Annotated in this window: 45 protein-coding genes and 1 pseudogene (1 of these 46 only partly in view); 12 read left to right on the forward strand and 34 right to left on the reverse strand. The window is 72.5% G+C overall.

The genetic code is table 11. The features are described 5' to 3' along the window. From ACH4SL_RS35705 to ACH4SL_RS35715, 3 genes are all read right to left on the reverse strand, one after another. Positions 1 to 105: the 5' portion of a suppressor of fused domain protein gene (locus ACH4SL_RS35705; protein ID WP_398454048.1), read on the reverse strand. 600 nt of this gene lie to the left of the window's left edge; only the first 105 of its 705 coding nucleotides appear in the window; its start codon is at positions 103 to 105; the stop codon falls past the left edge of the window. A gap of 104 nt (positions 106 to 209) precedes the next feature. Continuing rightward, the gene (gene murF, locus ACH4SL_RS35710) at positions 210 to 1601 is read right to left on the reverse strand and encodes a UDP-N-acetylmuramoyl-tripeptide--D-alanyl-D-alanine ligase (protein WP_398454051.1); all 1392 of its coding nucleotides are present in this window, start codon (positions 1599 to 1601) and stop codon (positions 210 to 212) included. A gap of 472 nt (positions 1602 to 2073) precedes the next feature. Continuing rightward, a complete protein-coding gene (locus ACH4SL_RS35715; RefSeq protein WP_398454054.1) occupies positions 2074 to 4194 on the reverse strand; it encodes a type IIA DNA topoisomerase subunit B in 2121 nt (706 codons plus the stop codon). Between the two features lie 426 nt (positions 4195 to 4620). Here ACH4SL_RS35715 and ACH4SL_RS35720 point away from each other — a divergent pair, with 426 nt between their 5' ends. Beyond that, positions 4621 to 4851, forward strand: coding sequence for a hypothetical protein (locus ACH4SL_RS35720; protein ID WP_398454057.1), 231 nt, complete (start codon positions 4621 to 4623; stop codon positions 4849 to 4851). Between the two features lie 94 nt (positions 4852 to 4945). On the opposite strand, the gene ACH4SL_RS35725 is transcribed toward ACH4SL_RS35720, so the two are convergent. The 6 genes from ACH4SL_RS35725 to ACH4SL_RS35750 form a co-directional block, all read right to left on the reverse strand. Further along, a complete protein-coding gene (locus tag ACH4SL_RS35725) occupies positions 4946 to 5818 on the reverse strand; it encodes a S1 family serine peptidase (RefSeq protein ID WP_398454060.1) in 873 nt (290 codons plus the stop codon). A gap of 135 nt (positions 5819 to 5953) precedes the next feature. Then, positions 5954 to 7525: an RNA polymerase sigma factor gene (locus ACH4SL_RS35730; protein WP_398454063.1), complete on the reverse strand. Its 1572-nt coding sequence runs from the start codon at positions 7523 to 7525 to the stop codon at positions 5954 to 5956. Between the two features lie 253 nt (positions 7526 to 7778). Further along, positions 7779 to 8687 carry a FadR/GntR family transcriptional regulator gene (locus ACH4SL_RS35735; RefSeq protein ID WP_043179843.1) on the reverse strand — a complete coding sequence of 303 codons (909 nt, stop codon included), beginning with the start codon at positions 8685 to 8687 and terminating at the stop codon, positions 7779 to 7781. Positions 8688 to 8792: 105 nt separating this feature from the next. Then, a complete protein-coding gene (locus ACH4SL_RS35740) occupies positions 8793 to 10577 on the reverse strand; it encodes an ATP-binding cassette domain-containing protein (RefSeq protein ID WP_398454067.1) in 1785 nt (594 codons plus the stop codon). A 64-nt stretch (positions 10578 to 10641) separates the two neighbouring features. Continuing rightward, positions 10642 to 11376 (reverse strand): NUDIX domain-containing protein, encoded by a 735-nt coding sequence (locus tag ACH4SL_RS35745; RefSeq protein ID WP_398454070.1) that lies wholly within the window; start codon positions 11374 to 11376, stop codon positions 10642 to 10644. An 83-nt stretch (positions 11377 to 11459) separates the two neighbouring features. After that, on the reverse strand, positions 11460 to 13454 hold the full coding sequence (locus tag ACH4SL_RS35750; protein ID WP_398454073.1) for a glycogen debranching N-terminal domain-containing protein: 1995 nt from the start codon (positions 13452 to 13454) through the stop codon (positions 11460 to 11462). 204 nt (positions 13455 to 13658) lie between these two features. Between ACH4SL_RS35750 and ACH4SL_RS35755 the strand changes: the two genes are divergently transcribed. Next, positions 13659 to 14969, forward strand: a complete 1311-nt coding sequence (locus ACH4SL_RS35755; protein WP_398454076.1) for an alpha/beta fold hydrolase — start codon at positions 13659 to 13661, stop codon at positions 14967 to 14969. Here ACH4SL_RS35755 and ACH4SL_RS35760 read toward each other — a convergent pair. Then, positions 14881 to 16134, reverse strand: coding sequence for a DUF4192 domain-containing protein (locus ACH4SL_RS35760; protein ID WP_398454079.1), 1254 nt, complete (start codon positions 16132 to 16134; stop codon positions 14881 to 14883). The genes ACH4SL_RS35755 and ACH4SL_RS35760 overlap by 89 nt on opposite strands. Before the next feature lie 134 nt (positions 16135 to 16268). On the opposite strand from ACH4SL_RS35760, the gene ACH4SL_RS35765 reads away from it, so the two are divergent. Together ACH4SL_RS35765 and ACH4SL_RS35770 are read left to right on the forward strand one after the other, a co-directional pair. Further along, a complete protein-coding gene (locus ACH4SL_RS35765; RefSeq protein ID WP_398454082.1) occupies positions 16269 to 18452 on the forward strand; it encodes a DEAD/DEAH box helicase in 2184 nt (727 codons plus the stop codon). A 194-nt stretch (positions 18453 to 18646) separates the two neighbouring features. Further along, positions 18647 to 19240 carry a hypothetical protein gene (locus ACH4SL_RS35770; protein ID WP_398454085.1) on the forward strand — a complete coding sequence of 198 codons (594 nt, stop codon included), beginning with the start codon at positions 18647 to 18649 and terminating at the stop codon, positions 19238 to 19240. Positions 19241 to 19274: 34 nt separating this feature from the next. On the opposite strand, the gene ACH4SL_RS35775 is transcribed toward ACH4SL_RS35770, so the two are convergent. From ACH4SL_RS35775 to nrdR, 7 genes are all read right to left on the reverse strand, one after another. Then, positions 19275 to 19943 carry a hypothetical protein gene (locus tag ACH4SL_RS35775; protein ID WP_398454088.1) on the reverse strand — a complete coding sequence of 223 codons (669 nt, stop codon included), beginning with the start codon at positions 19941 to 19943 and terminating at the stop codon, positions 19275 to 19277. 54 nt (positions 19944 to 19997) lie between these two features. Beyond that, a complete protein-coding gene (locus ACH4SL_RS35780; RefSeq protein WP_398454090.1) occupies positions 19998 to 20690 on the reverse strand; it encodes a ribonuclease HII in 693 nt (230 codons plus the stop codon). Positions 20691 to 20738: 48 nt separating this feature from the next. Next, entirely contained in the window at positions 20739 to 21644 is a 906-nt protein-coding gene (locus ACH4SL_RS35785) for an ADP-ribosylglycohydrolase family protein (protein WP_398454092.1), read from the reverse strand. Positions 21645 to 21768: 124 nt separating this feature from the next. Next, positions 21769 to 22431: a histidine phosphatase family protein gene (locus ACH4SL_RS35790; protein WP_398454094.1), complete on the reverse strand. Its 663-nt coding sequence runs from the start codon at positions 22429 to 22431 to the stop codon at positions 21769 to 21771. A gap of 82 nt (positions 22432 to 22513) precedes the next feature. Next, positions 22514 to 23119, reverse strand: coding sequence for a YdbC family protein (locus ACH4SL_RS35795; protein ID WP_398454096.1), 606 nt, complete (start codon positions 23117 to 23119; stop codon positions 22514 to 22516). A 157-nt stretch (positions 23120 to 23276) separates the two neighbouring features. Further along, on the reverse strand, positions 23277 to 26156 hold the full coding sequence (locus ACH4SL_RS35800) for a vitamin B12-dependent ribonucleotide reductase (RefSeq protein ID WP_398454099.1): 2880 nt from the start codon (positions 26154 to 26156) through the stop codon (positions 23277 to 23279). 122 nt (positions 26157 to 26278) lie between these two features. Further along, positions 26279 to 26791, reverse strand: coding sequence for a transcriptional regulator NrdR (gene nrdR, locus ACH4SL_RS35805; RefSeq protein ID WP_398454101.1), 513 nt, complete (start codon positions 26789 to 26791; stop codon positions 26279 to 26281). Between the two features lie 583 nt (positions 26792 to 27374). Between nrdR and lexA the strand changes: the two genes are divergently transcribed. Then, positions 27375 to 28154, forward strand: coding sequence for a transcriptional repressor LexA (gene lexA / locus ACH4SL_RS35810; RefSeq protein WP_398454104.1), 780 nt, complete (start codon positions 27375 to 27377; stop codon positions 28152 to 28154). Between the two features lie 79 nt (positions 28155 to 28233). On the opposite strand, the pseudogene ACH4SL_RS35815 reads toward lexA, so the two are convergent. After that, positions 28234 to 30096: pseudogene (locus tag ACH4SL_RS35815) on the reverse strand (ATP-dependent DNA helicase); the annotation flags it as partial. On the opposite strand from ACH4SL_RS35815, the gene ACH4SL_RS35820 reads away from it, so the two are divergent. From ACH4SL_RS35820 to ACH4SL_RS35830, 3 genes are read left to right on the forward strand one after another with little or no spacing between them, the layout of a single operon-like run. Further along, on the forward strand, positions 29978 to 30295 hold the full coding sequence (locus tag ACH4SL_RS35820) for a hypothetical protein (protein WP_398454200.1): 318 nt from the start codon (positions 29978 to 29980) through the stop codon (positions 30293 to 30295). The pseudogene ACH4SL_RS35815 and the gene ACH4SL_RS35820 overlap by 119 nt on opposite strands. An 11-nt stretch (positions 30296 to 30306) precedes the next feature. Beyond that, the gene (locus tag ACH4SL_RS35825) at positions 30307 to 31485 is read left to right on the forward strand and encodes a hypothetical protein (protein WP_398454106.1); all 1179 of its coding nucleotides are present in this window, start codon (positions 30307 to 30309) and stop codon (positions 31483 to 31485) included. Continuing rightward, positions 31482 to 32675 carry a serine/threonine-protein kinase gene (locus ACH4SL_RS35830; protein WP_398454109.1) on the forward strand — a complete coding sequence of 398 codons (1194 nt, stop codon included), beginning with the start codon at positions 31482 to 31484 and terminating at the stop codon, positions 32673 to 32675. Before ACH4SL_RS35825 ends, ACH4SL_RS35830 begins: the two co-directional genes overlap by 4 nt. A gap of 4 nt (positions 32676 to 32679) precedes the next feature. Here the strand turns inward: ACH4SL_RS35830 and ACH4SL_RS35835 are convergent, their stop codons facing one another. The 5 genes from ACH4SL_RS35835 to ACH4SL_RS35855 all read right to left on the reverse strand — a co-directional run bounded on the left by ACH4SL_RS35835 (position 32680) and on the right by ACH4SL_RS35855 (position 39277). Then, positions 32680 to 33207 carry an FHA domain-containing protein gene (locus ACH4SL_RS35835; RefSeq protein WP_398454111.1) on the reverse strand — a complete coding sequence of 176 codons (528 nt, stop codon included), beginning with the start codon at positions 33205 to 33207 and terminating at the stop codon, positions 32680 to 32682. A 175-nt stretch (positions 33208 to 33382) separates the two neighbouring features. Further along, complete coding sequence (locus ACH4SL_RS35840) at positions 33383 to 35146, reverse strand: IucA/IucC family protein (RefSeq protein ID WP_398454114.1); 1764 nt, start codon at positions 35144 to 35146, stop codon at positions 33383 to 33385. Positions 35147 to 35215: 69 nt separating this feature from the next. After that, positions 35216 to 35926: a GNAT family N-acetyltransferase gene (locus ACH4SL_RS35845; protein ID WP_398454116.1), complete on the reverse strand. Its 711-nt coding sequence runs from the start codon at positions 35924 to 35926 to the stop codon at positions 35216 to 35218. 41 nt (positions 35927 to 35967) lie between these two features. Further along, on the reverse strand, positions 35968 to 37827 hold the full coding sequence (locus ACH4SL_RS35850; RefSeq protein WP_398454119.1) for an IucA/IucC family protein: 1860 nt from the start codon (positions 37825 to 37827) through the stop codon (positions 35968 to 35970). Positions 37828 to 37882: 55 nt separating this feature from the next. Continuing rightward, the gene (locus tag ACH4SL_RS35855) at positions 37883 to 39277 is read right to left on the reverse strand and encodes a diaminobutyrate--2-oxoglutarate transaminase (RefSeq protein WP_398454203.1); all 1395 of its coding nucleotides are present in this window, start codon (positions 39275 to 39277) and stop codon (positions 37883 to 37885) included. 225 nt (positions 39278 to 39502) lie between these two features. Between ACH4SL_RS35855 and ACH4SL_RS35860 the strand changes: the two genes are divergently transcribed. Continuing rightward, a complete protein-coding gene (locus ACH4SL_RS35860; RefSeq protein WP_398454122.1) occupies positions 39503 to 40669 on the forward strand; it encodes a trypsin-like serine peptidase in 1167 nt (388 codons plus the stop codon). Positions 40670 to 40765: 96 nt separating this feature from the next. Here ACH4SL_RS35860 and hflX read toward each other — a convergent pair whose 3' ends face one another. The 5 genes from hflX to miaA form a co-directional block, all read right to left on the reverse strand. Then, on the reverse strand, positions 40766 to 42262 hold the full coding sequence (gene hflX / locus ACH4SL_RS35865) for a GTPase HflX (protein WP_398454124.1): 1497 nt from the start codon (positions 42260 to 42262) through the stop codon (positions 40766 to 40768). A 312-nt stretch (positions 42263 to 42574) separates the two neighbouring features. Next, a complete protein-coding gene (locus tag ACH4SL_RS35870; RefSeq protein WP_398454127.1) occupies positions 42575 to 44788 on the reverse strand; it encodes a RelA/SpoT family protein in 2214 nt (737 codons plus the stop codon). 194 nt (positions 44789 to 44982) lie between these two features. After that, positions 44983 to 45891, reverse strand: a complete 909-nt coding sequence (gene dapF / locus ACH4SL_RS35875; protein ID WP_398454130.1) for a diaminopimelate epimerase — start codon at positions 45889 to 45891, stop codon at positions 44983 to 44985. A gap of 56 nt (positions 45892 to 45947) precedes the next feature. Beyond that, complete coding sequence (locus tag ACH4SL_RS35880; RefSeq protein ID WP_398454133.1) at positions 45948 to 46499, reverse strand: hypothetical protein; 552 nt, start codon at positions 46497 to 46499, stop codon at positions 45948 to 45950. A 105-nt stretch (positions 46500 to 46604) separates the two neighbouring features. Further along, entirely contained in the window at positions 46605 to 47528 is a 924-nt protein-coding gene (gene miaA, locus ACH4SL_RS35885; RefSeq protein ID WP_398454135.1) for a tRNA (adenosine(37)-N6)-dimethylallyltransferase MiaA, read from the reverse strand. A 194-nt stretch (positions 47529 to 47722) separates the two neighbouring features. Here miaA and ACH4SL_RS35890 point away from each other — a divergent pair, with 194 nt between their 5' ends. Next, complete coding sequence (locus ACH4SL_RS35890) at positions 47723 to 47962, forward strand: antitoxin (protein WP_398454138.1); 240 nt, start codon at positions 47723 to 47725, stop codon at positions 47960 to 47962. A 112-nt stretch (positions 47963 to 48074) separates the two neighbouring features. Here the strand turns inward: ACH4SL_RS35890 and ACH4SL_RS35895 are convergent, their stop codons facing one another. Further along, positions 48075 to 48794 (reverse strand): hypothetical protein, encoded by a 720-nt coding sequence (locus ACH4SL_RS35895; protein WP_398454141.1) that lies wholly within the window; start codon positions 48792 to 48794, stop codon positions 48075 to 48077. Between the two features lie 46 nt (positions 48795 to 48840). Beyond that, positions 48841 to 50331: a tRNA (N6-isopentenyl adenosine(37)-C2)-methylthiotransferase MiaB gene (miaB, locus tag ACH4SL_RS35900; protein ID WP_398454144.1), complete on the reverse strand. Its 1491-nt coding sequence runs from the start codon at positions 50329 to 50331 to the stop codon at positions 48841 to 48843. A gap of 118 nt (positions 50332 to 50449) precedes the next feature. Between miaB and ACH4SL_RS35905 the strand changes: the two genes are divergently transcribed. After that, positions 50450 to 51466: a TAXI family TRAP transporter solute-binding subunit gene (locus tag ACH4SL_RS35905; protein WP_398454147.1), complete on the forward strand. Its 1017-nt coding sequence runs from the start codon at positions 50450 to 50452 to the stop codon at positions 51464 to 51466. 49 nt (positions 51467 to 51515) lie between these two features. On the opposite strand, the gene ACH4SL_RS35910 is transcribed toward ACH4SL_RS35905, so the two are convergent. Then, positions 51516 to 52943: an ATP-binding protein gene (locus tag ACH4SL_RS35910; RefSeq protein WP_398454149.1), complete on the reverse strand. Its 1428-nt coding sequence runs from the start codon at positions 52941 to 52943 to the stop codon at positions 51516 to 51518. A gap of 25 nt (positions 52944 to 52968) precedes the next feature. Then, positions 52969 to 53721: a response regulator transcription factor gene (locus ACH4SL_RS35915; protein ID WP_398454206.1), complete on the reverse strand. Its 753-nt coding sequence runs from the start codon at positions 53719 to 53721 to the stop codon at positions 52969 to 52971. 314 nt (positions 53722 to 54035) lie between these two features. Between ACH4SL_RS35915 and ACH4SL_RS35920 the strand changes: the two genes are divergently transcribed. Continuing rightward, positions 54036 to 55757 (forward strand): FAD-dependent monooxygenase, encoded by a 1722-nt coding sequence (locus tag ACH4SL_RS35920; protein ID WP_398454152.1) that lies wholly within the window; start codon positions 54036 to 54038, stop codon positions 55755 to 55757. A gap of 16 nt (positions 55758 to 55773) precedes the next feature. On the opposite strand, the gene recX is transcribed toward ACH4SL_RS35920, so the two are convergent. Both recX and recA read right to left on the reverse strand, forming a co-directional pair. Then, positions 55774 to 56442: a recombination regulator RecX gene (gene recX, locus ACH4SL_RS35925; RefSeq protein ID WP_398454154.1), complete on the reverse strand. Its 669-nt coding sequence runs from the start codon at positions 56440 to 56442 to the stop codon at positions 55774 to 55776. Beyond that, positions 56369 to 57481 carry a recombinase RecA gene (recA, locus tag ACH4SL_RS35930; protein WP_398454157.1) on the reverse strand — a complete coding sequence of 371 codons (1113 nt, stop codon included), beginning with the start codon at positions 57479 to 57481 and terminating at the stop codon, positions 56369 to 56371. Before recA ends, recX begins: the two co-directional genes overlap by 74 nt. Positions 57482 to 57671: the final 190 nt, after the last annotated feature.

A 57671-nucleotide genomic window follows, 5' to 3' on the forward strand; every position in this document is an offset into this window, starting at 1 on the left:
CACATCGTGAAGGGCCACTGCAGCCCGGTCGGCGACCGTTCGGTCCAGGTTCCCGTGGACGTGCCGACCGGGTGGCTGGAAGAGAACCGGCCACGGCTTGAGCACGTACGCAGGGCGATCGCGTAGAGACGAACTGCCGGCCCGCGCAAGGAATCGTTGGACCTCCGCCCGCCGCCCGATTCGAGAAGCTGCGCGGACGTTACGCGCCTCTAGCCTTCATCGCTGAGAACGTCAGCGAAGTGTTCCAGCCCCACCGAGCGACTGGCCTTGATCAGGACGACGTCGCGCGGCGCGAGAAGCGGGGTCAGGTCTGCGAGGAGGGACTCGGCGTCAGGCGTGCCGGCCGCCGTGAGCGTGGACTCGGTCGCAACGGCGGCCTTGGCCAATGCCGTCATCTCCGGGGTTGTGCCGACAGTGACGAGCACGTCGACGGGGAGGGTTCCGACGAGGCGGCCGATTGCCTCGTGAGCGGCGATCGATGTGGGGCCGAGTTCTTTCATCTCGCCGAGGACGGCGATGGTGCGGCGGCCTTGGGCGAGGGAGACGAGGGTTTCCAGGGCGGCGCGGGTGGATTCGGGGTTGGCGTTGAAGGCGTCGTTGATGATCGTGACGCCGTCGGGGCGCTCCAGGATCTGCAGGCGGGCGGCCGAGACAGGTGCCGCCGAGGTCAGGGCCTCGGCGATGGCGGGGGTCGGCATGCCCAGGGCGTGGGCGGTGGCGGCAACCGCGAGGGCGTTGTGGACCTGGTGGGCACCGAGGAGCTGGAGGGTGACGGGGGCGTTGCCGTCGGGGGTGTGGAGGTGGAAGGCGGCGCGGCCGGCGGTCAATTCGATGCCGGTCGCGCGGACGGTCGCCCGCTCGCTGGTGCCGTAGTACGTGACCGCGGCCTTGGTGCGGTCGGCCATCGCGGCGACCAGGTCGTCGTCGGCGTTGAGGATCGCCACTCCGCCCTCGAAGGCGGGCGGGAGGGCCTGGACGAGTTCGCTCTTGGCCTCGGCAATGGCCTCGCGGCTGCCGAACTCACCGACGTGAGCGGAGCCGACGTTCAGCACGATCCCGAGCGTCGGCGGGGTCAGGGTCGCGAGGTAGGCGATGTCGCCGACATGCCGGGCGCCCATCTCCAGCACCAGGAAGCGAGTGTCCTCGTCAGCCGACAGCACGGTCAGGGGCAGACCGATCTCGGTGTTGAAACTGCCCGGCGTCGCAACCGTCCGGCCGTGACGGGACAGCACCTGCGCGAGCAGGTCCTTCGTCGTGGTCTTGCCCGCCGAACCGGTCAGCGCGACGACCTGCGCCCCCGTACGCGTCAGGGCGTACTGCGCAAGCCGCCCGAGCGCGGCCGTCACCTCGGGCACGACGACCGCGGGCACACCCACCGGTCGGGACGCCAGGACGCAGACGGCACCGCCGGCCACGGCCTGCTCGACGAAGTCGTGGCCGTCCACCCGCGCCCCCGTCACCGCGACGAACATCCCGCCCGGCCCGACCTGCCGCGAGTCGCTGCCGCTCCGGCCCGTGACGCGCACCCGCTCCGGATCGGGCGCGTCGTGAACGGTTCCCCCGGTGGCTTCGGCGATCTCGGCGAGCGTCAGTGTGATCACGGGCAGGGCCTTTCTCAGTGCAGGGACGGGAGGGTGATCGCGCGGCCGGAGTACGAGGCCGGGTCGCGGATGAAGACCGCGGGGTCGGGGGCGTCCTCGTAGCCGCGTATGGCGATCAGGTGACCCATGGGCACGTCGTGAAGGTGGGGCACAGCGGCGGGCTCCCCGAGGGCGCGTCAGACGGCGGTCTCCCCCACCTCCGTCACGGCGCCGAGCACGGGAGCGGGCAGGGGCACATCGTACGGTCGCCGCGTCAACGCCTCGTGGAGAATCGCCCGGACGACGTCGGCGTGGCGCGGCGAGTCCGTGAAGTCCGCTTCCGAGCGCAGACACCCCACACCCACCTGCGGCCCGACTCCGCAGGACGGACCGGGCCGCCGTCGCAAGAAAACTGACTTCACGCCAGTTCCCTTGCGGACTGCGTGCGGACCGCAGGGCGCCCTCAAATCCACTGCGGCCGCAAAGCCGCAGCTCAGACGTCGATCTTCGAGCGGTCGAGCGTCGTGGCCGAGTTGGTGATGAACTCCTTGCGGGGGGCCACCTCGTTGCCCATCAGGAGGTCGAAGGCGCGTTCGGCGGCTTCGATGTCGCTGATGTTGATGCGGCGCAGGGTGCGGTGGCGGGGGTCCATCGTGGTTTCGGCCAGTTGGTTGGCGTCCATCTCGCCGAGGCCCTTGTAGCGCTGGATGCTGTCCTTGTAGCGGACGTTGCGGCGCTGGAGGTCGAGGAGGGTCTGGCGGAGTTCGTTGTCGGAGTAGGTGTACAGGTACTTGTCCTGGCCCTTCTTGGGCTGGACGAGTTCGATGCGGTGCAGCGGCGGGACCGCCGAGAAGACGCGGCCCTCCTCGACCATGGGGCGCATGTAGCGCTGGAAGAGGGTCAGCAGCAGGCAGCGGATGTGGGCGCCGTCGACATCGGCGTCGGCGAGGAAGATCACCTTGCCGTAGCGCGCCTGGTCGATGTCGAAGGTGCGGCCGGAGCCGGCTCCTATGACCTGGATGATCGCGCCACACTCGGCGTTCTTGAGCATGTCGGAGACCGACGACTTCTGGGTGTTGAGGATCTTGCCGCGGATAGGCAGCAGCGCCTGGAATTCCGAGTTGCGGGCGAGCTTGGCGGTGCCGAGCGCCGAGTCGCCCTCCACGATGAACAGTTCGCTGCGGTCGACGTCGTCGCTGCGGCAGTCCGCGAGCTTCGCCGGCAGGGAGGACGACTCCAGCGCCGTCTTCCTGCGCTGCGCCTCCTTGTGCTGGCGGGCCGCGATACGCGTCCGGGCGGCCGCGACGGCCTTCTCCAGGACGGCGCGCGACTGGGCCTTGGCGTCCCGCTTGGTGGAGGTCAGGAACTCCTTCAGCTCCTTGGCCACCACGTTCGCCACGATCCGGTTCGCGGCGGAGGTGCCGAGCACCTCCTTGGTCTGGCCCTCGAACTGCGGCTCTGCGAGCCGGACGGTGACGACGGCCGTGAGGCCCTCCATGGCGTCGTCCTTGACGATGTCGTCCTCGGCGACGCGGAGCAGCTTGGCAGCGCGGAGCACTTCGTTCACCGTCTTGGCCACCGAGCGCTCGAAGCCGGTGACATGGGTGCCGCCCTTGGGCGTGGCGATGATGTTGACGAAGGAGCGGACCGTGGTGTCGTAACCGGTGCCCCAGCGCAGCGCGATGTCGACGCCCAGTTCCCGGGTGACCTCGGTGGGCGTCATGTGGCCGCGGTCGTCCAGGACCGGGACGGTCTCCTTGAACGTGCCGCTGCCGGTGAGCCGCAGGACGTCGCAGATGGGCTTGTCGGGGGCCAGGAAGTCGCAGAACTCGCTGATGCCGCCGTCGAAGCGGAAGATGTCCTCGACCGGCTTCTCGGACTCGATACCGCGTTCGTCGCGGACCACGATCGTCAGGCCCGGCACCAGGAAGGCCGTCTGCCGGGCGCGCTGGTGCAGGGTCTCCAGCGACAGCTTGGCGTCCTTGAGGAAGATCTGCCGGTCCGGCCAGTAGCGGACCCTGGTGCCGGTGCGCGCACGCGGGATCTTCTTGGTCTTGGTCAGGCCGCTCGCGGGCTCGAACTTCGCGTCCGGCCCGGCGCCGGCGAAGGCGCCGGGCACGCCGCGGCGGAAGCTGATGGCGTGGGTGCTGCCGCCGCGGTCGACCTCGACGTCGAGGCGGGCCGAGAGGGCGTTGACCACCGAGGCGCCGACGCCGTGCAGACCGCCGGAGGCCGCGTACGAGCCGCCACCGAACTTGCCGCCGGCGTGCAGCTTGGTCATGACGACCTCGACGCCCGACAGGCCCGTCTTGGGCTCCACGTCGACGGGGATGCCGCGGCCGTTGTCGCGGACCTCGATGGAGCCGTCGGCCGCGAGGATCACCTCGATGCTGTCGCAGTGGCCGCCCAGCGCCTCGTCGACGGAGTTGTCGATGATCTCCCAGACGCAGTGCATCAGACCGCGGCTGTCGGTGGACCCGATGTACATGCCGGGACGCTTGCGAACCGCTTCGAGGCCTTCGAGAACGAGCAGGTGCCGCGCTGTGTAGTTGGAGCCGTCGCGATCTGCGCCCGTCAGCAGCGCGGTGGACGGCACGGATGTTTCGGCGGTCACGCGGGCAACTCCTCGATCTGGTGTGGCCTGAAGCTCTTCAGCCGTATCGGTGAGAGGGTACCGAGGTCGGGGAGGGCAGCTACGCCGCGACCCGGTATCCGAGCCTTCATCGTAGCCCTGCTCGCTCACGCGTTCGATAACCCGCACGAGTGATACACATGTCACGTTCCCAAAGAGGCATGAACCATTTAGGCTCCGGGCACGTCCTCACCAACACCCCGGCAAGCCGGCCGGGGCAAGCGTGGACCAGTACGACAAAAGCCCCACACGCGACATCCGACGTAACTGACTCCTATTCGCCGCCAATCGGTAACACCCAGTCACTCCGAGGCCCGTTTTCGAGGAAAAGCCGTCAGCGGGAACGTTTTCGGCCTGGTTGGATGTTGACCCTGGTACGACAGCTCGTCGAGCTAGAGAAGAGGCGACGTGACTACTGTTCTGACCCCCGCGAGTCCGCTGACTGCGGCAGACCGCTGCGACCGTTGCGGCGCTCAGGCCTACCTGCGTGTCGTTCTCACCAGCGGCGGAGAGCTGCTCTTCTGCGCACACCACGGACGCAAGTTCGAGCCGGAACTCAAGAAGATCGCTGCAGAAATACAGGACGAGACGGGGCGGCTCACCGACACCCCGGCCCCGGCGGGAGAAGACGAGCGCTGACACATCGCACCACGCGACGAGCTCGGCCCCGCGGGCGGACGGACCCCTTCAGGGGGTGTCCGCCCGCGGGCTTTCCGTCACCGGTGCGGTGCGCTCACATGTGCTGGGCCACCAGCGCGGACACCGCCGACACACGGGTGTAGACACCCGGGTAGTCGGCTTCGGCGCAGCCCGTTCCCCAGGACACGAGCCCGATCAGCCGCCCCGCCGCGACCAGCGGTCCGCCGCTGTCGCCCTGGCAGGCGTCCTTGCCCCCACCGGCCACCCCCGCGCACACCATGGAATCGCGCAGATACGTACCGTCGGCGTCGCCGGGGTAGGCCTTCTCGCACACCGAGTCGGCCAGCACGTCCACCGTGGCCGTCCGCAGCGCCTGCGGATATGTGCTCTGCCCCGTGGTGTCACCCCAGCCGTAGACCTGCGCCTGGGTGCCCGGCGCGTACGGCGCCGTGTCGGACGGTTGGGCCATCGGGATCACCGCGCCGCCCGGCAGCGCCTGGGAAAGCGTGATCACCGCGACGTCCCCGGCATTGGTGGAGGCGTCGAAATCGGGGTTGACCCATACGTCGGCAAGCGACAGCTCCTGCCCGTCGGAGCCGCTCAGATCCGTCCGTCCGGCAATGACCCGCAGGTCCGGCAGCTTGTGCCAGTCCGTGACGCCGAGCGCCTCCTGCCCGAAGCAGTGCGCCGCGGTGACGACCGTACGCGGCCCCACCGCCACACCGCCGCAGAACTGACCGGATCTGGCGGAACCGAAACGCTCCCGGCTGGCCAGCGCCACCACCCATGGCTCGTCGTCGGTCGACGTCGGCACACCGCCGACCACTACGCCGTTGGCGGCGGCCGGAGCCGCCGGCGCGACCAGGGGAAGGGCGAACGCCGGAAGCATGGCCGCCGCGGCTATGGCCGTACGGCGGCGGCCACGGCGGTCGCGGCGACGCAGGCAGGTGGGAACGGGGAGATGCATACGGCCTCCTGACCCTATGAACCACTCTGAGCACCCAGAGTCATCGATAGGGCCGGAGGCCGCATCCGCAGACCGGTGGCGCGCGCAGTACCGCACGCCCCGGACCGGCCGTCCGGGAGGACGGCCGGGGGAAGGTCAGTCGAGGTAGTCGCGCAGCACCTGGGAGCGCGACGGGTGGCGCAGCTTGGACATCGTCTTCGACTCGATCTGCCGGATCCGCTCGCGCGTGACACCGTAGACCTTGCCGATCTCGTCCAGCGTCTTCGGCTGCCCGTCGGTCAGGCCGAAGCGCATCGAGACGACGCCCGCCTCGCGCTCGGACAGCGTGTCCAGGACCGAGTGCAGCTGCTCCTGCAGAAGCGTGAAGCTGACCGCGTCGGCGGGCACGACCGCCTCGGAGTCCTCGATGAGGTCACCGAACTCGCTGTCGCCGTCCTCGCCGAGCGGGGTGTGCAGCGAGATCGGTTCGCGGCCGTACTTCTGGACCTCGATGACCTTCTCCGGGGTCATGTCGAGTTCCTTGGCCAGCTCCTCCGGGGTGGGCTCGCGGCCCAGGTCCTGGAGCATCTGCCGCTGCACCCTGGCGAGCTTGTTGATGACCTCGACCATGTGCACCGGGATACGGATGGTGCGGGCCTGGTCGGCCATCGCGCGGGTGATCGCCTGCCGGATCCACCAGGTGGCGTACGTGGAGAACTTGAAGCCCTTGGTGTAGTCGAACTTCTCGACCGCGCGGATCAGGCCCAGGTTGCCCTCCTGGATCAGGTCCAGGAAGAGCATGCCGCGGCCGGTGTAGCGCTTGGCCAGCGAGACGACGAGCCGGAGGTTGGCCTCCAGCAGGTGGTTCTTGGCCCAGCGCCCGTCCTCGGCGATGATCTCCAGCTCGCGCTTGAGCTTGGGAGCGAGCTTGTCGGCCGCCGCCAGCTTGTCCTCGGCGAAGAGGCCCGCCTCGATGCGCTTGGCCAGCTCCACCTCCTGCTCGGCGTTGAGCAGCGGGACCTTGCCGATCTGCTTGAGGTAGTCCTTGACCGGGTCGGCGGTGGCACCGGCCACGGCCACCTGCTGCGCGGGCGCGTCGTCCTCGTCGTCGTCGGAGAGCACGAAGCTCTCGGACTCCGTCTTCTCCGCCTCCTCGTCGCCCTTGCCGGGTGCGACGTCCTCCAGCGACTCCTCCACCTCGACGGCGTCGTCCTCGCCCGGAGCGGCGGCGCTCTTCTTGGTGGCCGCCGTCTTCTTCGCGGGCGCCTTCTTGGCAGCCGTCTTCTTGACGGCGGCCTTCTTCGCCGGCGCCTTCCTGGCTGCTGAGTTCTCCGCCTCCACCGATGGCTCCACCGTGGTCTCGGCCTCGGCCACCGGCTCGGGAGCCGGGGCCTTGGGCGCTACGGTCTTCTTGGCAGGGGCCGCCTTGGCGGCGACCGTCTTGGTGGCAGTACGTTTCGCCGGGCTCTTGGCTGCGACGCTCTTGCGGGTGCGCTTGGGCGCCTCGGCGGCACTCACCATCAGCGTCACACCCTCCTCGTCGAGGACCTGGTTGAGGCTGCGCAGAACGTTCTTCCACTGGGTTGCCGGAATCTGGTCCGCTTCGAACGCCCGACGCACGTCGTCGCCTGCGATCTGCCCCTGGGCCTTACCCTGCTCGATGAGCGCCATCAGAGACTCGGACTCGGCGATCTCGGACGGGAGCGTACGGGATGTGCTGGCCGACACGAACAACCTCTCGGAACGATGGGAACGACTCGGTGGAACCGTACGGCGACTCAGCGTCGGAATCGACGCCGAATATTCCTCGTACGGCCGCCACCTCTTAAGTCATCGCACTGCCTCGCCTGGCGTTACGCCCAGCTTACGTGGCCCGAGTCACACCCCAAATTGTGCAGATCAGCGGCAAAGTCGGACATGTGACGCGCACGAACCGCCGCCGGCCCCGGTGACACGGGGCCCGCGGCGGCCGGCAGGGCGGTCAGTGCTCTCGGGGGGCCGGTACGACATGGTCGGCGGCGGCCGAGGACTGCTCCGTGGACCCCGCGAGCAGCTGGCGCATCGCCGCCTCGGCGGTGCCGCCGTCGCCCTCGGCGAGCGCCTCGACGATCCGGTGGTGCAGCCCTACCGAGGTGTCGCCCGGACGCTCACAGCCGGTGACCGTACCGCCGGAGACCTGGAGGGCCGCCAGGACGATCCCGGACAGGTGCTCCAGCATGCGGTTGCCGGCGACGGTGAGCAGCAGCCCGTGGAATTCCACGTCGGCGCGCGTGAAGGTGAGCGCGTCACCCTGGGCTGCCGCGTGGGCCATGATCTCGGCCATGTCGGCGAGCCGCTGCTGGACGTCCTCGCGCCCGTGGCCGGCGGCGAGCCGGGCAGCGAGCGGTTCGATCGTCGAGCGCAGGTCGAGCAGCTCGCGGCGCTGCTCCTCGCGGTGCGGGCCGAAGGCGCGCCATTCGATGATGTCGGGGTCCAGCAGATTCCAGTCGCTGACGGGGCGGACCCGGGTGCCGACGTTCGGCCGGGCACTGACCAGGCCCTTGGCCTCCAGCACCCGCAGCGATTCGCGGACCACGGTGCGGGAGACCTCGAAGCGCTGGCCGATCTCCTCCGGGACCAGCGGGCGGTCGGCACCGAGGTCGCCGGACACGATCATCTGGCCGAGCTGCTGGACGAGTTGGCCGTGCAGTCCGCGGCCCCGGCTGCCGCCGGTCCGACGGCCCACCCGGCCCACGTCGGGATCCATCCCCTCCCAGGACGTGATCCCGCCTCCTGGGCGGTCGCCGGCGGGGCCATCGGCATACGAGTAGCGGTCCAGCTCGCCCGGGCCGGCGATGCCGGAGTCAGCGGAGCGAGCCGCGGTCATCATGGTGTGCGCAAGGGTACTCACGCATCCTTTGTCGGCGATGCCGGAGCAGGCCTTGAGGGCTTTGCTGAAAAGCACACGAAAGGGTGAGCGCTCATCACCTGATAATTGACGCTTTATCGGGACGAATCACGCCTCTTCGCGGTCGACTCGCACAGCTCCGGTGGAGCGCACCGGAGTTGACCCGCGTCCGCGCCTGCGCTCCCGCAACGCGCTTGCCAGATAGGCGATGACCAGGCACGACAGCGACAACACCAGGGCGACGACGAGCGGTTGGGCCGCAGAGCGCAGCGCGGCGAGGGCTGCGCGGTCGTCCGTACGCGGCGCTCCCGTGACCACGGACCACAGCGCCCCGGCCGCGTCGCGGAACTGCGCTCCCGTCCGCCCGCCGAGCAGGAACCGCAAGCCCGGCGCCACCAGCAGCGGTACAGAGAGCACCGCGGCGAGCCCGAGCGCCGTGGTGCGGAACGCGCACGCGGCCAGCGCCCCGGTCCACGCACAGGCCGCGCACAGCGCGGCCCAGGCGGCGGTGGTGGCCGACAGCGCCAGCGGGTCGGGGACCCCGGCGGGGCCGAGGGCCAGTCGCAGCGCCGCGGTGTCCGCGAGGGCCGCGAACAGGGCGAGAAGCAGCGCGAGGGCGCCGCTGACCGCGAGCTTGGCGCCGAGCAGCCGGGGCGCACGGGGCTCGGGGCCGAAGCCGGGGGTCAGCGCCGGGAAGGCGAACTCCTGCCCGTACGACAGCGCGCCCAGCACTGCCGCGCCCAGCGCCGCGGCGGGCAGCGGCAGGCCGGCGGGCCACCCCGCCAGCAGCCGCAGCGCCGGGGTGTGCGCCGCTCCCCCGCGGGCGACGACCAGCGCGCCGAGTACGGATCCGGCGACCGCGGCCGCCGCCACCGGCCAGGAGGTGCGCAGCCCGAAGCAGCGGCGCAGCTCGTAGCGCAGCGGCTGCAGCGGGCCGTGCGGGACGCGCAGCGGTGCGGGCCGGGACCGGGGAACGGGCCTGCGGCGCACGGGGCGTTCACCGGCCTCCCGGTCGGGGCCCGACTCCCGGGCTGCGGCCGCGGACCCGGCCGGACGGTCCGCGAGCTGGTGCAGCAGGATGCCGTGCCGGTGGGCGGCCTCGCCGACGGCGGCGGACGTGGCGCCGTAGACCGCGATACGGCTGCCGCCGGCGGCGACCACCTCCGCGCCGTCCTGCGTGAGCAGGCGGGCCAGCTGCTGGGCGTAGGGCGAGCGCACCGCGACGTGCGCGCGCAGCCGGGTGCCGGCGAAGACGGCCGCCGGCTCGTCGGCGATGATCCTGCCGCCGTCCAGCACGACGACCCGGTCCGCCGTCCTGGCGAGGGCACCGGGGTCGCGGCCGGTGAGCAGCACGGCGCCGCCGGCGGCGGCGTGGCGGCGCACCAGCGCGTGCACCCAGGCGGCCTCGCGCGGTGGCAGGTCCCGCGCCGGGTCGTCGAGGACGAGGGCGTGCGGGTCGGGCAGCAGCGCCACGGCGAAGGCGAGGCGCCGGTCCATGCCGAGCGAGTACGTGCCGAGCCGCCGGTCGGCCGTCGCGCCGAGTCCGACGGTTTCCAGCAGGTCGTCGGCCCGGGAGGTGGGAAGCCCGTGAGCGGCGCAGAGCATCCGCAGGTGCCCGCGGGCGGTGCGGCGGGGGTGTCCGGGGACGTCTCCGAGGACGGCGCCGACGGCGCGCTCGGGACGGGCCAGGTCGCGCAGCGGGCGGCCGTCGACGAGCGTGGCGCCCTTGCCGGACTGCACGCCGAGCAGCAGGCGCACGGCGGTGGTCTTCCCGGAGCGGGCAGGGCCGAGCAGGCCGGTGACCTCGCCCGGACGGATGTCGAAGGTGAGGTCGGCGACGAAGGGCGGGGCGTTGCGCCGGGGCGGGCTGGTCAGTCCGATGGCCTGGATCACCCCAGCACCATAACGCCGCAATTAGTGCGGAATGCCCGATATTCGACAGGCGTCAGCCGGGAACCTACACCTCGGGCCGGAGCATCGGCGGGTTGAGCAGGGTGGCCCCGCCCGCCCGGAACAGCTGCGCGGGACGGCCGCCCTGACGCGTCGTCGTCCCGCCGGTGGGGACCAGGAAGCCCACCGTCCCGGTGACCTTGCGGTGGAAGTTGCGCGGGTCCAGCGCCACCCCCCACACCGCTTCGTACACCCTGCGCAGCTCACCGACCGTGAACTCGGACGGGCAGAAAGCCGTGGCCAGCGACGAGTACTCGATCTTCGACCTGGCCCGCTCCACCCCGTCGGCCAGGATCTGCGCATGGTCGAAGGCCAGCGGCGGGGCGTCGGCGGTGTGCTCCTGGCCGTCCTCGCCCAGCAGGGTGCCGACGGGCGCCCAGCGGGCACTGTGCGCGTCACCGCCCGCACGCGGCGCGGGCAGGTCCGGTGCGAGCACCAGATGAGCGACGCTGACCACCCGCATCCGCGGGTCACGCTGGGGATCGCCGTAGGTGGCGAGCTGTTCCAGGTGGGCGCCGCTCTGCGCCCGCAGGCCCGTCTCCTCGGCCAGTTCCCGGGCCGCGGCCTGGGACAGGTCCTCGTCCTGCCGGACGAATCCGCCGGGCAGCGCCCACCTGCCCTGGAAAGGAGGCTCACCACGGCGCACCGACAGCGCGCACAGGGCATGATGCCGCACCGTGAGCACGACCAGGTCGACGGTCACGGCGAAGGGCGGGAAGGCCGACGGGTCGTAGGGCGACATGGTGGTGATCTTAGTCGTCTGCCTGACGATAATCAGCCGGATCGGCACCTTCCACGATCACGTCACGAGCCGTGTCGGCCCGGTCATGCGCCCAGCCGCAACCCCGGCGCCGCCTCCTCGACGATCGCCGTCCCCATCCTGCCGATCCGCACCGCGAACGGTGCGCCGGCGACCTGCATCCCGCTCACCCTGACCGCTCCCGCGGGCGTGCCGGCCAGCGGCCGCAGTGCGACGGAGCCTCCCGGCACGTCGGGCCGCACCCCCGCCAGCGCGGCCAGCAGGTGCACCGCCCCTCCGGCCGCGAGCGCCGCGGGCCGGCACGCCATGGGGTGCGGGCACGGCGCGCGGCCGGGCGCGCGCTGCTCCCCCGCGTATATCTCCGGCACCCTCATCCCGAAGGCGGCCGCCGCGTCGAGTGCCCCCGTCAGCAGGGCGGCCGCCGCGTCCTCGTACCCGGCGGACGCCAGCCCGGCCACCGCGACCGCCGTCTCATGCACACGCACGGCGCCGCTGCGATGCCCGAACGGGCTGAACCCCGGCGCCCCGGCGGCCATCGTGCGCAGCCCCCAGCCGCTGTCCAGACCCGGCGCCGCCAGCAGGCGCGCGAGCCGTGCCGTCCGCTCCGCGTCCAGCAGCCCGGGCGCCGCCGAGCCTCCGGCGCCCAGTCCCGTGTCCAGCAGATGCGCCAGCGCCGACGTCGGCACGTCCAGCACACCGCCCTGCGCTGTCCAGGCCACCGCGGGACGGCCTCCTCCAGGCTCCTCCGTCCAGAACCGCCGCCGGAATCCCGTCCGCAGCTCCGCCGCCCGCTGCCGCCACTTCTCCGCGTCGGGCCTGCCGAAGCACTCCAGCAGATCCGCGCCGTGCAGTGCTGCCCGATGCGCGTACGCCTGCACCTCGGCCCGCAGCGGCCCCCCGGGCACGGGATCGGCGACCAGCCCCTCGGTCCCCGGTATCGCCATGGCCCGGTCCAGCCAGGCCAGGCAGCGCTCCGCCGCCGGCAGCAGCGCCTCGACCTCCCGAGCCGGCAGCCCCCACCGCCAGGCCTCCGCCAGCACGGACACGAACAGCGGCACCGCCTCCGTCGCACAGGACAGCGGCGGCAGGTGCGGCCCGGCGTCGCGTGCCGGCCCGGCGATGCCTCCGCTCCGCGGATCCTGGGCCCGCGCGAGCGTGCGCAGCGTGCCCGCCGCGAGCCTGGTGCCGAACGGGAGCAGCATCCTCGCCGCCCACAGCGCGTCGGTCGGCGCCCCCGCGAGCCGCCACGGGGCCCCGGCCGCAAGGTGCAGGTCCGCCGGGTGGCCAGGGGCCCGCAGCAGCAGGCTCTGCAGATCGTCGAGCGACGTGCGGAGCAGAGCTCCCGCCCTCGGGTCGTCCGCCTCCACTTCCGCGGCGGACCAGAGCGCGGGCGGTGGCGCCGGTGGCGGCGCCGTGCGGGCCACCGCGCCCGTCACCGGGACGGGCCCGGTCCGCAGCTCGATCGTCCGCGCTCCTCCGGCCGGCAGTTCGAGCCGCCACACCAGCGCGCCCGTCGCCGCGAACACCTCGTCCGGGACGGGGCGTGCCGTCGTCAGCACCGCGCGCTCTCCGTCCGTCCAGCGCAGCCCCGCCCCGCTGACGGTGCACGACACCACGCTCCCCACGGCTCCGGCCGCCACCGCGGCGAGCGGCGCGAGGTCGGTGCCGAGGGCGATCCCGATCGGCAGCCGCACGGGCCCGGAGCCGGCGTTCGTGACGGTGATCCGCTCGACTCCCCCGGCGGTCCGCAACCGCTCGACCGTGAGGGCAGGATCGGGCCCGCGGCCCGTTGGGCTTCCCGCGACCGCCATGAAGCGGGCCCTGTCGGCGCACGTCATCACCGCCTGCACGGCGACCGGTTCCGCGCCGGCCACTGTCAGCAGGCACCGGGCGAGCAGCCGCCGTCCGTCGCGGTAGAGGCCGGCGACTCCTTGGCCCCGCAGCTGACCGTCCCGCTCCGACACGGCCAGCGCCGGAGCCGCCACGCAGACCAGCATGTCGTGGACGGCCGCCGTCCGCCGCGCGGCCCGCACCGGTGACGGGGGCAGCGGTGGCGTCACCGATTCCCACCGGCCCGCGCGAGGCACCGCCGCACGGCGGATGTCCCGGCCGCTCCCGGAAGCTGCTTCGGCTGCTGCGGTGAGTGCTGCACGACTGATGAACGGTGCGCCGACCGGCCAGGTCACGGGCCGTCTACCGTTCCTGGACGAAAGGTGCCGCGGACGCTGCGGCGCGCCGGCCCCCGACCGCAGAAGCGAGGCAGCATGCCCGTCCACCGCCAGCCCGGCATCGTCGTCACCGACCATGTCCTCCCCGTGCCGCTCGACCACGCCGCGCCGGACGGCGAGCAGATCGACGTCTTCGCCCGGGAAGTGGTGGCGGCGGGCAAGGACCCGGAGCGGCTGCCCTGGCTGGTTTTCCTGCAGGGCGGGCCGGGCAACCGCAGTCCGCGTCCGCTGGGCCGGGACGGCTGGCTCTCCCGGGCCCTCGACGACTACCGGGTGCTGCTGCTCGACCAGCGCGGCACCGGCCGCTCGACGCCCGCGAACCGCCAGACCCTGCCGTTGCGCGGCGACGCTGCGGCCCAGGCGGACTACCTGGCCCACTTCCGGGCCGACTCCATCGTGCGGGACTGCGAACTCCTGCGGCGCCATCTGCTCGGTGACGGCGGCAGGTGGAGTGTGCTCGGCCAGAGCTTCGGCGGCTTCTGCGCCGTCACCTACCTCTCCTTCGCGCCCGAGGCGCTGCGCGAGGTGCTGATCACCGGCGGGCTGCCCGGACTGCGGGTGACGCCCGAGGACGTCTACCGTGCCGCCTATCCCCGCATCCTGCGCAAGAACGCCGCCCACTACGCGCGTTACCCCGAGGACGTCGCCAGGGTCCGGGACATCGTCCGCCACCTGCGGGAGCACTCCGTGCTGCTCCCGGGCGGCGGGCCGCTCACCCCGCACGCCTTCCAGGCACTCGGCCTGATGCTCGGCTCCGGAAGCGGCTCGCACACCCTGCACTACCTCGTCGAGGACGCCTTCGTCACCGGGCCCGCCGGTCCCGTCCTCTCCGACTCCTTCCTGGCCCAGGCCCAGGGCCATCTCTCCTTCGCGGGAGCCCCCCTCTACGCGCTCCTCCACGAGCCGATCTACGGCCAGCAGTCCGTCTCCCGGGAGGGGACCCGGTGGGCGGCCGAGCGTGTCAGGTCCGAATTCCCGGACTTCGACGCCGACGCCGCGCTGGACGACGACGCGCCGGTGTTCTTCTCCGGCGAGACCGTCCACCCCTGGATGTTCGAGACCGACCCGGCGCTTGCGCCACTGCGCGAGACGGCGGAGCTTCTGGCGCAGCGCGGGCAGTGGCCCGACCTGTACGACCCGGCGCGGCTCGCGCACAACGACGTTCCGGTCGTCGCGGCCGTCTACCACGACGACATGTACGTCGATACCGCGCACTCGCTCGCGACCGCGCAGTCGATCCGGGGCCTTCGTACCTGGATCACCGACGAATACGAGCACGACGGCCTCCGAGTGAGCGACGGCCGGGTCCTCGACCGGCTGGTCCGGATGGTCCGCGGCGAGCTGTAGCCGCCTCCATGACCCTGCGGCGCCTCGTGCCGCGCAGTGCCCGGCGCACCACCTCCGGGTCGAGCCCCTGGCTGACGGCGTGCTGGAGCAGGAGGGCGAAGGAGCAGTGCGGCTCCAGCTCCAGTGCCGTCCACAGGGCGACCCGCGCCTCCGCCTCGTCCCCTGAGCACCACGCGACCCAGCCGGTCAGGGCGAGCAGGACTGCGGCGTGTTCCGCGTACGGCCCGGGGCAGCGGCGGGCCAGCGCGCGCCAGAGCCGGACGGCCGCGCCGGCCTGCTGCGGGTCGGCCCATTCCACGACGCGGTCGCGTGCCTCCCGGTCCTGGAGTCCGAGGATCATCTCCGCGGCCTCGCCGTCGGCGAGCAGGGTGTCGTCCCGCCGGTCGGCCAGCGCGGTGTCACCGATCGGCGGAGCCGCCGCGAAGGCGTCGAGGGCGGCCCGGGCCAGCTCGACCGTGCGGTCGGCGACGGACGGACCCGCGGCCCTGTCGAGCATGCGCGGCACGAGTGCGGCGCAGGCCAGGTCGAGTGCGGCCTCGTGCGCGGCGGCCCGCGGCTCGCTCGGCCTGAGCCGGGCCTCCAGGTCCCGCAGCGAGGCCGGCATCGGGATACCGGCGTAGGCGGCCGCCGCGGCGATGGCGGACGTGCCCGGCAGGGCGAGCGGCGCTCCCTCGTCCTCGGTGCCCGAGTCCTGGTCCTGCTCGGGCCGGCAGTAGGACCACCAGCGACCGCCGGACAGGCACAGCGCCTCGACCACCGGCACGTCCAGTGCCCCGCAGGCGACACGCAGTTGCTGGGCCACCGGCCGCAGCCGCTCCTTCACCTCCGGCGGGCGCTCGCCCTCGCGCGGGTCCTGGCAGAGGAAGGCGACGATCGCGGCCGGCCGGCCGCCGCGCCGGAGGCTGCCGTCCACCAGGCAGTCGGCCAGGTGCCTGGCGACGTCGGGCCACTCCTCGACATCCTGCGGTGTGCGGGGCAGGGCGATTCTCACCCGGCCGCCGAAGCGTCCCTCTTCCCCGTGCAGGGCCAGCAGGACGATGGAGTCCGTCGGGTGGTAGCCCATGAGGAAGGGCAGTGCGTCGGCAAGCTCGCCGGGCCCGCTCAGGACGACCTTGAGGCCGTCGATCGATGACTCTCCGTGTTGCATCTCGTTGCTTTGTGTCATGGTTCGAGCTTGCCGCACCGCGTGCGTCCCGCACCAGATCCCCCGAACGGCTGTGGACAACGCACGACCGGAGTTGTCCACAGGCTGCCCGGCGGAGTTGGCGCTCTGTCGGTGGCGTCCTGTTGCATGGAGCCATGACGGAAACCACCAGCGGGCTGCGTGCCGCCGCCGACATCGTCCTGAGCCGCCTCGTCGGGGCGGAGCCGGGTGCCGCCCGGCTCCGCGAAGACCAGTGGCGCGCGGTCGAGGCCCTCGTCGCGCACGCGCGCAGAACGCTGGTGGTCCAGCGCACGGGCTGGGGCAAGTCGGCGGTGTACTTCGTGGCCACCGCGCTGCTGCGCGAGCGGGGCGCGGGGCCGACGGTGATCGTCTCCCCGCTGCTCGCACTCATGCGCAACCAGGTGGAGGCCGCCGCCCGCGCCGGGATCACTGCCCGCACCATCAACTCCTCCAACGCGGAGGAGTGGAGCGGTATCGAGGCCGAGGTGGCGTCCGGAGAGGTGGACGTGCTGCTGGTGAGCCCCGAGCGGCTGAACAACCCGGATTTCCGGGACCAGGTACTGCCCCGTCTCTCGGCCACCACCGGGCTCCTCGTGGTGGACGAGGCACACTGCATCTCCGACTGGGGCCACGACTTCCGCCCCGACTACCGGCGGCTGCGCACGATGCTGGCCGAGCTCAAGCCGGGAGTCCCGGTGCTGGCGACGACCGCGACGGCGAACGCGCGGGTCACCGCCGACGTGGCCGAGCAGCTCGGCACGGGCACGACACCCGAGGACGACGCCGAGGGCACGCTCGTCCTGCGCGGTCCGCTGGACCGGGAGAGCCTGTCGCTGGGCGTGCTCGCCCTTCCGGACGCCGCCCACCGGCTGGCCTGGCTCGCCGACCACCTCGGCACGCTCCCCGGCTCGGGGATCATCTACACGCTCACCGTGGCGGCGGCCGAGGAGATCACCGCCTTCCTGCGACAGCGCGGATTCGCCGTGGCCTCCTACTCGGGCCGCACCGAGAACGCCGAGCGGCAGGAGGCGGAGGCGGATCTGCTCGCCAACCGCGTCAAGGCGCTGGTGGCCACATCGGCGCTCGGTATGGGCTTCGACAAGCCGGACCTCGGCTTCGTGGTGCACGTCGGCTCCCCGTCCTCACCGATCGCCTACTACCAGCAGGTCGGCCGCGCGGGCCGCGGCGTGGACCACGCCGAGGTCCTGCTCCTTCCCGGCCGCGAGGACGAGTCGATCTGGCGCTACTTCGCCTCCCTGGCCTTCCCGCCCGAGGAGCAGGTCCGCCGCACGCTGGCGGAGCTCGCGGCCGCGGACCGCCCCCTGTCGCTGCCCGCCCTGGAGAGCCGGGTCGACCTGCGGCGCTCCCGGCTGGAGATCATGCTCAAGGTGCTGGACGTCGACGGCGCGGTCCGCCGCGTGCGGGGCGGCTGGACGGCGACGGGCGAGCCCTGGGCATACGACACGGAGCGGTATGCCTGGGTCGCACGCCAGCGCGCCGCCGAGCAGCAGGCGATGCGGGAGTACGCGGGCACGACGGGATGCCGGATGGAGTTCCTGCGCCGCCAGTTGGACGACGACGAGGCCGCTCCGTGCGGACGCTGCGACAACTGCGCCGGGGCGCGCTTCCCCGTCGAGGTCTCCGAGCAGTCGCTCGCCCTGGCGCGCCAGGCCCTGGGCCGGCCGGGAGCGGAGCTGGAGCCGCGCAAGATGTGGCCCACCGGACTCGAAGCCGTCGGTGTCCCCTTCAAAGGACGCATCCCGGCGGGCGAGCAGGCGGCCACGGGCCGGGCGCTGGGAAGGCTGTCGGACATCGGCTGGGGCAACCGGCTGCGGCCGCTGTTCACGGAGGGTGCCCCCGACCGTCCCGTCCCCGCCGACGCCGTGGACGCGGTGGTGCAGGTCCTGTCGGACTGGGCGCGCGGCCCCGGCGGCTGGGCGAGTGGTGAAACCGGCGCTCCCGCGCGCCCGGCAGGCGTCGTCACCGTCGCCTCGCGGCGCCACGGCACCCTGGTGGACACGCTCGGCGCCGCTATTGCCGAGGTCGGACGGATGCCGCTGCTCGGCAGGGTCGAGTACGCCCCCGACGCCGACCCCGGATCCGTGCACCGCAGCAACAGCGCCCAGCGCGTACGGGCACTGCACGCGGCGTTCGTCCTGCCGCCGGAATTGCTTGAAGCCGTGAAGGCGGCGGGTGGCCCCGTCCTGCTCGTCGACGACATGGCGGACACCGGCTGGACACTCGCCGTGACCGCCCGGCTGCTCCGCCGGGCGGGCGCGACCGCGGTGTTTCCGCTGGTCCTGGCGGTCCAGGGCTGACGGACCGCACCAGCTGTACAGGCCACGGGATCTATCCGACGGACGGGCTCATTCCGGTCCGCGATGGCAATTGCCCGTTGCCGCACGGCAGTACGCGGGGAAGAATTGGACGCGGATCCCCGAACGGCTCTCCGAGCCCCCTGACCGGCGCACGCCCGCGGCCGGTCCACGGGTGTATCCGCGAAGGGAGGACCGTGACCATCGGGTTCGTTCCGGAGACGTCCTCCGCCGCCGCGTCCTCCGTGGCCCGCACGCTGGAGCCCGCCGAGTGGGCCGACATGGACGTGCCGCTGCTGGCCAGCCCCCGCGAGGTCGTCAAGGACCTGTACGCGCGGCATCTGCCGGCCCCGCCCACCGCGGTGGTCGCGGCCTACGACCCGGACGGGCGGATCCGCGCCAGCGCCTCCTTCGGCTACCGCACCGGCGTCGTCGACGGCTGGGAGCGCCGCAACGCCCTGCTGTCCCATCTCCGCCGGGTGATCCCGCACGACCTGCGCCTGCGCAATCCGGTGCGCACGGCGGTCCTGATGGTCAGCCGGGACGGGATACCCGGCTGGACCTCCGAGGACGGCGCGTGGATGTGGGGACTGCGGGACGCCTGCACCCTGCACGGGCTGCGCTGCGGCTCGTACGTGACGCTCACCTGCGACGGCTGGAACGTCATCGGGGAGAACCGCGCCGGGCGCACTCCCAACGCCGCCTCCTGGTCGCACACCCGCCCCGAGCCGCACCGGACGGACCCGGCGACCTCCATGACCAACGCCCTGCGCCAGGCGTCGGTGCGCTGAGCGCCCGGGGGCGGCGGACCGCCGGCCCGGACGCTCAGGCGCTGGCGCCCAGAAGGCTGTTGATGCGCGTCGGGTCCCCGCACACGATCAGCAGCACTCCGGCCCGGGACAGCGCACCGGCCAGGGCCTTCGGCAGCGTCTCGTCGCTGCCGCCGTTGAGCGCCACGATGACGACGGGCCGGCCGGCGGCGCGCGAGGCCGAGATGTCGGCGTAGAACACGTCGTCGGCGGCGTCGTGCTGGGCCCAGTACGACGCCTCGCCGAAGCTCAGCTCGTGGGACGCCCACGGGTGCTGCTCCCCGGTGGTGAGCACCAGGATCTCGCCGGGCGCGCGCCCGGTGTCGAGCAGCAGGTCGACGGTCTCGTCGGCCGCGTCGAGCGCTCCTTGCGCCGGGGCGGGGATGAGCTGGATCTGTGCGGCGCCGGAGGCGGAGTCGCGCTGGTCGGAGACGGCGGCGGGGGCGGCAGCCGCAGCGGGCTGGTTCGCAGCCGCGGGGGCGGTGGTGCCGACAGGGCCGCGCGGGGCGGCGCCGGAGGCGGCACCGACGGCGGCGACTGCCCTCGGCGGCCCGGGCCGCGGCGCGGCAGGCCGGGGCGGGTGAGGGACAGGACGGGGGGTCGACGCACTCCGGCCGCTGGTCGGAGCAGTGCGGGGACCCGGGACGCTCTCGTGAATCTGAGGCTCCTCGGGGGTGAGAGGCATGAGTTGATGTCTATCAAATGCGCACCGGATGCGCAGCGGGGGGTGGGTGCCGGATCAGAAATCGAAACCGAGTTGTTCCCCTGCGTCTTCCGTGGTGCGGACCTTCTTCAGGTGCTGCCAGCGCGGCAGCGTGTCCAGGTAGGACCATGTGAGCCGGTGCAGCGGTGTCGGCCCCCACTCCGCGAGTGCCGAGCGGTGGACGGGCGACGGATAACCGGCGTTGTCCGCGAAGGCGAACGGGGAGTATTCCGTGCCCAGTTCGGCCATCTGCCGGTCGCGGTGGACCTTGGCGATCACGGACGCGGCGGCGACCGCGACGCAGGACTGGTCGCCCTTGATCACCGTACGGACCCGCCACGGGCCGCCGCTGCCGAGGTAGTTGTGCTTGCCGTCGAGGATGACAGCCTCAGGGGGCTCGGGAAGTCCGTCGAGGGCGCGCAGCGCGGCCAGCCGCAGGGCGGCCGTCATACCCAGCTCGTCGATCTCCTCGGAGGAGGCCTGCCCGAGCGCGTAGGACGTCACCCAGCCGGTGAGCACGGCGGCCAGCCGGGTGCGGCGGTTGGGGGTGATGAGCTTGGAGTCGGTGAGCCCCTCGGGCGGGCGGCGCAGCCCGGTGACGGCCGCGCAGACGGTGACCGGCCCCGCCCACGCTCCACGGCCCACCTCGTCGATGCCTGCGACGGTCCTCACGCCGAGCGTGGCGCGCATCGAGCGTTCGACGGTGTGGGTGGGTGGTGGCTGGACCATGGCGGGAACCAGCCTACTCGCCGTCCGCGCGGCGCCTCCACCAGGGTTTCAGGACGCCGTGGCCCAGTCGGGCAGCGCTTCGGTCCGCTCGGTCCACAGGGCCGGCGGCTCGCCGCCGGGGCTCGCGGCGACGATGCCGCCGACGATGGCGCATGTGGTGTCCACGTCGCCGCCTGCCTTCGCGGTGGTCCAGAACGCCTGCCGGTAGTCGCCGAGATGGCGTGCGGCGGCCCACAGGGCGAAGGGCACGGTGTCGTGGGCGCTCGTGCGCCGCCCGCAGCCCAGCACGGCCGCGACGGTGCCGACGTCCGCGTAGTCCAGCATGTCGCCGGCCCGCCGGATGCCCGCCTGGACGGCGCTGCGCGGCACCAGGTCGACGACGGTGGCGAGCAGGTCGGCAGGGTCTTGCGGGCCCGCCGGATCCGCGGCGAGGGCGGCGGCCGCGGCGACGGCCATCGCGCCGGCCACCGCCTCGCGGTGCTGGTGGGTGGTGTAGGCGGAGATCTCGGCCTGGTGGGTGGCCTGGACGGGGTCGCCCGCGTACCAGGCGCCGAGCGGCGGAATCCGCATGGCGGCGCCGTTCCCCCACGATCCCTGGCCGTTGAAGAGCGCGGCGGCCAGCTCGCGCCAGTCGGCGCCTTCCTGGCGGATCAGCCGCAGCATGCGGCCCACGGCGGGGCCGTAGCCGCGGTCGAAGTCGTGGTGCTCGGCGAAGGACGCCGCGAGGGCGTCCTGGTCGATCCGCCCGTGGGCGCCGAGGACGGCGACGACCGAGCAGGCCATCTCGGTGTCGTCGGTCCACTGCCACGTGCCGGGCGGCAGCTCGCCGTTCTGGAGTGCGGAGTAGTGGGCGGGGACGAAGAACTGCGAGCCGAGGGCATCGCCCACGGCCAGGCCGCGGAGGCTGCCGAGCGCGCGGGCGGCCCGCGCGGAAGGGGAGGTGTGAGCCGTCATGACGTCGGAAACTCTGACATCGCGCCTCTTCCGGGTCAATCTCCTTGTGCCGAAACTCACCCGCCTCACAGATTTCTCCGGCCCCGCATCGCTTCGGCAACCCGGGAAATCCCCGGCCCTGCGCTCAGATGTCACCGCCGCCCGGCAGGCCGGGAGTGCACCAGCGCTCGAACGGCCGGTCCAGGCTGTAGCTGCCCGACGCCCCGAGGACCAGGACCCGCGTCTCGGCGTTGTCCGGGTTGGACAGGGCTTCGAACTCCTGGACCGTCCAGTGGAACCAGCGCATGCAGAAGAGCCGCATGGTCAGCCCGTGGGTGACGAGCAGGACGTTCGGCGGGAAGTCGTCCTTGTCGAAGGCGCGGTAGAGCGTTTCGAGGAAGGACCCGACCCGGTCGTGGACGTCCGCGCCGCTCTCCCCCATCGCAAAGCGGTAGAAGAAGTGCCCGTAGGCGTCGCGCGCCTTGCGCTGCCGGTGGATGTCCTCGATGTCCTGCCAGTTGCCCCAGTCCTGCTCGCGCAGCCGCGGCTCCTCCCTTGCCTGGGTGAGCCGTGGGTCCAGCCCCAGCGCGCGGAAGGTGTGCCACGTACGGCGGTACGGGGACACGAACGCCTGGACGCGCTCGTCGCCGAACAGCTCCCGCAGCCGCATCCCGGCTTCGGTGGCCTGGCGCAGGCCCTTCTCTGTCAGCTCCAGGGCGTGGTCCGGCACCCGCTCGTAGATGGTGTCGTCGGAGTTGCCCTGGGACTCACCATGCCGGATGAGCACGATACGGCGAGGACGTCCCATGTGGATCACCCTATGGTGCGATCCGGCCGTTGGCTTGCCAGGGCCCCGGAAAGCGGCCGCCCGCGGCGCCGCGGGCCGGGGCTCAGACGGTCCACTCCGGCACCACGTCCACGAGGTCCCCCGCCACGGACAGCACGTCGGCGTCCAGGTCGGCCCGCTGCGACAGCCGCGCCACCGAGCCCTCGCGGTATTTGCCGTGCTCGGTCGCGGAGTCCCACGCCGAGAGCACCAGGAAGTCGCCGTCGGCCCCCTCGGCGAAGACACCGCGCAGCATCCCGGGCGAGCCCGCCATGGCCGGATTCCAGACCCGCTCCTGCATCTGGACGAAGTGGTCGACGCGGTCCGGACGCACCTTACACAGCGCCACCCGCAGCAGGTCGGCGTCGGAGAAGCGCGGCTCGAACCCGACCTTGACGTCCAGCCGGTGGGCGAAGGTCCGCGCGGCGAGCATCTCGTACGTGCCCGCCTGCGCCGACGCCATCTCCTCGTAAGGACCGGCCATGAACGCGTCGTAGGACCGCTGCCCGTCCCAGAAGGCGAAGAGGTGCGCGACCCCTGGCTGGGAACGGCTCCAGCCACCGCCCTGCCCGTGGAATCCCGGGCGGTTCCTGAGCGGCGCCCACCCGCGTTGACCCCGGTCGAAGCCGTCCTGGTCGAGGACTCCGCAGCGTATCCACTTCACCAACACCGCGCCATCGTAGTGGCGCGCGGCCCGCCGTTCGTCCCCCTCCGCCGCACCCGTCCGGACGCGGACAGGGGTGGGGACACGGCCAGACCGTTTCCCCACCCCTGTCACACGCGAAACCGGCCGGTCAGCGGATCAGCCGAACGTGCGATCCGCCGGATCAGCTGCAGCCGCTCGTCGAACCGCAGCCCTCGCACAGGTAGCAACTGCCCGCGCGGCGCATCTTCGTACCGCAGGAGAAGCACAGCGGGGCGTCGGCGTTGAGGCCGAGCTGGATCTCCAGCAGTTCGGTGGAGTTGTGCGCCTCCTTGGGCGCCGGTGCGGCCGCGGCCGGCTTGGCCACGGTCAGCGGCGCACGGGGCTCGACCTGCCGCGGCGCGGACTGCGCCAGGCCCTCGACGTCGACGTCGTCCTCGGCCGCCTCGTACGAGCCGGTGTCGAGGTGGCGCTGCCTCTCGGAGGCGGAGTGGATGCCGAGCGCGGAGCGGGTCTCGAAGGGCAGGAAGTCCAGCGCCAGGCGGCGGAAGATGTAGTCGACGATCGACTGCGCCATCCGCACGTCCGGGTCGTCCGTGAGTCCGGCCGGCTCGAAGCGCATGTTGGTGAACTTCGAGACGTACGTCTCCAGCGGCACGCCGTACTGCATGCCCACGGACACCGCGATGGAGAAGGCGTCCATCATGCCCGCCAGGGTCGAGCCCTGCTTGGACATCTTCAGGAAGACCTCGCCGAGGCCGTCGTCCGGGTACGAGTTCGCCGTCATGTAGCCCTCGGCGCCGCCCACGGTGAAGGACGTCGTGATGCCCGGACGGCCCTTGGGCAGGCGCTTGCGCACCGGGCGGTACTCCACGACCTTCTCGGCCGCCACGGGCGCGGCAGCGGTCTTCTCGTCCTTCGCCTCGTCCTTCTTCTTCGCCGACAGCGGCTGGCCGACCTTGCAGTTGTCGCGGTAGATGGCCAGCGCCTTCAGGCCGAGCTTCCAGCCCTCGTAGTAGACCTCCTCGACCTCCTCGACGGTCGCCGACTCCGGCAGGTTCACCGTCTTGGAGATCGCGCCGGACAGGAAGGGCTGCGCGGCGGCCATCATCCGCACGTGGCCCATGGCCGAGATGGCCCGCTCGCCCATGGCGCAGTCGAAGACCTCGTAGTGCTCCTGCTTGAGGCCGGGGGCGTCGACGACGTTGCCGTGCTCGGAGATGTGGGCGACGATCGCCTCGATCTGCTCGGGCTGGTAGCCGAGCCTGCGCAGCGCGGTCGGGACCGTGTTGTTCACGATCTGCATCGAGCCGCCGCCGACCAGCTTCTTGAACTTCACCAGGGCCAGGTCCGGTTCGACACCCGTGGTGTCGCAGTCCATCATCAGGCCGATGGTGCCGGTCGGCGCGAGCACCGACGCCTGGGCGTTGCGGAATCCGTTCTTCTCGCCGAGGCGCACCACGTCCTGCCAGGCCTCGGTCGCCGCGGCCCACACCGGGGTGTCCAGGTCGTCCATCCGCAGGGCGGCGCCGTTGGCGTCGGCGTGCTGCTTCATGACGCGCCGGTGGGCGTCCGCGTTGCGGGCGTAGCCGTCGTAGGGGCCGACGACCGCGGCGAGCTCCGCGGACCGCTTGTAGGACGTACCGGTCATCAGCGAGGTGATGGCGCCGGCCAGCGCGCGGCCGCCGTCGGAGTCGTACGCGTGGCCGGTGGCCATCAGCAGGGCGCCGAGGTTGGCGTAGCCGATGCCCAGCTGACGGAAGGCGCGGGTGGTCTCGCCGATCTTCTCGGTCGGGAAGTCGGCGAAGCAGATGGAGATGTCCATCGCCGTGATGACCAGCTCGACGACCTTGGCGAACCGCTCGACGTCGAAGGACTGGCTGCCCTTGCCGTCGTCGCGCAGGAACTTGAGCAGGTTCAGCGAGGCCAGGTTGCAGCTGGAGTTGTCCAGGTGCATGTACTCGCTGCACGGGTTGGACGCGGTGATGCGCCCGGTCTCCGGCGAGGTGTGCCAGTGGTTGATCGTGTCGTCGTACTGGATGCCCGGGTCGGCACACGCCCAGGCGGCCTCCGCGAGCTTGCGGAAGAGCGACCGGGCGTCGATCTGCTCGATGACCTCACCGGTCATCCGCGCGCGCAGGCCGAAGGCCGACCCCGACTCGTACGCCTTCATGAACTCGTCGTTCACACGGACCGAGTTGTTGGCGTTCTGGTACTGGACGGACGTGATGTCGTCGCCGCCCAGGTCCATGTCGAAGCCCGCGTCCCGCAGGGCGCGGATCTTCTCCTCCTCCTTGACCTTCGTCTCGATGAAGGCCTCGACGTCCGGGTGGTCGACGTCCAGCACGACCATCTTGGCGGCGCGGCGGGTGGCACCGCCCGACTTGATGGTGCCGGCCGACGCGTCGGCGCCGCGCATGAAGGAGACCGGGCCCGAGGCGTTTCCGCCGGAGGACAGCAGTTCCTTGGAGGAGCGGATACGGGACAGGTTCAGGCCCGCGCCCGAGCCGCCCTTGAAGATCATGCCCTCTTCCTTGTACCAGTCGAGGATCGACTCCATGGAGTCGTCGACGGACAGGATGAAGCAGGCGGAGACCTGCTGGGGCTGGGCGGTGCCCACGTTGAACCAGACCGGCGAGTTGAAGCTGAAGACCTGGTGCAGGAGCGCGTAGGTCAGCTCGTGCTCGAAGACCTCGGCGTCCTCGGGGGAGGCGAAGTAGCCGTGCTGCTCACCGGCCTTGCGGTAGGTGAGCACGACCCGGTCGATCAGCTGGCGCAGGCTCTTCTCGCGCTGCGGGCTGCCCACAGCGCCGCGGAAGTACTTGCTGGTGACGATGTTGACCGCGTTCACCGACCAGAAGCCGGGGAACTCGACACCACGCTGCTCGAAGTTGATCGAGCCGTCGCGCCAGTTGGTCATGACGACATCACGGTGCTGCCACTCCACCTCGTCGTACGGATGCACGCCGGGAGTGGTGTGGATGCGCTCCATGCGCAGCCCCTTGCCTGCTTTGGACCCCTTGGTGCGGGAACCGCGCGCCGGGCCGCTCGTCGTCTCTGTCATGCCGCCTCCCTATACGGGCAAAAACGCCCTGATGTGCCCGGATCTTCCCCGCGGCACGGTGATGTTCATGGCCTCGGCGCGTGGCGGCGCTCCGGCAGCTGTGTGGTTCTCCCGCGCGCCGCTCAGTCGGCGGCGGATGCGGGCGCGGGGACACCGAGGTCCTCGTCGAGTCCGCCAGGAGTGGTGGGTGGCAGCTGCTCGCGCAGCTCCGTGATGGCCCTCTCGAAGTCCTCGAGCGAATCGAACGCGCGGTAGACCGAGGCGAACCGCAGATACGCGACGAGGTCGAGGTCCTGGAGCGGGCCCAGTATGGCCAGCCCCACGTCGTGGGTCGACAGCTCGGCGCTGCCGGTGGCCCTGACCGCCTCCTCGACGCGCTGCCCGAGCTGGGCCAGGGCGTCCTCGGTGACGGGACGGCCCTGACACGCCTTGCGCACGCCGGCGATGACCTTGCTGCGGCTGAAGGGCTCGGTGACGCCGCTGCGCTTGATCACCATCAGTGACGCCGTCTCCACGGTGGTGAAGCGGCGGCCGCAGTCCGGACACTGGCGGCGACGGCGGATCGAGGTGCCGTCGTCCGTGGTGCGGCTGTCGACGACGCGGCTGTCGGAGTGCCGGCAGAAGGGGCAGTGCATCGTTCCTACTCCCTCCCTCGCTCCATGGTGAGCGCGCACGACGACGAGGCTTCCGCAGCGTCGTACGACCCCGCGGAGCAGCCCCAAGCATAGGTGATTCCCCGGGCGTTGGCCCCGCGGGGCCGCCGTCCGGACCACAACCGGTGGTGGTGGAACCCTATCCAACCACTAGATGTTGCTCCGGCGCATCCGGCCCCGTCGTTAGCGCGTGTCGCGGGCCGCCGGACGGAGAGGGCGGCGGGGGCGCATACCGGGGCAGCCCGGGGAAGGTGATGACACACTGGAAAGCGGCGCCACCCGAGCGTCACGGCGCTCCCGGAGCGGAACGCGGACCGCGGCGTCCGGGGCGCGGCGAGCGGGTCGGGACGGCTCGCCGGACGACTCGCACACCCTCTCGGAATCGAACTTCCCTTCGATCAATACACCCGGTACCTTGATCACGTCAGCGGATTTATGCAAATTCACTCGAACGTGTGTTTGGCGCAACCTTTCGAAACCCACTACCGTTGTACTAACTGCCCGCGGCTGGGAAGCGGGCCTCCCGCACTTCACGCGGTGGGAGAACATCTCGAAAGGGGCCGCCGTGACCACCGCCGCAGAGAGCGCCACAGCGACATTGACCGCCCATGACCGCTCCCCCGATCGAATCGGCCCGTTGGACGTGATGAACGAAGAGAACAGCCCGAAGCCCGCGCGCTCCCTGCCCGGACGGCCCCCGGGTATTCGCGCCGACAGCTCCGGTCTCACCGAACGCCAGCGCAGGGTCATCGACGTCATCAGGGATTCGGTCCAGCGCCGCGGATACCCGCCGTCCATGCGGGAAATCGGCCAGGCCGTGGGTCTGTCGAGCACCTCGTCGGTCGCCCATCAGCTGATGGCGCTCGAACGCAAGGGTTTTCTGCGGCGCGACCCGCACCGGCCCAGGGCGTACGAGGTCCGCGCCTCCGAGGCCGGGCACCCGCAGCCCACCGACACCTCGGGCAAGCCGTCGGCGTCCTACGTCCCGCTCGTCGGCCGGATCGCGGCAGGCGGCCCCATCCTCGCCGAGGAGTCGGTGGAGGACGTCTTCCCGCTGCCCCGCCAGCTCGTGGGCGACGGTGAGCTGTTCGTGCTCAAGGTGGTCGGCGACTCCATGATCGAGGCCGCGATCTGCGACGGCGACTGGGTCACCGTCCGCCGCCAGCCCGTCGCCGAGAACGGCGACATCGTGGCGGCCATGCTCGACGGCGAGGCCACGGTCAAGCGCTTCAAGCGGGACAACGGCCATGTCTGGCTGCTGCCGCACAACGCCGCCTACCAGCCCATTCCCGGTGACGAGGCCACCATCCTGGGCAAGGTCGTGGCGGTGCTCCGCCGGGTCTGACGCCACCGGGTCCTCCGCGTGCCCCGGAAACCGTACGACGGTTCCGGGGCCGGGCCCGTTTCCCCCCGGCCCCGAGCGCTCAGGCCTTGGCCGCCGCGTCGATGGCGGCGAGCGAGCGGCGTACCTGGTTGCGGTCCGTCGTGTACCAGAGGTCCGGCATGGACGCCCGCAGAAAGCCGCCGTACCGGGCGTTGGCGAGCCGCGGGTCCAGCACGGCGACGACACCGCGGTCGCCGGAGGCCCTGATCAACCGGCCGGCGCCCTGCGCCATCAGCAGCGCCGCGTGCGTGGCGGCCACCGCCATGAAGCCGTTGCCGCCGTGCTCCTCCACCGACTTCTGCCGCGCGCTCATCAGCGGGTCGTCGGGGCGCGGGAACGGGATCCGGTCCATCACCACCAGCTGGCAGTTGACCCCCGGCACATCCACTCCCTGCCACAGCGACAGCGTGCCGAACAGGCACGTCTCGGCGTCCTCGGAGAAGGTCCTGATCAGCTCACCCAGCGTCTCCTCGCCCTGCAGCAGCACAGGATTCTTCAGCCGCTCCCGCATCGCCTCCGCGGCGGCCTGGGCGCCGCGCATGGACGAGAACAGCCCGAGCGTGCGGCCGCCGGCGGCCTCGATGAGCTCGGCCAGCTCGTCCAGCATGTCCTCCCGGCCGGCGTCCCGGCCGGGAGGGGACAGATGCCTGGCCACGTAGAGGATGCCCTGTTTGCGGTAGTCGAAGGGCGATCCGACGTCGATGCCCTTCCAGGGCGCCTGCTCTTCACCCGCCGTCCCCGCCGCCGCCAGGCCGAGGGACGCCGCGACACCGTTGAAGTCGCCGCCGAGCTTCAGCGTGGCCGAGGTGAGGACGACCGAGCGCTCCGTGAACAGCTTCTCCCGCAGCAGACCGGACACGTTGAGCGGGGCGACGCGCAGCGAGGCGCCGTAGCGGTCGTGCCGCTCGCACCAGACCACGTCGTACTCGGAGGCGGAGACGAGCCGCTCGCTCACCTCGTGCACGTTCTCGACGGCGGCCAGGGCCTGCTTGCGCACCGCGTCCTCGTCCTGGACGGACTTGTCGCGGGTGTCGCCCAGCGAGGTGATCACCAGACGGCAGGCGTCGCGCAGCGCCGCCAGGACGTACAGCAGATCCTCCGGGACGGGCTCCAGGCGGCCCGGCAGGGCCAGTTCCATGATCCGCTCGAAACCCTCGGAGGCGCTCATCAGCGCGTCCGCCGCCTTCTCGTTGACCAGCCGGGCGGCGCGCTTCACCGCGCGGTTCACGCTGCCGGGGGTGAGCTCGCCGGTGGCGACGCCGGTGACGCGGGAGACCAGTTCGTGCGCCTCGTCGATGATCAGCACCTCGTGGCCCGGCAGCACCGGTGTGCCCTCGATGGCGTCGATCGCCAGCAGCGCGTGGTTGGTGACGACCACGTCCGCCAGCTTGGCCCGCTCGCGGGCGGCCTCGGCGAAGCACTCCGCGCCGTACGCGCACTTGGTGGCACCCAGGCATTCACGCGAGCTGACCGACACCTGGCCCCACGCCCGGTCCGAGACGCCGGGGGTGAGGCCGTCGCGGTCGCCGGTCTCCGTCTCGTCCGCCCAGTCGCGCATACGGAGCAGGTCCTGGCCGAGCTTGCTGGTCGGCGCGGCTGCCTCGAAGGGGTCGAAAAGGCCCTCTTCGTCGTCCTGCGGCACTCCTTCGTGCAGGCGGTGCAGGCACAGGTAGTTCGACCGGCCCTTGAGCATCGCGAACTGCGGCTCACGGCGGAGCAGCGGCCGCAGGGCGGTGACCGTCCGCGGCAGGTCGCGCTCGACGAGCTGGCGCTGGAGCGCGAGGGTGGCGGTCGCCACGACCACCCGTTCGCCGTGGGCGAGAGCGGGCACCAGATACCCGAGGGACTTGCCGGTCCCGGTACCGGCCTGGACGAGCAGATGCGACTTGTCGTCCACGGCAGCGGCGACGGCCTCGGCCATGGTGACCTGGCCGGCCCGCTCCACCCCGCCGACGGCGGTGACGGCGGCGTGCAGCAGGTCGGTGAGCGCGGATGGTGGCGTGTCAGTCATAGGAGGGCAAGCCTACGGGCAGCCACCGACAACGCCGTCCGCGAGCGCTCGCCCGGCCTTCCGCCGGACCGGTCCCGTCCCGCGGTGCTAATTTCTGGTCACATGCCGTTCGAGCGCCGCCTGACTCTGGACACCTCAGCCGCGGAGTACGTGATCGACGTCGCCAACGTGGTGCGCGAGCCGGCCCTCGGCGGGGAGCGCGCCGCGGATCTGGGCAGGCTCGCGGGTGTCCTCGACGCCCTGGCCGGCTTCGCCCGCGACCCGGCCGTCCAGGTCTATGCCATCACCGACCGGTCACTGCTCACCGACGGCCGCCTCACCCCCGCAGAGCGGCAGGATCTGAACCGCTGGTACGCCGACGGCATGCTGGAGGTGCTGCCCCGCGCGGACGACCGCATCCTGGAACTGGCCGACGCGCTCGGCCTGCGCGTGGTCAGCGCCGACAACTTCCTCGACTTCCACCGCGCCTACCCCTGGATACCCGGCGACCGGGACCGCTTCCTGCGCCCGGTGCTCCTCCCCGACGGGCGGATCGGGGTGCGCCCGCGGATCATGCCGGTGCCCGAGGAATGGCAGGTCTCGCGCAAGGAGGAGGAAGGGCTGCTGCTCCAGGCCGGGGTGGTCCGCCGCTGGGAGCACTCGGCCGCGCACCGCGCGGTGCTCGGCCGCGAGTGGCGGTGCCCGGAGCGGGGCTGCCCGCTGTTCGGCTCCGCCGACCGGCCCGGCACCGCGCTGCCGCGCCGCCGCAAGGACCGGGTGCTGTGCCCGACGCACGGTGTGCCGCTCGCCGACGCCGGTCCGCGCCGCCCCCGCACCCAGGTCAAGGTGGTGATGGACGGGACCGTACGCGGCCGCTTCATGGTGACCGAGGGCGAACCGGTGGCGGTGGGCCGGGCACCGGCGGGCGGCGGGGTGGCGCTGGGCGCGTGGATCGACGACACCGCGGTCGACTCGGTGAGCCGCAGCCATGTCGTACTCGCCTACGACGGCAGGACGCTGAGCGTGCTGGACGAGCGCAGCGCCAACGGGACGCGGGTGCGGCGCCGGCTGCCCGGCAACGACACGGTGGAGGCGCTGCCGCACGGTGTCGTCCGCGCCTTGCGCAGAGGCGAGTCGGTGGTGCTCCACGAGCGCCTGGAGCTGCTGCCGAGCGGGCGCCAGTTCGTCTTCGAGGAGGACCCGACGGACGGTACGGTCGGACCGCAGGACGGCGGCGCGCTCGCGGAACCCACCATGATGCGCCTGCCGTTGCACGACATCGACGGAACGGGGTGCGCGTGACGGGCGAGGTGGCTGTCGGCACGGTCCTCAACGGCCGCTACCGGCTGGAGGAGTTCCTGGGCGGCGGCGGGTTCGGGCAGGTCTTCGCGGCCGTCGACCAGAGCCTGGGGCGCCGGGTCGCGGTGAAGGTGCTCATGCTGCGCGCCGAGTGGGCGGAGATCGAGCGCAGCGAACGGCAGGGGCGCTTCCGCCGGGAGGCCGTCGCAGCGGCGGCGCTGAGCCATCCCAACGTGGCGACGATCCACGACGCGGGCGAGCACCAGGGACGGCCCTTCCTCGTCATGGAGTTGCTGCCCGGCACCGATTTCCGGCGGGTATTGCTGGACCGCGGCGGGCTGCCCGTACCGGATGTCATCGCCTACGGCGCGCAGATCTGCGCGGGGCTCCAGCACGCGCACGAACGCGGCCTGGTGCACCGCGACATCAAGCCCGAGAATCTGATGCTGCTGCCGGACGGGGTCGTCAAAATCTGCGACTTCGGTCTGGTCACCCACCGGGACTCCGACGCGACGCGATATACCGAGCCGCAGGCGCTGCTGGGATCGCCGCCGTATTTCGCCCCCGAGCAGGCGCAGGGCGGGGAGGTCACCGCACGGTCCGACCTGTATTCGCTCGGCTGCGTGCTCTACGCCATGCTCGCGGAGGGCCCGCCCTTTACCGCGGGGAATTACATCGGCTACGCATATCTCCACGTGCACGAGGAACCCGAGCCGATCGTCCACCGCAGACCCGAGGTTCCCGCGGAACTGGCGCGTCTGGTGCACCAGTTGCTGGCCAAGAAACCTGCCGACCGGCCGTCCGGCGCCGGGGAGGTGGCCGAGCGGCTGCGCGCCATGATGCGGCCCGCCGCGCTGCGGCGGACACCCACCGCCCTCGACCGCGGGGCTCGCCACCTGGTCTGGACGCTGATCGAGGAGGGCGAGGCGCTGCTGTCCGCGGGACGCTTCCACGAGGCCGACGAGCGGTACTGGCAGGCCCGCCAGCAGGTCGTGCGCCAGGGTGCGGACAACGAACCGGCATCTTTTGCCGCGCTTTTCGGCCGTGCCCGCGCCCTGGAGGGCCTGAACGGGGTGCACGCCGCGCGCCGGCAGTTCGAGGAGCTGGCGGAGAGCGCCGCGGCGGCCCTGGGGGCGGACCATCCGCTGGCCCGCTGCACCGCCGCCTACGCGTCGGTCAGGGCCGCACGCTGACCGGTCAGGACAGCACGTTGACGTGCACGTCCGCGGCGAGCCGGAAGGTGTCGCCCGGCCGGAGCGGCGTGGGCTCGTTGGGCGTGAGGCGGTAGCCGCGGACGAAGGTGCCGTTGGTGGAGTCCTCGTCGGTGATCCAGGCCGAACCGTTCGTCTCGACGCCGACCTTCGCGTGGATGCGGGACAGGTTGTCGCGCCGGGCGAGGAAGGTGACGGCCGGGCACAACTGCGGGTCGCGGCCGAGCCGTATCGAATAGCCGGCCGTCACCTCCACGATCTCCCCGTCGGGGAAATGCAGGCGCAGGACGTGCAGGGGGACGTCTCGGCGGGTGCCGGCCGGCCGGGGCGGGGTCCCCGGGAGGACGCTGATGACCCGGGTGTGCTCGGTGTCCTCGACGTCCACGTCGGCGGCGCCGCGCCCCGGCGCCGCGTCCTGCGGCTCGGCGGGACCGTGCGGCGCGGGACGCGGCAGCCGCTCGGTGATCGCGGTCGGGGAGGCGGACGGCACAGCCGCGGCGTGCACGGACGCCATCAGCGCGAAGGGTACGAAGCAGCCTTGGCAGACCAGTTGCCCGGCGAACGAACCAGGCGTGCCGCATTCGGGGCAGGACCCGACGCCTGTTTCCTCGCGCATCCGCCCCTCATCCCTCCGCGGTACGACCGTGCGGCGATCGTATCTTCCGCGCGCGGGGTGCCGCCGCCCGTCGTCAGAGCGCGTACAGGGGATTGGGCACCGAGCCGTGGACCGCGGCGTGCGGGCGCTGGGCGCGGTCGCGGTAGCCGTCGAGGTGCAGGCGGTTGCGGTTGAGGCACAGCCGGTCGATGCGGGGGGTGAGGAGGTCGAAGGCGGCGAAGCGCTCCTTGAGTTCGGGGAAGCGGTCGTGGTGGCGGACGATCTCGTCGCGCACCAGCTGCCAGAAGGCGGCCTCGGGCACCCCGAGCTGCTCCTCGCACAGCGGCGCCAGGTAGCGCAGCACACCCACGAAGAGTCCGGAGTGGATGAACTGCGTCAGGAAGGCGGGCTTCTCCGTCAGCAGCACCGACCTGACCTCACCGGGCATGGCGGCGTGCTCGGGGAGCGTCTCCGCACTGACGTTGACGTCGTCGACGAAGTCCTTGACCGCGAGCCGCACCGGGATGTCGTGCTCGTCGAAGACCACGATGGCGTTCTCCCCGTGCGGGGAGAAGACGGTGCCGTAGCGGTAGAGGAAGTGCAGCAGCGGCGGCAGCAGGGCGCCGAAGAGGTGCTGCAGCCAGACGGAGGGGGCCAGCCCGGAGCGCTCGACCAGCTCCGCGGTGAACGAGCGGCCGTCCGGGTCGGTGTGCAGCAGTGCGGCCAGCGTACGGGCGCGTTCGCCGGCCTCCAGATGCGCGGCCAGCGGCTCGCGCCAGATACAGCCCAGCAGCTCGCGGTACTGGTACGGCACTGTGGGCAGCCGGTCGAACTGCGGGTGCGCCACCGACACCGAGGCCACCTCGCCGAGCAGGATGACCCGTGTCTCGTCCCGCAGAAACGAATCGCCCGCCCGCAGCCCGTGCACCCATGAGGTGACGGCGGGGGCGGCGAGCGTCCGCTCGGTGGGCAGCCCGCGCCACACCAGGGTGTTCAGCACCGACAGCGGCAGCTTGACCGTACGGCGCTGCGGACGGCTGGCGTTGAGGAAGGTCCGTACGGACTGCTGGGGCACCCGGAGGTCGTTGTCGGTGCCCAGGTGCATGATGGATCCGTCGGCGATCGCGGGCGCGAAGAGCGGCAGGACGACGTTCTCCCACTGCCAGGGGTGCACGGGCAGCAGGAGGTGGTCCGCGGGGTTGCGGTTGCGGTCGGCGATGGCGTGGTGGAAGGCGTCGAGGGTGGGCGGCGGCAGCTCGTCGGCGTAGAGCAGATCGGGGGTGGCCAGGGTGTCGACACCGCGGTACCGGGCGAGGCTGTGGTGGACGGCGATCCACGGCAGCCGGTGCTGTCTGCGGCTCTCGGGGGCCCAGCGGGCGGCGTCGGCGTCCGAGAATCCGATACGCCCCTTGTTGGCGACGAGCCAGGGGTGCCCGGTCTGGTGCCCTTCCAGTTCGGCGTAGTCGAGGTCGGCGAGTTCTGCCGCGCAGAGCGCATCGGCGTCGAGCCGCAGGTCGGCGCGCAGGGTCGTGAGGATCTCGCGCATCAAGTGCCCTGTGGTGTCCCCGCTGAGCCCGAGCACGCTTTCGTGGGCGTGGCTGAGGAAGTGCAGCGGGTCACCGCTCGGGCCGATGCTTCCCGGGTCCACCTGCCAGCTGCCGTAGGCGCCCCGGCGGGCGTGGAAGCGGTAGGTCAGCGTGTCGCTGAGCGCGAGCCGGTAGGCGGCCGGTCCGGCGGCGGGATCGGGCTCCGGTGCGATCACCTCCTCGTAGGCGAATTCGGCGAGCATCTTCGCCAGCAGTCGCCGGGCCGCTCGCTGCCAGGCGGCCGCGTCGGAGGGCGGGGAGGTGGTGATCACGGTGACTCCTGCGGGGCCGGGGTGCCGACGGGACGAGACGGGACGGAAGGGAAGGGGGCGGGTGGATGGTCAGAGCACGCGCCGCAGCGCACGGTCGCGGACCATGAGGGCAGCCCGCTTGCCGGGCAGGGGGAATTCCGCCGACAGCCGGAAGCCGGCGCCGAGGAAGGCGGCGACGGACGCGGTGTTGCGGATGTCGGGCTCCGCGACGACGCGGGTGCAGGCGGGCCGGTGCTGGAGGATCAGGTCGGCGACCGCCCTGATCAGGGTGCCGCCGAGGCCGCGGCCGCGATCGGTCCCACCGCCGATGAGCAGGTGGATGCCGATGTCCTGCGGCCGGGCCGGGTAGTGCCGTGCCAGCGGGTCCAGATCGGCGCGGTAGATCTCCCAGTAGCTCATCGCCCGGCCGTCGAGCAGGCCGAGACAGGGGACGCTGCGCCCGTCGCCGAAGGTCTGCGCCGCGATGTGGCGCCGGGTCAGCGACGGCTCTCCCGCCAGCTCCCAGAACGCCGCGACCGCAGGGTCGTTCATCCAGTGGCTGACAAGAGCCAGGTCGCGGTCGGCGTGGGCGGGCACGAGACGGAAGGCACCCGCGCAGGTGCCGGCGGCGGCCCAGTCCGCGATGCGGCCGACCAGGGCGGTGCTGTGCGCCGCGGGCGGCCCGGCGACGGGGCCGGGCGCCCGCGACTCGCTCTCCCCGGGGATGCCGAGCAGGGCGAGGAAGTCCGGCGGCAGCCTCAGATCCAGAGTGTCCTCGGTATCGGAGTCCGCTGGTGGCACGGTGGCTCCTCCTCTCCTCGGCAGGTCCGGCCGCCGCGCGCTCAGGCGGCCAGCGGGTTGGGCACGGTGACGTACACCGACTGTGTGTCGACCGGCCCGACGAGTTCGTCCATGCCGTGCAGCCGGGTCAGCAGGTTGGCCTTGCAGCGCAGCTCCCGGCTGCTCAGCAGCCGCTCGGGAAGGCCGCTCCGGCCGGCGGGGCCGGGCTCCGCGGCAACCGCTGCGAGGAAGCGGCGGAAGGCGGCGAGGAGCACGCGCTCGTCGGCGAGCCGCTGTGATCCGAGAGCGCCGACCAGGCCGAAGACGTTGTTGATGCCGACGTAGTAGGCCAGGCGCTCGTCGGCGACCTCGTCGGCCACGAAGGTGTCGCTACCGGCCCCGATACCGGGCAGCCGGCCTTCCAGGTCCGCCCGGTGCGAGAGGCGGAAGTAGTAGCCCTGGTTGTCCCGGTAGCGCCCTCCGCAGGGCCATCCGTCGGCGTCCAGCAGGACGAGGGTGTTCTGCTGGTGGGCTTCCAGGGCGATGCCCGCCTCCCCGTCCAGCCACAGCAGCGGGCGGACCACCGCGTCGAGGTAGCGCAGGAACCACTCGGTGGCGACCGCGGGCACGGACCGCCCGGTCCGCGCGGCCAGGCGGTCGATGGTGCGGGCCAGCCGGGATCGCAGCGTGAGGGCGGAGCCGTCAGCGGGCCAGGGGCGCGGCGAGGTCAGCCCCGCGAGGCAGTGGGCCCGGTCACCAGGACCGAACGGGTTGTGCCGCAGGACGACGTCGAGCCCCGGCACGGGTACGCCGTCCGGGGTGTCGACGGCGAGCCACGCGGGGTCGCGCACGATGTCGAAGCCGGGGTGGGCGGCGTGCCACCGGGCGGCGAGTCCGCTGCGCAGCAGCCGGTGCACCTCGGTGCCCCGCAGGAGCTCCTTGCGCAGGTTCTCCCGCCGGGAGTTGGTGATCCGCACGCCGAGCGACAGCTTGAGCATCGCGGGCGCGTCGGGGCGGTAGACGGTGCGGACCGAGGAGGTGGGGTGCCACGGGTCGCCGTGCGGGCCGAGGTCGCGCAGCAGCCCGGCGTCGAAGAGCGCCTGCACGCCCGGCCGGTGGCGGATGTCCCGGGCCTGCCACGGATGCAGTGGCAGCAGCGCGGCGGCGCCGGGGCAGGACTGCTGCGGTCCGCCGAGGGAGCCGATCAGGTCGACCGCCCCGATCGGCCGTCCGCCCTCGGTCCAGGCGGAGTCGGTGGCGAGCACGGAGGCGTCGACGGCGAGCCAGTGCAGCCGGAAGGAGCTGCGTGTCTCCGGGGAGTAGGCGGCGCATTCGGCGTCGCCGAGTCCTTCGCGGCTCTTCGGCGCCGGGTGCATGGAATGGCCGAAGACGAGGGCCTGCTCGGAGTCGAGGAAGGGCAGCTCGGGGTCGTCGCAGGCCGTGGAACGGCCCAGCGCGCGCCGCTCGGTGACGAAGCCGGCCGTGCGGCGGACGGAGTCGGCCACCCGGGCCACCATGTCGGCGGCTTCCGCGGGCACACCGCCGCCTTCGCGGGCGAGCAGCGCGGACAGGCCGACGGCGCTCAGCTCGGGGCCCTCGGCGGTCAGCCGCACGGGGCCGAAGCGGTGGTGGCCGGTCGGCGACCAGTAGCGGACCGCCGCGCGGGCCTCGGTGCCGCTGGCCGGCAGCGGGATCCGCAGCTCGGCGTCGGTGGGGGCGGGCAGACTCCGCTCGCGTACCCAGCAGCGCAGCAGGTTGTCGGTGCCCGCCGCGTCGGCGACGGCGTAGGCGTCCGGGTGGTGCAGCGGGTCGGGTCCCGTCTCCGCCGGGGGTACGGCGTCGTCCGGCAGCGGCGGGCGCGGGAAGGGCACGGTGGTCGGTTCGGCCGCCGGGGCCGTGCCGGATTGTGCGGGGGCGGTCATACGGGGGCTCCACTGGTGACGGCCGCGGGGCTGCGGAGGGTGCGGGGGACCTGCGTCATGCGGCCGCGCCCGGTGCGGCGGCCTGGGCGGCTTCGATGGCTCCGGCGAGGCGTTCGAGTACGGCCTCGGCCTGCTCGTCGGTAATGGTCAGCGGCGGCAGCAGCCGGATGACGCTGCCGTGCCTGCCGCCCAGTTCGACGATCAGGCCGCGCCGCAGGGCCTCCCGCTGGACGGCGGCCGCCAGGTGGGGCGCGGCGGGCAGGGCTCCGTGGTCGTCGGTCTCCCCGCGGGTGTCGACGATCTCCACGCCGATCATCAGGCCGCGGCCGCGTACGTCGCCGATGCAGGGGTGCTGCGCGGCCAGCCCGCGCAGCGAGCGGAGCATCCGGGCGCCGAGGGATTCGGCGCGCGCGTGCAGGGCGTTCCGCCGCACGAAGCGCAGCGTCGCGGTGCCCGCGGCCATGGCCAGCTGGTTGCCGCGGAACGTCCCGGCGTGGGCGCCGGGCAGCCAGCCGTCCATCTCCTCGCGGTAGACGATGACGGCGAGCGGCAGACTGCCGCCGATGGCCTTGGACATCACCATGACGTCCGGCACGATGCCGCTGCGTTCCACCGCCCAGAAGGTGCCGGTCCGGCCGACGCCGGTCTGCACCTCGTCCACGATCAGCGGGATGCCGCGCTCCGCGGTGATCTGCCGCATCCGCCGCAGCCAGCCGTCCGGAGCGGGCACGACACCGCCCTCGCCCTGCACCGCTTCCAGCAGCATCGCGGCAGGTGCCTGGACACCGCCCTTGGGATCGTCCAGCAGGTGCGCCGTCCAGCGCGCGGCGAGTGCGGCTCCCCGGTCACCGCCGACGCCGAACGGGCAACGGTAGTCGTACGGGTACGGCAGCCGGGTGACCTGCGTGTCCGGGCCGCGTACCGCCGCCCGGACCGCGGTGTCGCCGGTCGCGGCGAGGGCCGCCGACGTCATGCCGTGGTAGGCGCCGGAGAAGGCCAGCAGCCCGTCGCGCCCGGTGGCGATCCGGGCCAGTTTGATGGCCGCCTCGACCGCGTCCGTCCCGGCCGGGCCGCAGAACTGGATGCGCCCGTGCTCTGCGAGCTCCCGTGGCAGGGTCTCGAACAGGGCGGTGGTGAAGTCGTCCTTCACCGGGGTCGCGAGGTCGAGGACGTGCAGCGGGGCGCCGGAGTCGAGGACGCTCCTGATCGCTTCGAGCACCACGGGGTGGTTGTGGCCGAGCGCGAGCGTGCCCGCCCCCGACAGGCAGTCCAGATAGCGCCGGCCGTCCGCGCCCTCGACCGTCATACCGCGGGCGCGGACCGGGACGACGGGCAGCGCGCGCGCATATGTACGGGCCGCCGACTCGCGCTGCGCCTGTCTGCGCAGGATCCCCTCGGCGGCCGTGAAGTCGTCGGCCGGCGCCGTGAGCTGTCCCGGCACGCTGGAAATGGCCGCCACGCGCTGTCTCCTCCGAGTCGCCTGCTGTTCGGTCGTCCCCCTTCCGTACTAACGACGCGGTGACGGACCGATCACGGCCCGCACCCAGATCTTTCCGGGCGGGAACCGTCCGGCGCCGGGTGACCGTCCCTCAATCCGGTGACGTGCCCGAGGCGTCACCCGTGCCGGACGTGCGAGGGCCCTTCGGCACGCCGACTCCGCAGGGGGCTCACGTTCATGTCATCGATAGGCCGGCCGTTCCTGGCAGTCGCAGCCGCCGTGGTGCTCGTCGCCACGGCAGCCGCGTGCGATTCGTCGGACGACGGGGGCGACGGCAAGCCCACACCCACCCGGACGGTGACGGCCAAGCAGAAATTCGACCTCTCCCTCCCGACCGCGCTGCCCACCAGCGTCTCCGACCTGAAGAAGTGGGAGGACGCGTACAAGCGCGGCGCGTGGAAGAACTGGGACAAGGACCAATGGCTGCGCAAGGCGGCCGACTTCGTCAACCCGGTGATCGCCGGTCTGTGGAACGACGACCGGATGAAGGGCGCCGACCCCGGTGACAAGAACGTCCCGGCCGATGTCCCCGCCGACCAGGGCCAGACGGACCGGACGCCCACTCCGGTGGCCGCCAAGTCCGTGGCCACGCCTTACCACAAGAGCGCGCCCGACGTCGGGAAGCTGTTCTTCGACAGCCCCAAGGGGTCGATGGTGTGCTCGGCGACGGTGATCCAGGACCCGGCGCACCCGGGCAAGTCCAACCTGGTGTGGACGGCGGGTCACTGCGTGCACGCGGGGGCGGATGGCGGCTGGTACCGCAACATCGCCTTCGTGCCCGCCTACAACGACCAGGGCCGGAACGCGGCGGCACTCAAGGGGGCCAAGCGGGACGCGCTCGCGCCGTACGGGGTGTTCTGGGCCGACGGTGCCGCGACGTCGCAGCAGTGGATCGACACCGGCGCGGAGGAGGGCGGCAGCGGATCGCCGTACGACTTCGCGGTGCTGCACGTGACTCCGGAGAAGGGCGGCAAGTCCCTTGAGGAGACGGTCGGCTCGGCCATGCCGGTGTGGTTCGACGCCCCGGCGACCGCCGAGGTCGGCACGCTGGACGCGTGGGGGTATCCCGCGGCCCCGCCGTTCGACGGCCAGCGGATGTACAACTGCGCGGACAAGCCGGGGCGGCTGTCGCTGGACTCCGCACAGCCGACGGAATACCGCATCGGCTGCACCATGACGGCGGGTTCGTCGGGCGGCGGCTGGTTCGCCACGAAGCCGGACGGGACGACGGCGCTGGTCAGCAACACCTCGATCGGCCCGGTCACGGCGACCTGGCTGGCGGGCCCCCGGCTGGGGGCGGAGGCCAAGAAGGTCTACGACTCGGTGGTCGCCAAGTTCAGCTGAGGCAGCGAATGTGTAAGGGGCGCGTCACCATGGTGACGCGCCCCTTACCTGTTGCCTGTGCGCAGGCGCCCTGCCGAAGGGCGGGGCGCCTGCGGATCAGTGCTGGACGGCGAGGGCGAACGGGGCCAGCTCGGCCGCCAGTTCCTCGTGCACCCGCACCTTGATCAGTGTTCCGTCACCGGTGTGCTCCTCGGAGAGGACCTCGCCACCGGCGTGGACACGGGAGACCAGCCCGCCGTGGGTGTACGGCACCAGGGCCTCCACCTCGACGTCCGGGCGCGGCAGCTCGTCGTCGATCATCTGCAGCAACTCGGCGATGCCCCGGCCCGTGCGGGCCGAGACCACGATGGCGTGCTTCTCGTTGCGCAGCAGGCGCTGGAGCACCAGCGGGTCGGCCGCGTCCGCCTTGTTGACGACGATGATCTCCGGCACGTCGAGCGCGCCCACGTCGCGGAACACCTCGCGGACCGCGGCCAGCTGCTCCTCGGGCGCGGGGTGCGAGCCGTCGACCACATGCAGGATCAGGTCGGCGTCGGCGACCTCCTCCATCGTGGAGCGGAACGCCTCCACCAGGTGGTGCGGCAGGTGCCGGACGAATCCGACGGTGTCGGCGAGGGTGTAGAGCCGCCCGCCGGGCGTCTCCGCACGGCGTACGGTCGGGTCGAGGGTGGCGAACAGCGCGTTCTCCACCAGGACGCCCGCGCCAGTGAGCCGGTTGAGCAGCGACGACTTGCCGGCGTTGGTGTATCCGGCGATCGCCACCGACGGCACCTTGTGACGCCGGCGCTCCTGGCGCTTGAGGTCGCGGCTGGTCTTCATCTCCGCGATCTCCCGGCGCATCTTGGCCATCTTCTCGCGAATGCGCCGCCGGTCGGTCTCGATCTTGGTCTCACCGGGACCACGGGTGGCCATACCGCCGCCGGACGAGCCGGAGCCGCCACCACCCATCTGCCGCGACAGCGACTGGCCCCAGCCGCGCAGCCTCGGCAGCATGTACTGCATCTGCGCGAGCGCGACCTGCGCCTTGCCCTCACGGGACTTCGCGTGCTGGGCGAAGATGTCCAGGATCAGCGCCGTCCGGTCGACGACCTTGACCTTGACCACGTCTTCGAGGTGGATGAGCTGGCCGGGGCTCAGCTCACCGTCGCACACGACGGTGTCCGCACCCGTTTCCAGCACGATGTCCCGCAGCTCGTGGGCCTTGCCCGAGCCGATGTAGGTGGCCGGGTCGGGCTTGTCACGGCGCTGGACGACACCGTCCAGGACGAGGGCGCCCGCAGTCTCGGCGAGCGCCGCGAGTTCCGCGAGGGAATTCTCGGCGTCGTGCACCGTTCCGGAGGTCCACACCCCGACGAGCACCACGCGCTCCAGGCGGAGCTGCCGGTACTCGACCTCGGTGACGTCCTCCAGTTCGGTGGAGAGCCCCACGACCCGGCGCAGAGAGGCGCGATCGTCGCGGTCGAGCTGATCGCCGTCCCGGTCTCCGTCGATCCGCGCGCTCCAGGCGACGTCCTCCTCCATCAGGGCGTCGGCCCGAAGGCTCTCGGCGAGGCGCTGGCGATCGTGCGTGGAGGAAGAAAAAGAGGAGGTCATCTGATCCTTTGGTAGCGCGGTTGTGGGTCGGGCACGCCTACGTGCCGTCATTACGATGGTCGCACGCCGGGCCGCCGCGGTCACGCGGGTTTCCCGGCGCAGGCACCGCAGGACGATCACCCGGACGAGTGACGCGTATCGGGGATTAGGACCCCGGCGAGTCCGGGCATTCACTCAGAGTAGTCAAAATGGGCCGCCGGGCGACCGGCGGTGGCTCCGAGTGAAGAGGTGGACGCGGTGAGCGACACGGTGGGCGCACACGGGTACGGCGGGGCGACCGGCATCGGGGCCGGGACCGGGGGCGGGTCCCGGTCAGCCGCGCCGGGTGGTGACGGCAGGGCGCGACCGGTAGACGTCGTAGACGCCCGGCACCGCCCGCATGGCGCGCATCAGTCCGGCCAGAGCCCGGGGATCGGGCAGTTCCACAGTGTAGGTGTGCCGCACCCTGAGCTCCTGCGGAGGCTCCACAGCGGCGGAGACGATGCCGACGCCCTCGGCGGCGATGGCCTCGGTCAGGTCCGCCAGCAGCCGGGGCCGGCTCAGCGCCTCCGCCAGCACGGTCGCCCGGTAGCCGCCGGCCGGCGTGCCGTCGCGCCATCCCACCGGTACGGGCCGGCGGCCGGCCGCGGCCATCCGCGCGGTGGAGGGGCATTCGGCCCGGTGGACGGTCACGGTCCCGCCGCGGATGACGAAGCCCGTCACCGCGTCGGGCGGGACGGGCGTGCAGCAGCGGGCCAGCCGGACCGTGGCGCCCGGCAGGTCGGTGACGGCGACGGGCAGCTCGGGGCGGGGGCCGGAGGCCTCCTTGGCCGGGCGCAGGGCCGGGAGCGCCGCGGGCTGCTCGTCGTCGGCGGGGGCCGGATGCAGGGTCAGCCAGCGGCTGATCGCGATACGGGCCGCGGGCGTGGCGGCGTGGTCGAGCCAGTCGGCGCCAGGACGCGACGTCGCCGCGTCGTCCAGCAGCAGTTGCAGGCTGTCCCCGTCCTGCAGCCGCGTGCTCAGCGGCGCCAGCCGGCCGTTGACCCGTACACCGATACATCGGTGCCCGTCCTCGCCGTGGACGGCGTAGGCGGCGTCGACACAGCTGGCGCCGGCGGGCAGCCGGACCGTGCCCGAGGCATCGGCTCCGTCCGCGGTGAAGACCGTGATCTCGCGATCCTGGGCCAGGTCGTCCCGCAGCGCCGTCCAGAAGATGTCCGGGTCCGGCGCGTCGCGCTGCCACTCCAGCAGCCGGGCGAGCCACCCCGGTCGCGACAGGTCCACCTTTCCCCACGCCTCGGCGGCGGAGGTCTGCACATCGCCGGAGTGCGCCGCGGTGGCACCCGCCGTACGGGCTTCCGCGCCGCCGGACGGGCGCAGGTGCTCCGCGGCGGCGTGCGGGTGGCCGAGCGCGATCACACCGGTCTCCGCGACCCTGTGCATCTGCCGGGTACGGACCAGGACCTCGGCGATCCGCCCCTGGGCGTCGGCGACCGCGGTGTGCAGGGACTGGTAGAGGTTGAACTTGGGAGCGGCGATGAAGTCCTTGAATTCGGCGATGACCGGGGTGAAGCAGGTGTGCAGCTCGCCGAGCACCGCGTAGCAGTCGGCGGCCTCCCCCACCAGCACGAGCAGCCGTCCGAAGTCGCCGCTCTCCAGCTCCGCCCCGCCGCGTTTGAGCAGCAGCCGGTGCACGGAGACGGCGTGCCGCGGCCTGATGGCCACCTCCGCGGTGATGTCCGCTTCGCGCAGCACCTTGCGCAGGTCCTCGGCGATCGCGGCCAGCAGGTCCGGCCGCTCGGCGTTGGCGGCCATCATGGCCCGGGTGCGGGCGTATTCGCCGGGGTGGAGGATCGCGAAGACCCGGTCCTCCAGCTCCGTCTTCAGCGCCTGGACGCCCAGCCGCTCGGCGAGCGGGATGAGGACGTCCCGGGTGACGCGGGCGATCCTGGCCTGCTTGTCGGGGCGCATCACCCCGAGGGTGCGGACGTTGTGCAGCCGGTCGGCGAGCTTGATGGCCATCACCCGGACGTCGCTGCCGGTCGCGACGAGCATCTTGCGGAAGGTCTCGGGCTCGGCCGCGGCGCCGTAGTCGACCTTCTCCAGCTTGGTGACGCCGTCGACGAGATGCGTGACCTCGGCTCCGAATTCGGCGTGCACCTGATCCAGCGTCACCTCGGTGTCCTCGACGGTGTCGTGCAGCAGGGACGCCGTCAGGGTGGTGGTCTCCGCGCCGAGTTCGGCCAGGATGAGGGTGACGGCCAGCGGATGGGTGATGTAAGGCTCGCCGCTCTTGCGCATCTGCCCGCGGTGCGAGGATTCGGCGAGGACATAGGCCCGGCGCAGCGTCTCGATCGCCTCGGAGCCGGCGTGCGGGTGCCGGGCGCGGTGGACCTTGATGAGGTGCTCGATCGCACCGGGGAGCCGGTCCCGGGTGCCAGGACCGAGCAGGGCGGCCCGCCCGAGCCTGCGCAGATCGATGCGCCGCAGGCCGCGTCGCGGGATCTCGGCGGCCTGTCCGGCATCCACCGCGTTGTCTGCGCTCATCGACACCTCCGGCAGCATGGACCGGCTGCGGAAGCCTCGCACGACCCGCGGGGCCGCGCCGGTGATTGATGCTACCGAGCCCACCACGTGCGGCTGCCACGCTCTCGCCGAGAGTGATCCCCGTCACCCGTTCGAGGGATGGTGTACGGGGATTCCCGGCGGAATGTGCCCCACGGTGCAAGCGGGTGGAGAGGTCAGGAAGAGAGAGTTCCGGCCAGCAGGGCGGCTTCGGCGACGCCCTCGGCGACGACGACCGCGGGACCGGTCATCTCGATCCGCCCGTCGGTGTTCTCGGTGATCACCAGCCGCCCGCCGGGGACGTCGACGGTGTACGTGACCGGGCTGCCCGTCTCCGCGGGGTCGAGACCGTCGCGGCGGGCCGCGGCGACCATGACGGCGCAGGCGCCCGTACCGCAGGAGCGGGTCTCGCCCGAACCGCGCTCGTGGACACGCATGGCCACGTGGCGAGGGCCGCGGTCGACGACGAACTCGACGTTGGTGCCGGTGGGATAGGCCTCGGCCGGTGCGACCCCGGGGACCTGGTAGAGGTCGCCCGCATCGGTGAGTTCGGAGACGAAAACGACCGCGTGCGGGTTGCCCATGTTGACGTTGAGCGCCGGCCACGTGCGGTTGCCGACCGTGACCGTGACGTTCCCGCCGGGGAAGGCGGCGCGGCCCATGCCCACGGTGACGTCGCCCGGGGCTCCGTCACCGCTGTCCTTGGCGATGTGGATCTGCCGCAGCCCGGCCCGGGTCGCGACGGCCAGGTCACCGGCCTCGGCGAGACCCGCACGCTGCAGATACCGGGCGAAGACCCGCACGCCGTTGCCGCACATCTCGGCGATGCTGCCGTCGCTGTTGCGGTAGTCCATGAACCACTCGGCGCGGTCGGCGAGGTCCACTGCCTCGGGGTGGGCGGCCGAGCGCACCACCCGGAGCAGGCCGTCGCCGCCGATCCCGGCACGCCGGTCACACAGCCGGGCCACCTGGGCGGCGGACAGGTCGAGCAGACCGTCCGGGTCGGGGACGATCACGAAGTCGTTCTCGGTCCCGTGTCCCTTGAGGAAGGTCAGCGGGGCGGTGCCGTGGCGCGCGTCTGTCACATGTCGATCGTACGCGGCCGGACCCGGAAGAGCGGCGGCGCAGGGTCGGGGCGGGGTCAGCGCAGCCGGGCGACGCGCCAGACCGCGAGTACGGCCAGCAGGACGATCAGCACGGTGTAACCGGCTACGTACCGCCAGTCCACCCGGGCGCCCGAGCCGCGCACCGGCAGTCCGGGCCAGGTGTAGCCGACCCGGCGGGCGGCCATCAGGCCCCATCCGGCCGAGCAGCCGCACAGCAGCAGGCCGAGCATGGCGACGACGGGCCCGGCGTCGCCGGACTCGAAGGCGAGGGGGAAGGCGAACATCAGCGAACCGGCTACGGCCAGGGCGACGATCGGGGCGAGCTGCCAGACACGCAACCGCAACTGCGGGCGCAGCTCGCGGAAGGACTGGCCGCCGTCGAGCGGCAGGGCCGGATCGATCGCCGCCATCGGGTCGAGCAGATCCATGGGATCGCCCAGCGGTTCCAACGGCGGAGGCTCGTCGAGCCGTTCGACCCGCTCGGCCCCGTCCGACGGGGCGGAATTGGCGCCCTGTGCCGCATGTGACTCGTAGGAATCTGCCGTCGAGTCGCGTCCCTGGGGGGTTTCGCGTGGGCCGAGTGCCATCGCCACGCGCCCTCCCGAGTCTCCGACACCGTAGCTGTTCGCTTGATGATGGCACGCTCGGAGGGCTCGTCCCGGACGCCGGAGCGTCCCGATGCCATCACGTGATCAGGCTGTGACCGCTTGCTCGACCAACGTCAGCGCCCGGTCGGACAGTTCCGCACCCTGGGCCGTGAGCCAGTGCACACGGTGGTCCCGGCGGAACCACGAATCCTGCCGCCGCGCGAAGCGTTTCGTGGCCCGGGCGGTCTCGGCGCGCGCCTCGTCCTCGGTACACTCCCCCGCGAACGCGGCCAGCACCTGCTGGTAGCCGAGCGCACGGGAGGCGGTGCGGCCCTCGCGCAGACCGGCGGCCTCCAGAGCACGGACCTCGGCCACCAGACCCGCCTCCCACATCCGGTCGACCCGCCGGAGGATGCGTTCGTCGAGCACGGGGCGGGGGACGTCCACGCCGATCTGCACGGTGTCGTAGACCGGTTCCTGCGACTCGGGGCCGGGAAGGCTCGCGGTGAACGGGCGGCCGGTGATCTCGACCACTTCCAGGGCGCGGACGATCCGGCGACCGTTGCTGGGCAGGATGAGCCGGGCGGCCTCCGGGTCGACGGCGGCGAGGCGGGCGTGCAGCGGGCCGGGCCCGTCCTCCGCCAGCTCTCCCTCCAGCCTGGCCCGTACCACCGCGTCGGTGCCGGGGAATTCCAGCGGGTCGATCGCGGCGCGCACGTACAGGCCCGAGCCGCCCACCAGCACCGGAACCAGGCCTGCCGCATGCAGGCGGTCGATCTCGGCGCGGGCCATCCGCTGGTAGTCCGCCACATTGGCGGCCTGCGTCACGTCCCAGACGTCCAGCAGGTGGTGCGGTACGCCCTGCCGTTCGGCGGTGGTGAGCTTGGCCGTCCCGATGTCCATGCCCCGGTAGAGCTGCATGGAGTCGGCGTTGATCACCTCGCCGCCCAGTTCCCCGGCGAGCGCGACGCCGAGGTCGGACTTTCCGGCCGCGGTGGGACCGACAACGGTGATCACACGGTTCTTCACCCGGCGATTCTCCCAAACAACCGGCATGCCCGGCCGCGGTACGGATCGGCGCCCGGCGGCGCACAGCCCGGGGCGCGGGTATGGTCGAAGGAACGGGGGCGTATTGCGCTACTCGGCCCGCTTTGTGCCATTGGTGTCGCAAAGCGGCGGAGCCGCCGCCCTCATCGCCTCAGCGTCCAGGGAAGGTACGCCAGATGAGCTTCATGGACACGTTGAAGGACAAGCTCGGCATGACCAAGGACAAGGCCGGGGATCTCGCGCGGCAGCACGGCGACAAGGTGGAGTCGGGGATCGACAAGGCCGCGCAGGTCGCCGACTCGAAGACCGGCGGGAAGTACTCGGACAAGATCAACTCCGGGGCCGACAAGGCCAAGAACGCCGCCCAGAACCTCGGTGGCAAGGGCGGCAGCGGCGGCCAGTCCGGCCAGTCCTGACCTGCCTCACCGCCCAGGCCTGCGGCCCCGGGCGGTGCGCCTGACCGGACAGCCGCGGAATTCCACCTTCCGCGGCTCGTCCATAGGCCCGGTGCCGACGAACCCGCGCGGGCTATGTCCAGCAGGCCACGAAATACCCGACGCCGTAGGGCGCGGTCTCGTGGAGCAGCTGGCCGCCGAGGTTCGTGTCCGCCGCCGCCCCGGCCAGCACCTGGAAGGGCGCGCGCCCCGCAGCCCGCAGCTCTGCCGCGAGCGCCGCGTCGAGGCCCGCCAGGGCGTCGCTGTCCGCGGCAGCCAGCGCGGCAGCCACCGCGGCGTCGAAGGCCTCGGCCCGCTCGTCCAGATAACCCGGCGCCTTGACCGTCCTGCACGCGCTTCCGTCGCCCATGACCAGCAGCGCGACCCGCTCGGCGGATGCGGCCGCAGCCCGGCCCTCGGCCGCGCAGCGTGCGGGGTCCAGCGCCTCCCCGACGGCCAGTCCGGTCGTCTCCCCCGCCTCCCAGCCATGCAGCAGCCAGGCGGCCACCGCCAGCGACGGCGGCAGGGGCGCGTCGCCGACCGGCTCGTCCCCGGGGCCCGGCGCCCGTCCCAGCCGTACGTCGAGCGCGACGCCGAAGGACCGGAAGCCGCCGCGCGCACCCGCGGGGAAGGCCTGGCTCCCCGCCCCGTCCGCGGGCCCGACGACCACCAGCCGGTCGGGCCGGGAGGCGGCCAGCAGCCCGACGGCGTCCGCGCAGGCGTCCCGCAGCGCGTCCAGCTCGGGCGCGGCACCGGCCGCCACCTCGGGGACCAGCAGCGGCGGGCAGGGGCAGACGGCGGCGGCGACCAGCATGATCGACACCTTACCGCCGGGCACCGACAGCGGGCCCGGGCCGCCTTCAGCAGACGGAGCAGCCGTCCGCGGCAGCGGCCGGGACAGCCGCCGGAGCACCGATCGCCGGCATGCCGAGCATGACGCCGGCGGGGGCCTGCTCGGCAGCCGCCGTGCGCCGCTCCCACGCGTCACCGGCGCGCGTGCGGCGCACAGCCTGCGCGGGGCGCTCGGCGAGCAGGTGGTGCGGGGCGGCGTAGGTGATCTCGACGGTGACCATGTCGCCGGGCCTGACCGGCCGGCCCTCGGGGCGCTCGAAGTGCACGAGGCGGTTGTCGGGCGCGCGCCCGGACAGCCGCCGCGTCGCCTCGTCCTTGCGGCCCTCGCCCTCCGCGACGAGCACCTCGACGGTGCGGCCGACCTGCTTCCTGTTCTCCTCCCAGGAGATCTCCTCCTGCAGCGCCACCAGGCGCTCGTACCGCTCCTGGACGACGGACTTGGGAATCTGCCCGTCCATCTCGGCCGCGGGAGTGCCGGGCCGCTTGCTGTACTGGAAGGTGAAGGCCTGGGCGAAGCGCGCCTCGCGCACGACGTGGAGCGTCTGCTCGAAGTCCTCCTCGGTCTCGCCGGGGAAGCCCACGATGATGTCGGTGGTGATGGCGGCGTCCGGCATGGCGGCGCGCACCTTCTTGATGATGCCCAGGTACCGGTCCTGCCGGTAGGAGCGGCGCATCTCCCGCAGCACCCGGTCGGAGCCGGACTGGAGCGGCATGTGCAGCTGGTGCATCACGTTCGGCGTCTCGGCCATGGCCGCGATGACGTCGTCGGTGAAATCCCGCGGGTGCGGCGAGGTGAAGCGGATCCGCTCCAGGCCCTCGACCCCGCCGGTGGCCCGGAGCAGCTTGCCGAAGGCCTCGCGGTCGCCCATGTCGGAGCCGTACGCGTTGACGTTCTGACCGAGCAGCGTGACTTCGATCACGCCCTCGGCGACCAGCGCCTCGACCTCGGCGAGGACGTCGCCGGGCCGGCGGTCCTTCTCCTTGCCGCGCAGCGCGGGCACGATGCAGAAGGTGCAGGTGTTGTTGCAGCCCACGGAGATCGCGACCCACGCGGCATAGGCCGACTCGCGGCGCGAAGGCAGCGTCGAGGGGAAGGTCTCCAGCGACTCGGCGATCTCCACCTGCGCCTCGTCCGCGATCCTGGCCCGCTCCAGCAGCACCGGCAGCTGTCCGATGTTGTGGGTGCCGAAGACGACGTCGACCCAGGGCGCGCGCTTCACGATCGTGTCGCGGTCCTTCTGCGCGAGGCAGCCGCCGACGGCGATCTGCATGCCCGGCCGGGCGGCCTTCTTCGGCACGAGCTGACCGAGGTTGCCGTACAGCCGGTTGTCGGCGTTCTCCCGCACCGCGCAGGTGTTGAAGACGACGACGTCCGCGCCGTCCGCGCCCTCGGACGCCCGGACATAGCCGGCGTCCTCCAGGAGACCGGACAGCCGCTCGGAGTCGTGGACGTTCATCTGGCACCCGTAGGTGCGGACCTCGTAAGTACGCGCGCTCATAACAATGAACCAGAGTACGTGCTCCCACGGCTGCGCCGCCTCCGGCTTGTGGACAACTCCCGGCGGCCGGACGGCGGCCCTTCCCCCGCACCGCCGTCGCCTGGCAGGATCGCGGGCCATGGACCGTCGCGTACTTCGCCTGCTCCGGCCGCGGGGCCGCCGGGCCAGGCTGCGGCGCGGCGTGCAGGGCTCGCTGGGCGCGGCCCTGGCGCTGGCCCTGCTGGTCTGGTGGCTGGTGCCGTCGGACGGCCCTTCGTACCCGCACCGGCCGGTGTCCTTCGCGACCGGTGTCGCCAACGGCGTCTACGAGAAGTACGGGATGCTGCTGCAGGGCGACCTGCGGACGGCGCTGCCCGGGGTGCGGGTCACCCTGGAGCACACCGAGGGCTCGGTCGACAACATCAAGCGGGTCGCCTCCGGCCGTTCGGACTTCACGATCGCCGCCGCCGACGCGGTGGCCAGCTACGACGGGCCGGGCAAGTCGCGGCTGCGCGCCGTCGCCCGGCTCTACGACGACTACATGCAGCTGATCGTGCCGCGCGACTCCCCGGTCCGGTCGATCCGGGACCTGCGCGGCATGACCGTCGGAGTCGGCCAGGCCGACTCCGGGGTCAGCCTCATCACCCACCGGCTCTTCCAGGCCGCGGGCATGGACATAGCCAAGGACGTCACCGCGGTACCGGTCGGCATCGACGAGGCGCCGGCCATGCTGCTGGGCGGCAGGCTCGACGCGTTCTTCTGGTCCGGCGGACTGCCGACGGCCGCCGTCACGGCCATGGCCACGCCGGTGGCGCGGATCAGGCTGGTCCAGCTCGGCGATCTGGTGGCGCCGCTGCACGCGATGGGCTCGGAGATGGCGTACTACCGCCAGGCCGCCATGCCGGCCGACGCGTATCCCTCGGCGCAGGACGGCAAGGCAGTCCCCACCGTCGCGGTGCCCAACCTGCTGATCACCACCGATCGCGCGGACGCCGGGCTGGTCGAACGGCTGACCCGGGCGGTGATCGACAGCAGGGACGCGATCGGCACCGTGGTGCATGCGGCCCAGCTGGTGGATCTGCGCACCGCCGTCTTCACCGACCCGCTGCCGCTGCACCAGGGTGCGGTGCGCTACTACCGCTCCGTGAAGCCCTGACGCGCCGCGTCAGGGCGCGGGGGGCCGTCCGAGGCAGCGGGGCGCCGCGTCAGGGCGCGGGAGCCGTCCGAGGCACCGTGAGGGTCACCCGGAGCCCGGTGGGCTCGTGGTGCCCGTACGCGATCGCGCCGCCGCCCTGACGCAGCAGGGACCGCGCGATCGACAGGCCGAGCCCGGAGCCCTGCACGTTCTGATGGCGCGGGCTGCGCCAGAACCGGTCGCCGATCCGTGCCAGTTCCTCGTCGGCCAGGCCCGGTCCGCCGTCGGCGACCACCACGGCGGCGGCGTCCTCGCCGGCCTCCACCACGACGCTGACCCCGGCTCCGGCCGGGGTGAACTTGATCGCGTTGTCCAGCACGGCGTCCAGCGCGCTGGACAGGGCCACGGCGTCCGCCCACCCGGTCACCCCTTGGCCGTCCGGCGGCGGCCCGGCGAAGTCCAGCTCGACGCACGCCCGGTCGGCCACCGGGCGCCACGCAGCTGTACGCGTACGGACCAGGGCCCCGACGTCGATGACCTCCGGACGGCCTCCCGAGTTCTCGGCCACGGCAAGGCCCAGCAGGTCGTCGAGCACCTGGGCCAGCCGCAGGCCCTCCTCCTTGACCGCCTCGGCCTCGGTGTGGCCCTCGGGCAATTCCAGGCCCAGCAGCTCGATTCGCAGCAGCAGCGCGGACAGCGGGTTGCGCAGCTGGTGCGAGGCGTCGGCGACGAAGGCGCGCTGCTGGTCGAGCACGGCCTCGACGTTGTCGGCCATCTCGTTGAAGGAGCGGACCAGCCGGCGCAGCTCGGGCGGCCCGCCGGTCGCCCGGACCCGGGATTTCATCCGGCCGGTGGCGATGTCGTGGGTGACCCCGTCCAGTTTCGCGACCGGCAGCAGCACCCAGGCGGTCAGCCGCACCGCGCACAGCACGGCGATGACCATGGCGGCGAGTTCACCGGCCGCGAGCAGCATCCATCCGTGCAGGATGCGCGAGCGCAGGGCCCCGGTGGGGGAATCGGTCACGACCACCGCCACGACGTCGCCGTCCCGCACGATCGGCGACGCGATGGCCAGCCTGCGGTGCTGCCACGGCCAGACCTGCGCCGGGTCGTGGGCGCGGCGGCCCAGCAGCGCCGACTCGTAGGCGTCGTAGAGCTCGCCCTCCGCGGGCAGCCGCCACTTCGCGGGCGCCTCTGCCATGGCGGTGCTGTTGCGGTAGAAGACACCGGCGCTGATGCCGTACAGCTGCTGGTAGCGCGCGAGTTCCGTGCGCAATGTGTGCAGCCTCTCGCCGTCCACGCTGTCGACCATCGACTGCTCCTCGTTCCGCGCCGTGACGAACTGGGCCAGGGCGGCGAAACGCGTGGTGTCGTCGATCCGGTCGACGACGACGCGCTGCTGCTGGGCGGCTGCCTGGCTGACGGCGAGCGGGATGCCGAGGGCCAGCAGGACGCCTGCCATCAGCACGATGAGCAGCGGGAGCAGTCGGGAACGCACAGCCGGGGCCGGGGCGCGGGGCGGGTCAGCCGGCGGGCGGGGCGACGAGCCGGTAGCCCACGCCGCGCACCGTCTCGATCATGGCCGGGACACGGAGTTTGGACCGCAGGGACGCCACATGGACCTCCAGGGTGCGGCCCGTACCCTCCCACGCGGTGCGCCACACCTCGCTGATGATCTGCTCGCGGCGGAAGACCACCCCGGGGCGCCCGGCGAGCAGCGCCAGCAGGTCGAACTCCTTCCGCGTCAGCACCACCACCTCACCCTCGACGGTGACCCTGCGGGTGGCCGGTTCGATGGCCATCGATCCGAGCTGCAGCCGGGTGCGGGGCGTGGGGGGCGCGGTGGTCTGCGCCGCGCCCCCCGGCGCACCCGCGCCCGGAGCAGGGACGCCGACGCCCTCCGGGCGCAGCGGCGGGCGACGGCTGACGGCATGGATGCGGGCGAGCAGTTCGCCGGTGTCGTACGGCTTGACGACATAGTCGTCGGCACCCAGGTTGAGGCCGTGGATGCGGGAGCGGACGTCCGCGCGGGCGGTGACCATGATCACCGGGGTGGCGGTCCTGCGCCGGATCCGGCTGCACACCTCGAAGCCGTCCTGGTCCGGCAGTCCGAGGTCGAGCAGGACGCAGTCGAACGCGGGCCCGCCGTCCGGCAGCAGGGCCTGGATCGCCTCCTCGCCGCTGCGCGCGTGCCTGACGTCGAATCCGTGCTTGCCGAGGAGCGCCGAGACGGCCGCGGCAACCCGGTCGTCGTCCTCCACCAGCAGCAGCCGCATCTGTGCCACTCCTCCTTCTGATCCTTCTGTCGCCCACGGGTCCGGCGGGAGCGCCCGGCGTACGGTACGCCCTGGTCCCCCTTCGCTTCTCGTGACGGCATCCACCCCGATCCGGCAGGGGTGCGTCAAGGGGGTACCGGCTCGTGGTGCGGACCGTTACCGACCCGGTACGCGTCCCGAGCGCCGTCCGGTGTGCGCCGGTGCGCCCGCCTGTGCCGCACTCGCACCGCGCCGACGTGCGGCTGTCGCTTGACGTGGGCAGGCGCAGTGAGTTGCATACGCTTTGTGACCGCACTCCTTCCGGGGGCCGCTGAGTGGATCCGGTGATCGTCGCGGGGGCAGGCCCGGTCGGCCTGGCCCTCGCCCTCGCGCTGGCTCGCCGCGACGTCCCCGTCATCCTGCTGGACGAGGCGGAGGTGATCGCCGACGCCGAAGGGCTGCGGCGGTCGCGCACCGCCGTGCTCGGCCCGGCCTCGGCCGCGCTGGTCGAGCGGCTCGGATACCCGGGCGTCCGCAACGAGGGTGCGGCCTGGAAGGGCTGGCGTACGGTCCGCAGACGCGCGGAGGTGGCGCGGCTCGACTTCGCGGCGGACGACGCACCCGTGCACATCGCGCAGCACCGGCTGGAGGACGGACTGCGGCAGGCCCTGCTGGGCTGCGGCTCGGTCCGGATCGTGGCCGGCTGCCGGGTGGACGCGGTGGAGCAGGACGCGCGCGGCGTCACGGTGCACACCCGCGGCTCGCACGAGACCTGGTGGCGCGGGAGTTTCCTGGTGGGGTGCGACGGGCCGCGGTCGACGGTCCGCAAGCTGCTCGGCGTGCGCTTCCCCGGCCGGACGGCGGTGGACCGTCATGCCGTGGCGGTCGTACGGGCCGAGCTGCCCGAGCCCGGTGTCGCCCTGCTGCACCGCGACCCGCCGGGCGCGCCGGCCGGGCAGGAGGTGACGGCGCGGCCGTTGCCCGGGGGGCTGTGGCGGCTGGACTGGCTGCTGCCGGTGCAGGCCCGCCCGCTGACTCCGGACGCGCTGGTGGAGCGGCTGCGCGGCACCCTCGCGGGGTGGTGCGGGAGCGTGGTGCCCTACGAGGTCGTGGGCTCGGCGGACTACACCGTGCATCAGCGGCTGGCCCGGCGGTGGCGGGTCCGCCGGGTGTTCCTGGCAGGCGACGCCGCGCACGTCATGGGGGCGCTGGGGGCGCAGAGCGTCGAGGAGGGGCTGCGCGACGCGGAGAATCTGTCCTGGAAGCTGGCCCTGGCGTGGCACGACGGCGCGTCGAAGGTGCTGCTGGACAGCTACGAGGCCGAGCGGCGCGGAGCGGTGGGGAGCAGGCTGCGGGCCACCGACCAGGCCCTTCCGCTGCTGCGGGCGAGCGGCGCGTGGCAGACGGTCCGGCAGTCGCTGCTGTCGGGGTCGGCGCGCGGCCATGCGGAGCTGCTGACCGACAGCCATCTGGGGCGGGGTGCGTCCGCCGCCTCGCGCGTCTACGGGCGCTCGCCGCTCGCGCTGCCCGCGGCGCGGTCCGGCAGCGGCAGGGCGGGCGCGTCGCCGCTGGTGGCCGGCTGCGACACGCCCCCGGGCGGGCGGGTCGACGACGTACCGGTGACGGCGCTCGACGGCACGGTCGGGCGCTTGCGGGACCGGCTGGGCAGGGGGCTCGTGGTCATGCTCGTCGCGCCCGGCACCGGGGTGTGGGAGAGCAGGCACTGGCTGACGGCGGGGCTGATGCCCCGGCTGGCCTCGGCGGTCGCGGCGCTGCCCACGGCAGCCGAGCTGCTGGTCACCGAGTCCTACCCGGGGGCGACCGCGCACAGCGTGCTGCTCATCCGGCCGGACGGGCATCTGGTCACGGCGATGGTCGGCTGCCGCCCGGCCGAGCTGTACTCGTACGCCGATCTGGCGCGCGGCGGCCCGCCGATGGCCGCGGGCGGCGAGAGCGACGAGGGCGTGGACGGCACGGACGCCGGTCGGCCCGGCACCACCGGCGAGATGCCGCGGGACGGCTCGGCGGGCGCCCGGGTCAGCGGGCGCACCCCGTAGAACGTCTCCGGCACTCCTAGCCCCACGGATCCGGACCCTCGGAGCCGGGCCAGGAGCCGGAGTCGTCGTCAGCGCTGTCGGCTTCCGCGGCGAGGGCGTCGCGCACCACCCTCAGTGCCAGGCCCTCGCCGTACCCCTTGCGTGCCAGCATGCCGGCCAGCCGCCGGATCCGGCGGTCGCGGTCCAGGCCGCGGGTGCCGGGAAGCCGACGCTGGACGAGGGCCCGGGCCGTCTCCTCCTCCTGCTCGGGATCGAGCAGGCCGACGGCCTCGGTGACCAGCTCGGCTTCCACTCCGCGGTGGCGCAGCTCCTGGGCGAGCGCCCGGCGGGCAAGGCCGCGCCCGCGGTGCCGGGATTCCACCCAGGCGTTGGCGAACGCCTGGTCGTCGATCAGCCCCACGTCCTGGAAGCGTTCCAGGACGTTCTCGGCCACTTCCTCGGGAATCTCCCGCTTGCGCATGGCGTCGGCAAGCTGCCTGCGCGTACGGGGACCCCCGGTGAGCAGACGCAGGCACAGCGCCCGCGCCTGCTCCTCGGGACTGAGCGGCGGCTCTTGCGAGGCCCTCGACTCGGAAGAGCCGCCGCGCTTCTGGGACCTTCCCGCCACGGCGTCAGGCCTTGGCTGCGGTGGCCTTGGTCGCCTTCTTCGGTGCCGGCACCTCGGCCTTGGCCGCCGCCTCGGCACCGGCCGGCTCCGCTCCCGGCTGGGCTTCCGGCGTTTCGGTCTTCCGCACGCCGACGCCCAGCTTCTCCTTGATCCGCTTCTCGATCTCGTCGGCCAGGTCCGGATTGTCCTTGAGGAAATTCCGGACGTTCTCCTTGCCCTGGCCGAGCTGGTCGCCCTCGTACGTGTACCAGGCGCCGGACTTGCGGACGAAGCCGTGCTCGACGCCCATGTCGATCAGACCGCCCTCGCGGCTGATGCCATGGCCGTAGAGGATGTCGAACTCGGCCTGCTTGAAGGGCGGCGCCACCTTGTTCTTGACGACCTTGCAGCGGGTGCGGTTGCCGACCGCGTCCGTGCCGTCCTTGAGCGTCTCGATCCGGCGGATGTCGATCCGGACGGAGGCGTAGAACTTCAGCGCGCGGCCACCGGTGGTGGTCTCCGGCGAGCCGAACATCACACCGATCTTCTCGCGGAGCTGGTTGATGAAGATGGCGGTGGTCTTGGACTGGTTGAGCGCACTGGTGATCTTGCGAAGCGCCTGGCTCATGAGCCGGGCCTGAAGACCCACGTGCGAGTCGCCCATCTCACCCTCGATCTCGGCCCGCGGCACGAGGGCTGCCACGGAGTCGATCACGATGAGGTCGATGGCGCCCGAGCGGACCAGCATGTCCACGATCTCCAGCGCCTGCTCACCGGTGTCCGGCTGGGACAGCAGCAGGTTGTCGGTGTCGACGCCGAGGGCCTTGGCGTACTCGGGGTCGAGGGCGTGCTCGGCGTCGACGAACGCCACCGTGCCGCCGGCCCGCTGGGCGTTGGCCACCGCGTGCAGCGTCAGTGTCGTCTTGCCGGAGGACTCGGGGCCGTAGATCTCCACGACCCGGCCGCGCGGCAGTCCGCCGACGCCGAGGGCCACGTCCAGGGCGGTCGACCCGGTGGAGATGACCTCGATGGGCTCATTCGGCCGGTCGCCCAGGCGCATGACCGCGCCCTTGCCGAACTGCCGTTCAATCTGTGCGAGCGCGGCGTCGAGCGCCTTGTCGCGGTCGTTTCCTGCCATGGGTTCCACCCGGGATGTCTGGTTCGATCGCTTCACGTCCACGACGCTAGCGCCTGCCACTGACAACGCGCCGGGAACGTCGCTCCGACCTGTGGATAACTTGCGGCTCCGGCCCGTCACCCGGCCGGAATCCGTGCCGCCGACGCGGAGAAATCGGTCCGCGCCAATCCATCAGAATGGATGTTCGATT

Origin of the sequence: Streptomyces sp. NPDC021020 (genome assembly GCF_044333285.1) — a bacterium.
GTDB lineage: Bacteria > Actinomycetota > Actinomycetes > Streptomycetales > Streptomycetaceae > Actinacidiphila.

Coding starts and splice junctions, on each gene's coding strand:
- ACH4SL_RS35725 (WP_398454060.1), bottom strand. CDS start 5,818: ATGCATCTCCCCGTTCCCACCTGCCTGCGTCGCCGCGACCGCCGTGGC.
- ACH4SL_RS35745 (WP_398454070.1), bottom strand. CDS start 11,376: ATGTCGCCCTACGACCCGTCGGCCTTCCCGCCCTTCGCCGTGACCGTC.
- ACH4SL_RS35755 (WP_398454076.1), top strand. CDS start 13,659: ATGCCCGTCCACCGCCAGCCCGGCATCGTCGTCACCGACCATGTCCTC.
- ACH4SL_RS35760 (WP_398454079.1), bottom strand. CDS start 16,134: ATGACACAAAGCAACGAGATGCAACACGGAGAGTCATCGATCGACGGC.
- ACH4SL_RS35765 (WP_398454082.1), top strand. CDS start 16,269: ATGACGGAAACCACCAGCGGGCTGCGTGCCGCCGCCGACATCGTCCTG.
- ACH4SL_RS35775 (WP_398454088.1), bottom strand. CDS start 19,943: ATGCCTCTCACCCCCGAGGAGCCTCAGATTCACGAGAGCGTCCCGGGT.
- ACH4SL_RS35780 (WP_398454090.1), bottom strand. CDS start 20,690: ATGGTCCAGCCACCACCCACCCACACCGTCGAACGCTCGATGCGCGCC.
- ACH4SL_RS35785 (WP_398454092.1), bottom strand. CDS start 21,644: ATGACGGCTCACACCTCCCCTTCCGCGCGGGCCGCCCGCGCGCTCGGC.
- ACH4SL_RS35790 (WP_398454094.1), bottom strand. CDS start 22,431: ATGGGACGTCCTCGCCGTATCGTGCTCATCCGGCATGGTGAGTCCCAG.
- ACH4SL_RS35800 (WP_398454099.1), bottom strand. CDS start 26,156: ATGACAGAGACGACGAGCGGCCCGGCGCGCGGTTCCCGCACCAAGGGG.
- nrdR (WP_398454101.1), bottom strand. CDS start 26,791: ATGCACTGCCCCTTCTGCCGGCACTCCGACAGCCGCGTCGTCGACAGC.
- ACH4SL_RS35825 (WP_398454106.1), top strand. CDS start 30,307: ATGCCGTTCGAGCGCCGCCTGACTCTGGACACCTCAGCCGCGGAGTAC.
- ACH4SL_RS35835 (WP_398454111.1), bottom strand. CDS start 33,207: ATGGCGTCCGTGCACGCCGCGGCTGTGCCGTCCGCCTCCCCGACCGCG.
- ACH4SL_RS35850 (WP_398454119.1), bottom strand. CDS start 37,827: ATGACCGCCCCCGCACAATCCGGCACGGCCCCGGCGGCCGAACCGACC.
- ACH4SL_RS35860 (WP_398454122.1), top strand. CDS start 39,503: ATGTCATCGATAGGCCGGCCGTTCCTGGCAGTCGCAGCCGCCGTGGTG.
- hflX (WP_398454124.1), bottom strand. CDS start 42,262: ATGACCTCCTCTTTTTCTTCCTCCACGCACGATCGCCAGCGCCTCGCC.
- ACH4SL_RS35870 (WP_398454127.1), bottom strand. CDS start 44,788: ATGAGCGCAGACAACGCGGTGGATGCCGGACAGGCCGCCGAGATCCCG.
- ACH4SL_RS35880 (WP_398454133.1), bottom strand. CDS start 46,499: ATGGCACTCGGCCCACGCGAAACCCCCCAGGGACGCGACTCGACGGCA.
- ACH4SL_RS35890 (WP_398454138.1), top strand. CDS start 47,723: ATGAGCTTCATGGACACGTTGAAGGACAAGCTCGGCATGACCAAGGAC.
- ACH4SL_RS35895 (WP_398454141.1), bottom strand. CDS start 48,794: ATGCTGGTCGCCGCCGCCGTCTGCCCCTGCCCGCCGCTGCTGGTCCCC.
- miaB (WP_398454144.1), bottom strand. CDS start 50,331: ATGAGCGCGCGTACTTACGAGGTCCGCACCTACGGGTGCCAGATGAAC.
- ACH4SL_RS35905 (WP_398454147.1), top strand. CDS start 50,450: ATGGACCGTCGCGTACTTCGCCTGCTCCGGCCGCGGGGCCGCCGGGCC.
- ACH4SL_RS35915 (WP_398454206.1), bottom strand. CDS start 53,721: ATGCGGCTGCTGCTGGTGGAGGACGACGACCGGGTTGCCGCGGCCGTC.
- recA (WP_398454157.1), bottom strand. CDS start 57,481: ATGGCAGGAAACGACCGCGACAAGGCGCTCGACGCCGCGCTCGCACAG.